The organism is Sphingomonas sp. JC676, from assembly GCF_014489075.1.
Lineage (GTDB): Bacteria > Pseudomonadota > Alphaproteobacteria > Sphingomonadales > Sphingomonadaceae > Sphingomonas.
In genome coordinates this window covers 56,355-113,039 of record NZ_JACTGR010000001.1, presented here as the reverse complement: position 1 = coordinate 113,039, position 56,685 = coordinate 56,355, and the positions used below count along the sequence as shown (strand labels likewise).

53 protein-coding genes (2 of these 53 running past the window's edge) are annotated in these 56,685 nt (G+C 64.6%); 22 read left to right on the top strand and 31 right to left on the bottom strand.

The window, feature by feature from the left end; all coding sequences use genetic code 11:
* Nucleotides 1–905: the 5' portion of a LacI family DNA-binding transcriptional regulator gene (locus IAG41_RS00530; RefSeq protein ID WP_187726647.1), read on the bottom strand. The gene continues 103 nt to the left of window position 1, outside the view; only the first 905 of its 1,008 coding nucleotides appear in the window; its start codon is at nt 903–905; the stop codon falls past the left edge of the window.
* A 92-nt stretch (nt 906–997) separates the two neighbouring features.
* On the opposite strand from IAG41_RS00530, the gene IAG41_RS00525 reads away from it, so the two are divergent.
* The gene (locus tag IAG41_RS00525) at nt 998–2,020 is read left to right on the top strand and encodes a cupin-like domain-containing protein (RefSeq protein WP_262408407.1); all 1,023 of its coding nucleotides are present in this window, start codon (nt 998–1,000) and stop codon (nt 2,018–2,020) included.
* Nucleotides 2,021–2,037: 17 nt separating this feature from the next.
* On the opposite strand, the gene IAG41_RS00520 is transcribed toward IAG41_RS00525, so the two are convergent.
* From IAG41_RS00520 to IAG41_RS00505, 4 genes are all read right to left on the bottom strand, one after another.
* Complete coding sequence (locus tag IAG41_RS00520) at nt 2,038–3,567, bottom strand: CehA/McbA family metallohydrolase (RefSeq protein ID WP_187726646.1); 1,530 nt, start codon at nt 3,565–3,567, stop codon at nt 2,038–2,040.
* 2 nt (nt 3,568–3,569) lie between these two features.
* On the bottom strand, nt 3,570–6,050 hold the full coding sequence (locus IAG41_RS00515; protein WP_187726645.1) for a TonB-dependent receptor: 2,481 nt from the start codon (nt 6,048–6,050) through the stop codon (nt 3,570–3,572).
* A gap of 130 nt (nt 6,051–6,180) precedes the next feature.
* Entirely contained in the window at nt 6,181–6,879 is a 699-nt protein-coding gene (locus tag IAG41_RS00510; protein WP_187726644.1) for a glycosyltransferase, read from the bottom strand.
* A gap of 187 nt (nt 6,880–7,066) precedes the next feature.
* Nucleotides 7,067–8,035 carry a hypothetical protein gene (locus tag IAG41_RS00505; RefSeq protein ID WP_187726643.1) on the bottom strand — a complete coding sequence of 323 codons (969 nt, stop codon included), beginning with the start codon at nt 8,033–8,035 and terminating at the stop codon, nt 7,067–7,069.
* A 146-nt stretch (nt 8,036–8,181) separates the two neighbouring features.
* Between IAG41_RS00505 and IAG41_RS00500 the strand changes: the two genes are divergently transcribed.
* From IAG41_RS00500 to IAG41_RS00480, 5 genes are read left to right on the top strand one after another with little or no spacing between them, the layout of a single operon-like run.
* Nucleotides 8,182–9,579: a B12-binding domain-containing radical SAM protein gene (locus IAG41_RS00500; RefSeq protein ID WP_187726642.1), complete on the top strand. Its 1,398-nt coding sequence runs from the start codon at nt 8,182–8,184 to the stop codon at nt 9,577–9,579.
* On the top strand, nt 9,576–10,382 hold the full coding sequence (locus tag IAG41_RS00495; RefSeq protein ID WP_187726641.1) for a class I SAM-dependent methyltransferase: 807 nt from the start codon (nt 9,576–9,578) through the stop codon (nt 10,380–10,382). Before IAG41_RS00500 ends, IAG41_RS00495 begins: the two co-directional genes overlap by 4 nt.
* The gene (locus tag IAG41_RS00490) at nt 10,379–11,902 is read left to right on the top strand and encodes a B12-binding domain-containing radical SAM protein (RefSeq protein ID WP_187726640.1); all 1,524 of its coding nucleotides are present in this window, start codon (nt 10,379–10,381) and stop codon (nt 11,900–11,902) included. Before IAG41_RS00495 ends, IAG41_RS00490 begins: the two co-directional genes overlap by 4 nt.
* A 28-nt stretch (nt 11,903–11,930) precedes the next feature.
* Nucleotides 11,931–13,025, top strand: coding sequence for an amidohydrolase family protein (locus IAG41_RS00485; protein WP_187726639.1), 1,095 nt, complete (start codon nt 11,931–11,933; stop codon nt 13,023–13,025).
* Nucleotides 13,022–14,419: an outer membrane beta-barrel protein gene (locus IAG41_RS00480; RefSeq protein WP_187726638.1), complete on the top strand. Its 1,398-nt coding sequence runs from the start codon at nt 13,022–13,024 to the stop codon at nt 14,417–14,419. The genes IAG41_RS00485 and IAG41_RS00480 overlap by 4 nt, the downstream gene beginning before the upstream one ends.
* 47 nt (nt 14,420–14,466) lie before the next feature.
* Here the strand turns inward: IAG41_RS00480 and IAG41_RS00475 are convergent, their stop codons facing one another.
* Nucleotides 14,467–14,838 carry a cupredoxin domain-containing protein gene (locus tag IAG41_RS00475; protein ID WP_187726637.1) on the bottom strand — a complete coding sequence of 124 codons (372 nt, stop codon included), beginning with the start codon at nt 14,836–14,838 and terminating at the stop codon, nt 14,467–14,469.
* A 458-nt stretch (nt 14,839–15,296) separates the two neighbouring features.
* Here IAG41_RS00475 and IAG41_RS00470 point away from each other — a divergent pair, with 458 nt between their 5' ends.
* Complete coding sequence (locus IAG41_RS00470) at nt 15,297–16,487, top strand: tyrosine-type recombinase/integrase (RefSeq protein ID WP_187726636.1); 1,191 nt, start codon at nt 15,297–15,299, stop codon at nt 16,485–16,487.
* Between the two features lie 32 nt (nt 16,488–16,519).
* Here the strand turns inward: IAG41_RS00470 and IAG41_RS00465 are convergent, their stop codons facing one another.
* Nucleotides 16,520–16,753: a hypothetical protein gene (locus IAG41_RS00465; RefSeq protein WP_187727798.1), complete on the bottom strand. Its 234-nt coding sequence runs from the start codon at nt 16,751–16,753 to the stop codon at nt 16,520–16,522.
* A gap of 288 nt (nt 16,754–17,041) precedes the next feature.
* Between IAG41_RS00465 and IAG41_RS00460 the strand changes: the two genes are divergently transcribed.
* Nucleotides 17,042–17,377 carry a hypothetical protein gene (locus IAG41_RS00460; protein WP_187726635.1) on the top strand — a complete coding sequence of 112 codons (336 nt, stop codon included), beginning with the start codon at nt 17,042–17,044 and terminating at the stop codon, nt 17,375–17,377.
* A gap of 46 nt (nt 17,378–17,423) precedes the next feature.
* Here IAG41_RS00460 and IAG41_RS00455 read toward each other — a convergent pair whose 3' ends face one another.
* Together IAG41_RS00455 and IAG41_RS00450 are read right to left on the bottom strand one after the other, a co-directional pair.
* The gene (locus IAG41_RS00455) at nt 17,424–17,693 is read right to left on the bottom strand and encodes a hypothetical protein (RefSeq protein WP_187726634.1); all 270 of its coding nucleotides are present in this window, start codon (nt 17,691–17,693) and stop codon (nt 17,424–17,426) included.
* A 9-nt stretch (nt 17,694–17,702) separates the two neighbouring features.
* Nucleotides 17,703–17,978, bottom strand: a complete 276-nt coding sequence (locus IAG41_RS00450) for a DUF1488 family protein (RefSeq protein WP_187726633.1) — start codon at nt 17,976–17,978, stop codon at nt 17,703–17,705.
* A 129-nt stretch (nt 17,979–18,107) separates the two neighbouring features.
* Between IAG41_RS00450 and IAG41_RS00445 the strand changes: the two genes are divergently transcribed.
* Nucleotides 18,108–18,299 carry a hypothetical protein gene (locus IAG41_RS00445; RefSeq protein ID WP_262408405.1) on the top strand — a complete coding sequence of 64 codons (192 nt, stop codon included), beginning with the start codon at nt 18,108–18,110 and terminating at the stop codon, nt 18,297–18,299.
* A gap of 103 nt (nt 18,300–18,402) precedes the next feature.
* On the opposite strand, the gene IAG41_RS00440 is transcribed toward IAG41_RS00445, so the two are convergent.
* The 15 genes from IAG41_RS00440 to IAG41_RS00370 form a co-directional block, all read right to left on the bottom strand.
* Nucleotides 18,403–18,621 (bottom strand): helix-turn-helix domain-containing protein, encoded by a 219-nt coding sequence (locus IAG41_RS00440; RefSeq protein ID WP_187727797.1) that lies wholly within the window; start codon nt 18,619–18,621, stop codon nt 18,403–18,405.
* Nucleotides 18,621–18,836: a DUF2274 domain-containing protein gene (locus IAG41_RS00435; protein ID WP_187726632.1), complete on the bottom strand. Its 216-nt coding sequence runs from the start codon at nt 18,834–18,836 to the stop codon at nt 18,621–18,623. The genes IAG41_RS00440 and IAG41_RS00435 overlap by 1 nt, the downstream gene beginning before the upstream one ends.
* A 1-nt stretch (nt 18,837) precedes the next feature.
* Nucleotides 18,838–20,097, bottom strand: a complete 1,260-nt coding sequence (locus tag IAG41_RS00430; RefSeq protein ID WP_187726631.1) for a TrbI/VirB10 family protein — start codon at nt 20,095–20,097, stop codon at nt 18,838–18,840.
* The gene (gene trbG / locus IAG41_RS00425; protein WP_187726630.1) at nt 20,094–21,053 is read right to left on the bottom strand and encodes a P-type conjugative transfer protein TrbG; all 960 of its coding nucleotides are present in this window, start codon (nt 21,051–21,053) and stop codon (nt 20,094–20,096) included. Before trbG ends, IAG41_RS00430 begins: the two co-directional genes overlap by 4 nt.
* Complete coding sequence (trbF, locus tag IAG41_RS00420; protein ID WP_187726629.1) at nt 21,050–21,865, bottom strand: conjugal transfer protein TrbF; 816 nt, start codon at nt 21,863–21,865, stop codon at nt 21,050–21,052. The genes trbG and trbF overlap by 4 nt, the downstream gene beginning before the upstream one ends.
* Nucleotides 21,862–23,160 (bottom strand): P-type conjugative transfer protein TrbL, encoded by a 1,299-nt coding sequence (trbL, locus tag IAG41_RS00415; protein WP_187726628.1) that lies wholly within the window; start codon nt 23,158–23,160, stop codon nt 21,862–21,864. Before trbL ends, trbF begins: the two co-directional genes overlap by 4 nt.
* A 110-nt stretch (nt 23,161–23,270) precedes the next feature.
* Complete coding sequence (gene trbJ, locus IAG41_RS00410; RefSeq protein ID WP_187726627.1) at nt 23,271–24,014, bottom strand: P-type conjugative transfer protein TrbJ; 744 nt, start codon at nt 24,012–24,014, stop codon at nt 23,271–23,273.
* Between the two features lie 5 nt (nt 24,015–24,019).
* Nucleotides 24,020–26,458, bottom strand: coding sequence for a conjugal transfer protein TrbE (gene trbE, locus IAG41_RS00405; protein WP_187726626.1), 2,439 nt, complete (start codon nt 26,456–26,458; stop codon nt 24,020–24,022).
* Nucleotides 26,452–26,727, bottom strand: coding sequence for a VirB3 family type IV secretion system protein (locus tag IAG41_RS00400; protein ID WP_187727796.1), 276 nt, complete (start codon nt 26,725–26,727; stop codon nt 26,452–26,454). The genes trbE and IAG41_RS00400 overlap by 7 nt, the downstream gene beginning before the upstream one ends.
* A gap of 2 nt (nt 26,728–26,729) precedes the next feature.
* Complete coding sequence (locus tag IAG41_RS00395) at nt 26,730–27,062, bottom strand: TrbC/VirB2 family protein (protein ID WP_410468068.1); 333 nt, start codon at nt 27,060–27,062, stop codon at nt 26,730–26,732.
* A 2-nt stretch (nt 27,063–27,064) separates the two neighbouring features.
* Nucleotides 27,065–28,060: a P-type conjugative transfer ATPase TrbB gene (gene trbB / locus IAG41_RS00390; RefSeq protein WP_187726624.1), complete on the bottom strand. Its 996-nt coding sequence runs from the start codon at nt 28,058–28,060 to the stop codon at nt 27,065–27,067.
* The gene (locus IAG41_RS00385) at nt 28,057–28,458 is read right to left on the bottom strand and encodes a CopG family transcriptional regulator (RefSeq protein WP_187726623.1); all 402 of its coding nucleotides are present in this window, start codon (nt 28,456–28,458) and stop codon (nt 28,057–28,059) included. Before IAG41_RS00385 ends, trbB begins: the two co-directional genes overlap by 4 nt.
* Nucleotides 28,459–28,467: 9 nt before the next feature.
* Entirely contained in the window at nt 28,468–30,483 is a 2,016-nt protein-coding gene (locus IAG41_RS00380; RefSeq protein WP_187726622.1) for a conjugal transfer protein TraG, read from the bottom strand.
* A gap of 310 nt (nt 30,484–30,793) precedes the next feature.
* The gene (locus IAG41_RS00375; RefSeq protein WP_187726621.1) at nt 30,794–32,464 is read right to left on the bottom strand and encodes an FG-GAP-like repeat-containing protein; all 1,671 of its coding nucleotides are present in this window, start codon (nt 32,462–32,464) and stop codon (nt 30,794–30,796) included.
* A 71-nt stretch (nt 32,465–32,535) separates the two neighbouring features.
* Nucleotides 32,536–33,834, bottom strand: coding sequence for a hypothetical protein (locus tag IAG41_RS00370; protein ID WP_187726620.1), 1,299 nt, complete (start codon nt 33,832–33,834; stop codon nt 32,536–32,538).
* Nucleotides 33,835–34,003: 169 nt separating this feature from the next.
* On the opposite strand from IAG41_RS00370, the gene IAG41_RS00365 reads away from it, so the two are divergent.
* The 10 genes from IAG41_RS00365 (at nt 34,004) to IAG41_RS00320 (ending at nt 40,017) form a co-directional block, all read left to right on the top strand.
* Entirely contained in the window at nt 34,004–35,599 is a 1,596-nt protein-coding gene (locus IAG41_RS00365; protein ID WP_187726619.1) for a winged helix-turn-helix domain-containing protein, read from the top strand.
* 248 nt (nt 35,600–35,847) lie between these two features.
* Nucleotides 35,848–36,981: a YadA-like family protein gene (locus tag IAG41_RS00360; protein ID WP_187726618.1), complete on the top strand. Its 1,134-nt coding sequence runs from the start codon at nt 35,848–35,850 to the stop codon at nt 36,979–36,981.
* A 281-nt stretch (nt 36,982–37,262) separates the two neighbouring features.
* Nucleotides 37,263–37,454: a hypothetical protein gene (locus tag IAG41_RS00355; RefSeq protein ID WP_187726617.1), complete on the top strand. Its 192-nt coding sequence runs from the start codon at nt 37,263–37,265 to the stop codon at nt 37,452–37,454.
* A gap of 53 nt (nt 37,455–37,507) precedes the next feature.
* The gene (locus IAG41_RS00350; RefSeq protein ID WP_187726616.1) at nt 37,508–37,684 is read left to right on the top strand and encodes a DUF3606 domain-containing protein; all 177 of its coding nucleotides are present in this window, start codon (nt 37,508–37,510) and stop codon (nt 37,682–37,684) included.
* A gap of 51 nt (nt 37,685–37,735) precedes the next feature.
* Complete coding sequence (locus IAG41_RS00345; protein WP_187726615.1) at nt 37,736–37,999, top strand: DksA/TraR family C4-type zinc finger protein; 264 nt, start codon at nt 37,736–37,738, stop codon at nt 37,997–37,999.
* A complete protein-coding gene (locus IAG41_RS00340; protein ID WP_187726614.1) occupies nt 37,999–38,334 on the top strand; it encodes a hypothetical protein in 336 nt (111 codons plus the stop codon). Before IAG41_RS00345 ends, IAG41_RS00340 begins: the two co-directional genes overlap by 1 nt.
* A 5-nt stretch (nt 38,335–38,339) precedes the next feature.
* Nucleotides 38,340–38,759 carry a secondary thiamine-phosphate synthase enzyme YjbQ gene (locus IAG41_RS00335; RefSeq protein ID WP_410468067.1) on the top strand — a complete coding sequence of 140 codons (420 nt, stop codon included), beginning with the start codon at nt 38,340–38,342 and terminating at the stop codon, nt 38,757–38,759.
* A 35-nt stretch (nt 38,760–38,794) separates the two neighbouring features.
* The gene (locus IAG41_RS00330) at nt 38,795–39,088 is read left to right on the top strand and encodes a GNAT family N-acetyltransferase (RefSeq protein ID WP_187726613.1); all 294 of its coding nucleotides are present in this window, start codon (nt 38,795–38,797) and stop codon (nt 39,086–39,088) included.
* 2 nt (nt 39,089–39,090) lie between these two features.
* The gene (locus IAG41_RS00325; protein WP_187726612.1) at nt 39,091–39,585 is read left to right on the top strand and encodes an NUDIX domain-containing protein; all 495 of its coding nucleotides are present in this window, start codon (nt 39,091–39,093) and stop codon (nt 39,583–39,585) included.
* A gap of 240 nt (nt 39,586–39,825) precedes the next feature.
* Complete coding sequence (locus IAG41_RS00320; RefSeq protein WP_187726611.1) at nt 39,826–40,017, top strand: hypothetical protein; 192 nt, start codon at nt 39,826–39,828, stop codon at nt 40,015–40,017.
* Between the two features lie 381 nt (nt 40,018–40,398).
* Here IAG41_RS00320 and IAG41_RS00315 read toward each other — a convergent pair whose 3' ends face one another.
* A complete protein-coding gene (locus IAG41_RS00315) occupies nt 40,399–40,923 on the bottom strand; it encodes a hypothetical protein (protein ID WP_187726610.1) in 525 nt (174 codons plus the stop codon).
* Between the two features lie 278 nt (nt 40,924–41,201).
* Between IAG41_RS00315 and IAG41_RS00310 the strand changes: the two genes are divergently transcribed.
* Nucleotides 41,202–41,357 carry a DUF3309 family protein gene (locus IAG41_RS00310; protein ID WP_187726609.1) on the top strand — a complete coding sequence of 52 codons (156 nt, stop codon included), beginning with the start codon at nt 41,202–41,204 and terminating at the stop codon, nt 41,355–41,357.
* A gap of 569 nt (nt 41,358–41,926) precedes the next feature.
* Nucleotides 41,927–42,232, top strand: a complete 306-nt coding sequence (locus IAG41_RS00305) for a hypothetical protein (protein WP_187726608.1) — start codon at nt 41,927–41,929, stop codon at nt 42,230–42,232.
* 235 nt (nt 42,233–42,467) lie between these two features.
* Here the strand turns inward: IAG41_RS00305 and IAG41_RS00300 are convergent, their stop codons facing one another.
* The 4 genes from IAG41_RS00300 to IAG41_RS00285 form a co-directional block, all read right to left on the bottom strand.
* Nucleotides 42,468–44,432: a putative bifunctional diguanylate cyclase/phosphodiesterase gene (locus IAG41_RS00300; protein ID WP_187726607.1), complete on the bottom strand. Its 1,965-nt coding sequence runs from the start codon at nt 44,430–44,432 to the stop codon at nt 42,468–42,470.
* Between the two features lie 332 nt (nt 44,433–44,764).
* Nucleotides 44,765–46,849, bottom strand: coding sequence for a response regulator (locus IAG41_RS00295; protein WP_187726606.1), 2,085 nt, complete (start codon nt 46,847–46,849; stop codon nt 44,765–44,767).
* A 4-nt stretch (nt 46,850–46,853) separates the two neighbouring features.
* Nucleotides 46,854–52,238: a HAMP domain-containing protein gene (locus IAG41_RS00290; RefSeq protein WP_316251057.1), complete on the bottom strand. Its 5,385-nt coding sequence runs from the start codon at nt 52,236–52,238 to the stop codon at nt 46,854–46,856.
* Between the two features lie 1,033 nt (nt 52,239–53,271).
* Entirely contained in the window at nt 53,272–53,445 is a 174-nt protein-coding gene (locus IAG41_RS00285; protein WP_187726605.1) for a hypothetical protein, read from the bottom strand.
* Nucleotides 53,446–53,640: 195 nt separating this feature from the next.
* Here IAG41_RS00285 and IAG41_RS00280 point away from each other — a divergent pair, with 195 nt between their 5' ends.
* Nucleotides 53,641–54,186 carry an FxDxF family PEP-CTERM protein gene (locus IAG41_RS00280; protein ID WP_262408403.1) on the top strand — a complete coding sequence of 182 codons (546 nt, stop codon included), beginning with the start codon at nt 53,641–53,643 and terminating at the stop codon, nt 54,184–54,186.
* A 92-nt stretch (nt 54,187–54,278) separates the two neighbouring features.
* On the opposite strand, the gene IAG41_RS00275 is transcribed toward IAG41_RS00280, so the two are convergent.
* Together IAG41_RS00275 and IAG41_RS00270 are read right to left on the bottom strand one after the other, a co-directional pair.
* Nucleotides 54,279–56,597 carry a putative bifunctional diguanylate cyclase/phosphodiesterase gene (locus IAG41_RS00275; RefSeq protein WP_187726604.1) on the bottom strand — a complete coding sequence of 773 codons (2,319 nt, stop codon included), beginning with the start codon at nt 56,595–56,597 and terminating at the stop codon, nt 54,279–54,281.
* Between the two features lie 60 nt (nt 56,598–56,657).
* Nucleotides 56,658–56,685, bottom strand: partial view of a FecR family protein gene (locus IAG41_RS00270; protein ID WP_187726603.1) — the 3' portion only. Its footprint extends 2,111 nt past the window's final position; the window shows 28 of its 2,139 coding nt (coding positions 2,112–2,139); its start codon lies off the right edge, out of view — the gene reads right to left on this strand; the stop codon is at nt 56,658–56,660.

Here is a 56,685-nt window from a genome sequence, read left to right as displayed (position 1 = left end):
TAGGCCAGTTCGCGCACCGGCTGACGGATCGTCGTCAGCGGCGGCCAGACTGCCTTGGCCAGGTCCGAGTCGTCGAAACCGGCGATCGATAGCGCCTCGGGTACCGCGATATCGCTTTCGTGCGCGGTGGCGAGCGCGCCAGCCGCCATATCGTCGTTACCGGCGAAGATCGCAGTCGGCCGTGGGCTGCGCGCCAGCAGCGCGCGGGCCGCATCGCAGCCCGACTGGAAGCTATAGTCCCCCGCCACGACAAGATCGGGATCGAACGCGATGCCATGCGCCTCCAACTCGCTGCGATAGCCCTTGAGGCGATCGCCGGAGGAGACGTGGCTCTCGGGGCCACTGATGAACGCGATCGAACGGTGGCCCAGGTCGATCAGGTGCCGGGTCAGCTCACTCGCGGCGGCGACGTCGTCCATCGTCGCCGACATGCCGTCTTCCTTCCGCACGCCCGGCGCGATCCGCACATAGGGTAGCCCGCGCCGGTCGAGCGCCTCCAACAAAGCCGCAGCCTCGGTCACCGGAGGCGAGAGGATCAGCCCGTCGAGATGCGCCTCGTCGATCAGCGCCATCACATTGGTGATCAGATCGGGCGACTGGCTGTCGATCGGCTGGAGCAGCAGGCGATAGCCCAGCTCGGTGCAGCGCTGCTGCGCCCCGGACTGGACATGGTAGACATAATAGGGGCTGGGATTGTCGTAGAGCAAAGCGACCTGGAACGATCGCCGGCCCGCCAGCGTGCGCGCCGCGTGGCTCGGCCGGAAGTTGAGCCGGGCGACGACTTCCTCGACTCGCCGGCGCGTCTCTTCGCTCACATGCTTTTCGTTGTTGAGCACGCGCGAGACGGTCTTGAACGAGACTCCCGCGATCTTCGAGACTTCCTTGATCGTCGGACGGCTTGACATTGCTTCCCCCGGAGGCGCTTCGTAAGGCGTCTCTAGCACGGTCTCGCGCTACTTTAAGCGTGCAGTTTCAAGCCCCCTCCCGCGAGTGACCGATGAACGAAGCGCTGAAAGCCCCCGCTGCGCTCCCCGAGATGCGCGATGTGACCGCCGAACGGTTCTGGACCGAGATACTTCCCGCGGGCCGGCCGATGGTCTTGCGCGGTGCCGTAAGTGACTGGCCGGTGGTCGCGGCGGGGCGCGAATCTCCCGCCGCGCTCGCGGCCTATCTGCGCCGCTTCGATCGCGGCCTGCCCGTCCGCGCAATGCTCGGCCCGCCCAGCATCGAAGGGCGCTTCTTCTACAATGCCGATCTCAGCGACTTCAATTTCCGCTCGGATCACGTGAAGCTTGCTGCCGCGCTGGACCTGCTGCTCCATTCGATCGGCGACACGCGCCCGACTGCGCTTGCCGTCCAGTCGGTCCCCACTCGCAGCAACCTCCCCGGCTTCGACACCGACAACCGCATGGCGTTGCTACCCGAGGAGCTCGAGCCGCGCATCTGGATCGGCAACCGCGTGACCGTAGCCGCGCATCACGATCCCTCGGAGAACATCGCCTGCGTCGTCGCCGGTCGTCGCCGCTTCACCCTCTTTCCGCCCGATCAGGTCGCCAACCTCTACACCGGCCCATTCGAGCTGACTCCGGCCGGGCCGGTGGTCAGCATGGTCGATTTCCGCGAGCCCGATCTGGAACGCTATCCCCGCTTCGCCGACGCGATTGCGGTTGCGCAAACCGCCGAGCTGGAGCCGGGCGACGCGATCTACATCCCCTATCTCTGGTGGCACCATGTCGAATCGCTCGATGCGATGAACATGCTCGTCAATTACTGGTGGACCCCGCCCGGCGAGCATGAAGGCCACCCGGTCCAGGCGCTGCTCCACGCGATGATCGCGATTAAGAATCTGCCCGAGGCGCATCGCCAGGGCTGGCGCGCGCTGTTCGATCACTATGTCTTCCAAGACCATGGCCCGCCCGCCGCGCACCTGCCGGTCGACCGCCAAGGCATCCAGGGGCCGCTGGATGCCGAGCTGATGCGGCGCGTGCGCAGCGCTATCGCCAGCACGCTGAAGGGCTGAGCCGCGCCGGCGCCACCCTATTGCACCGCCGCGACGTGAATCGGATTGCCGATCAGCAACAGGCGCCCCTGGCCGTCGCGGACGTCAGCGCGGATCCAATGCGCGCGCCCGTCGCTTCGCCATGGCGCGACCGCAACCGGATGGCTCTCGTCGAACGCCGCGCGAAAGCCCGTCTCGGCCTGGCCATCGATCACCAGTTGCACCGCGCCGCTCGGCACGCCCTTGAGCTCGAGGGCGAAGCGAACCTCCTCGCCGGCGTGTGGGCGCAGCGTCTGGCCCATGTCCGCATGCTGCTCTCCGGCGGATGCCGAGAGGTCGAGGAGCCGGTCGCGCGTGCCCTCGACATCGATGAACACGCGACCGGAGCGGATGCCGGCCAGGAAGCCGTGCACCGACAGTTCCTGCATATAGACGACGGTGGTCGGGCTGCCGACGGCGCCGGCCTCGCTCGCCGCCCGGTCGGCGTCATGGCTGTCGCTCCCGCCGATTCCGGTTACGTGTCGGCCCGCATTCAGCAGCTTTGTCCAATAGCCGAACCCCTGGAGCACGCTGTCGGCCGACCGCGTCTCGCGCATCGTGCCGCCGTTCACGACCTCGACCGAATCCACCGCGCCGTTCGGCAGATCGTTGACCCGCCAGCCGCAGCCCATGCAGAGCTCACCCGAGGGCGCGCCGGCATGATTGATCGAAACGACGCCGCCTTCGCGGTGGACAGCGTCCATCCATTTGCGGGCCTGGCTCCAATTGGGGCCGGTCATGCGGAAATCGAGAAAATCGGTGGGGCCGAAGACGTTGCTGTGGCCCCAGAAGGTGGTCACCTCGCGCCCCGGCACCAGCAGCATCCGGTCGAACGCGCCCTGCAACTCGCGCAGTGCGTTGTAATGGGCGGTGGTGTTGTGGTCGCTCAGCGCGATGAAATCGAGACCGCGCGCAGCCGCCGTCTCGACGGTGCGGTAGACGGGACAGGGTATGCTCTTGCCCGACTGGGCCTTGCACTTCCCGTCACTATTGCCGCTGTGCATGTGCAGGTCGCCACGGTACCAGCCGGGCTTGGCCGAGATCGGCGCGTCGGCGAACTCGGTGACGGTCGGCTGGCGCTCGATGAAGATCTGCGCCTCGTAAGGAGCATGCGCGCCTTCGCGGATATTGGGCGCGCCGAGGATCAGGTTCCAGCGTCCCGCGGGCAGCGGCCCCGGCAAATAGCCCGGCGTCGCATCCTCGGTGCTGAGCGTCATATGGTCGCGCGTGCCGCCGCTCCAGCCGCGGAAGCGCTGCGGATCGCGCAGCCCCAGGTCGATGACCGAACGCTGCTCCTTGCCGGCATAGCTGAAGCGGATGGTCACCCGTGTCACCCCCGCCGGCAGGTCGAAGGGGACTTCGGTATAATGTTCGTAGCTGGCGCGGGTCAGCTCGCCCTTGAGCACGCGCCAGGGCGTGCCCGCGCCCTCCCCTTTCGGTGGCGGCCCCGCCGGCCGGTCCTGCGCGAACGCAGGTACGGTCAGGGCGAGGAGCGCGGCGAAAAGGGTGGACGCGGGACGCTTGGTCATGATCAGAACCGATACATCAGGGCTGCGCGGAAATTCCGCCCGATCAGCGGACGCGCGATGAAGGTGTTGGCACCGGCATCGCCGTTCTGCAGCTCGCCGGCGCGGGGGTTGCCCTCGGTCAAGCCCAGCGAGTTGTTGACGTTGTCGACATAGCCATAGAGCGACAGCTTCTGCGAAACATCGAAGCGAGCGCTCAGATTGACCGTGGCATAGGCCGGCAGCCGCACCGAGTTGGCGGTGTCGACATAGCGCTTGCCTTCATATTCCCACGATCCCTGCAGTCGGATGCGGCCGTCGAGCAGGTTGAAGCCCGGTACGAAGCGCAGGCTGACCGTGGGCACGCGGATCAATTGGTTGCCGTCGAAGTCGAAGGTCTTGCCCGCGGCGTCGACATAGGTGAGGCCCTTGTACTTCGGATCCTCAAGCGTCGCCGTGGCCGACACGTCGAACCAGCGGACCGGGTGCAACGTGCCTTCCAGCTCGACGCCGAAGGTCTGGGTATCGGCATAGCGCGTCTCACTGACCGCCGGGCCGTTCAGATCGAAGCGATAGTTGGTGAAGGAGACGTTGTTGTACTTGGTCCAGAAGCCGGTCGCGTAGAGATCGATCAGCGGGCTGGCATATTTCAGGCCGACTTCGCCCAGGTCCATCGTCTGGATGATCGGCTTCGCTGTCGGGCTGGTGATGTAGTTGCCCAGGCTCGGCAGGCGGTTGGCCGAGGTGTAGCGCGCGAACAGGCCGGCATGCTTGCTGAACTGATAGTCGACGCCGGCCGTCCAGGTCGTGTGGCTGAAATTCTGGTCGTAATTGGCATAGACGCCGCTGCCGGTGCTGATCGACGACGTCGCCGGGTTGTTCGGGTTGAGGTTGACCGTCTTCTTGAGAGCCACCGTGCCGCGCGCGCGCATCGTCTCCCAGCGCACGCCGCCATCGATGCGCAGGTTCGGGGTGATTTGCCATTCGTCGGCCAGATAGAGCGCGTTGGTCGTCTGCTCGCCATGCGCATCCTCCCACTCATAGCCGTACTTGTAGATGCCGTGATCGGTGAAGGTCTTGACGACATTGCCCGCGCCATCGACCGCGACCAGGTCGAGCAGCCGGGCATTGTCGCGCACGTCGAGCAGCGCGGTCGAGGAATAGCGGCTGAAGTCCTCGTTGATGTTCGCGAAGTAGTAGCCGAACGTTATGTCGTGCGTGGTCGAGCCCATGTCGAAGCGATGCGAGATGCGCGTGTCGCTCATGAACTCCTTCACCGGCATCGTCACGCCACGCAGGCCGCCGACGATCACCAGGCCGTTGCCGTTCTGGTTGGCATTGTCGAACACTTGGCTGGGCGCCGTCGCATAGCGGAACTGGAGCGCGGCCGCGCCCGGCGCCTGGCCGAGCAGCGCCGCCGACTGGGTCAGTAGGCTGGTCGCGCTCTGCAGCGTGTTGGGGAACACGCCGTTACGCTGCGTAGTCGTGTCATTGTAGCGGGTGGTGTTGGTGATCTTCCAATTGTCCCAGGGCTCGAACTCGAACTTGCCGGTGACCTGGGTGCGCTTCACCTGCGTGCCGACGCTGTTGTCGAAATCATAGAGGCTGCCATCGCCCATGATCATCTTGACGCGCTCGGTCTCGGGACCCGCGACCGTGCCGTAATGGCCGTCGAAGCCGGGCACCGCGCGGATCTTGCCGTCCGAATAGGTGCGCATCGGGATGCCGGTGTAGAAGCCGACGATATCGTCCATTCGCTTCACATCCAGGCTGAACTTGGCACGCTCCCAGTCGCGCGACACGGTGGCGCGGATCTGGCCGCCGTGGTTGGCGGTGAAGCCGGGATCGCGCACGCCGCCTTCCGAACGATAGAAGCCGCCCACCGCGAACTTCCACTCGCCGATCGGCGCGCCGACCCAGAAGTCGGTGCGATACATGCTGTCGGCGCCCAGCGTCGCCTTGACGATGCCTTCGGCATGATCCCCCACTTGGCGCGGGATGAAATTGACCGCACCCGCCGGCGCGTTCGAGTAGAAGAGCGAGGCCGGGCCGCCGCGGACCACTTCGATCCGCTCGATCGTCTCGTCCAGGCGGAAGACTTGGTCGCCGTTCAGATAGCCGAGCGCCGGATCGTGCTGGACGGGGATGCCGTCCTCGAGCAGCTGGATCGAGCCGAAGCCGTCGACCGGCACGCCGCGCGCGCGGACGTTGCCGCTGGCCTCGCCGCCCGATGCCTCGACCCAGAAGCCGGGAACGGATTTCAGCGCTTCGGTGACGCTGGTCGGCGCCTGCAGGCGCAGCGCTTCCTCGTCGATGCGTGTGACCGAATAGCTCATCTCGGCCTTGGTGCGCTGGGCAGTACCGGCGCGGCCGGTGACGATGATGTCGTCGCCCTGGGCGTCCGCCCCAGCAGTGACCGGCTCCTCGTTAGCTTGGGCGAGCGCACTGGTGCTGCAGCCCATGAGCAGCGTGAACAGTGCGATGCGAACCGGATATGCGACCTTCATTTTTAAATTCCCGTCCCTGGATCCGCCGACTGCGGACCGGCCGGGGGCCTAGAGGCCTGTCGTGACGGTTGGATGGCGTTGTTGCTGCAGTGCAATGACGGACGTATGTCTTTGATTGTCATGCATTCTGTCAGGGCAATGACCCATTCATTTGATGCAAGGGTTCGCCCGTCCCGATCTGCGCATCGCGGCCAAAATGCCGATGGCTGCCGCTCACAAACAGGTCGCATGCGCGGCAAAGGTCCTGGATCCGGTCATGGGGCACATGACCGAGCAGATGCGTGCGCGCCGCAAGGGAGGGAAACGCAGCCAGCAGTGTCTCGACCTCGCGTAGCAGCTCGGTGCCGATGAACACGACCCACAGCTCGAGGTTCGGCATGCTTTCGAGAGCCTGCGCCACCGCGCGAACGATAGTGAGGGGATCCTTGTTCGCATTGAGATGCCCGATCCAGAGCAGCGCCGGATCGCCATGGACGCCGATGCGATACCGAGCTTCCTCCCGCTGTCCGGGCACGAAGTCGCTCGAGCACTCGGGGATCGCGAAGACCGGCAGGTCACGGGGCAATTGTCCGGTTTGCAGGAACGGATCGGCCTGGGCCGGCGCGGTGGGGGACGCGGCGGCGATGCGGTCATAACCCCAGCGGCGCAACCGACCCAATCCCCGCCGCCAGGTGTGACTGGCATGGTCCTGCACGAGCACCGGTGCCGAGTGGGCAGAGAGAGCGCGCGCGTGGAGCGGGAATTCGAGACCGTTCAGGTGCACGACATCGGGATTTTCGGCACGAACCGCGCGGGCAAGGTGCCACGGCGCCAGCGCCGCGACCGGCACGAAGTGATAGTGCACGCCCCGACGCGAGAAGCGGACAGGGCATGGCTCGCTTGCACCACCACAACGTCGGCGCCTGCTCTGGCGGTTGCCTCGGCCACTGCGGGAAGCGTCCATCAAGCCTTAAGTAAGGTCTCGGGCTCGCGGCGCTGGGGATCGAGGACGCAATTCACCTGCACTACGCGGGGTTTCACGACACGGCTCTCGACGCCAACATCGGAAGATTCGCGGTCAGGAAGCGGATCGCCTCGGCGGGGTCCAATCCGAGGTTCAGGCGCCACGCTCCATGTCGTGTGAGTCTGTGCAGGGCCAGCATGACATCTTCTGCGAGCAGGTCGAAGCCCGGTTCGAGGGGCCCGAGCGCCACAGCCGCTTCCGACGGTTCGAGTGCGTCGAGGGAAAGGTGGTCGCCGCGCTGGAGCATGAGCAATATCGCGGCGTCAGCCGTTACCGGCTTTGGAGGAGCGGTCAGCGCGATGGCGCGCTTGCGCTTGCCGTTGCGGAGGCGGATCGGCCCGGCCGCATGTTCGGATGCGTCTTCGGGGAAGACATGCACCGGGCGCGGAATGCCCCAGACGCGGAACCTGCGCTGCATCTCGATATAGACGGTATCGTCGGAGAGCAGAGGATAGCCCGCCGAGTACGCCGCGAGCGCAAGGCAGCTCTTGCCCGAGCCGCTACGTCCCGCCAGCAGCATCGCCGTGGAGCCCACGACAAAAGCCGAGGCGTGGAGCGGCGTGCGCCCGCTTCGGGTGACGAGCCACAAGATCAGGCCGTCCAGCACTTGTTCGCGAAAATCCGGATCACGAAACGCGTCGGCGTTGGCTACTCGACACCAGGCGTAGCCATGCTCGGCATCGGCGCCCGCATCTACGTCCGCGTCGCCCTGGATCAAGAGACGAGGCCCATCCGTACGGACGACAGGACCGGTGCCGCTGACCGAAACCGGACCGACCTTCAGCGACAGGCGTAACATCGGCCCGCCAGGATCGGTCGGCGCTTCCCAGCCAAGGCACGCATCGGCGACGGCATGGATCAACTGCGCGTTGCTTGCCGTCACTTGGAGCGTGACGCCAAGCGGCGAAAAATGCGCCGAGACGTAACCTTCGCGCGACGCCATTTCGCGAGCTGGGTCGTTCTCAACGATCGCTGTGTCCATTGCCTGCGCCCTGCTTGCTCCGCTCCATAAGTGGAAGTCGAGCATCTAAAGGTTCAATGGGTCCCGCTGCTTTCCTGGGCGTAGTTTGAACCTTCGCCCCGCGTCCCGCCACTAACCTGGACGATGTACAAGGCAGGGGTGGCAATGTGATTCTGGTCGCTCACTCTTTCTATCTGCGGCGCGACCGCAAACAATTCGAACGATCTAAACCCTATGCGCCGCTGGCCACCCTGCTCGCCGTAGCGATCCTTCGCGAGCGGGGTCATCAAGTCGCGTTGTTCGATGCCACCTTTGAACCCTGCACCGACATGTTCGACCAGTGCCTGGCCGAACTGAAGCCCGCGATCGTCCTGATCATCGAGGATAATTTCAATTATCTCACCAAGATGTGCACCGAGGATCGGCGTGCCGATGCCCTGCACATGGTGGCTGCGGCGCGCAGTGCCGGCGCGCGGGTGGCCGTCAACGGGCCAGATGCCTCGGACAATCCGCGCCAATATCTCGAGGCCGGCGCCGACGCGGTGCTAACGGGCGAGGGAGAACTTGGCGCGAAGGCGATCACCGAGGCGCTTATAGGCGCAACGCCGCTCGAGAAGACGCCCGGGCTGATCCTGCTCGATGCCACGGGGCAGCTGCATTACACGCCACCTCGCCGGCAGGAGCATGCACTGGATGCACTGCCTTTTCCCGCCTGGGATCTGGTCGATGTCGCCGCCTATCGCGATACATGGACGCAGGCTCATGGCCGCTTGTCATGGAACATGGCCGCGTCGCGCGGCTGCCCATATTCTTGCAACTGGTGCGCCAAGCCCACGTTCGGCCGGCGCTACACCCAGCGTTCAGCGGCATCGATCGCCGAGGAAATGGCGCGGCTCAAGCGCGACGTCGCGCCCGACCATATCTGGTTCGCCGATGACATCTTTGGAATGACCGAAGACTGGATCGCCGAATTCGCCGAAGCCGTGATCCGGCGTGACGCGCGCATCCCGTTCATGATGCAATCGCGTACCAATCTGATCACCGAACGAGTGGTGACGGCGCTGGCGGCCGCAGGCGCTGAGGAGGTCTGGCTCGGCGTCGAATCCGGTTCGCAGCGGATTCTCGATGCGATGGACAAGGGCACGCAGGTCGAATCCGTGCGGCATGCTACACGGACGTTGCGTCGGCACGGGATTCGCACGGGCTGGTTCCTCCAGCTCGGCTATCCGCCCGAGGACTGGGAAGACATTCTCCTTACCCGGGATTTGCTGCGCGACGAACGACCCGACGAGATCGGCGTATCGGTTTCCTATCCGCTGCCGGGCACGGTATTTCACGATCGCGTGGTCGCCGAGCTTGGCGTGCGCCGCAACTGGCGCGACACCGATGAGCTCGCGATGCTCTTCCAGGGCACCTTCGACACCGCATTCTATCGCATGGTGCGCGACGCGCTGCACGCGGACGTGGGCGCGGGGATGGTCGATGAGCTGCATTGGCATGACCTTGCCCGTCGCGCGGACGCCCATCGCTCATCGAACCCGGTTCGGATGGAGCTTCGCGCGTGAACGTCCCGCTCTCCGACACGCTTGAGCGCTTTCGCACCGACTATGCCGCCCATCGCGCCCTGGAAGGCCGCGGGCATGGACATGAAGAGCTGCTCAGCCTCCCCTGGCTCAAATACGGGCCCTTGGCGCGGCAATGGGCGGTGCGCGCTCGGACTTTCGAGGCCTTTGTCGAACATGTGGTCGATCCGATGGAGAGGCACCTTCGGCGGCGGCCACGGACGCTCGATCTCGGCGCCGGGAATGGCTGGTTGTCCTATCGGCTTGCGCTGCGCGGGCATGATTGCGCCGCCATCGATATTCGCGACGACAGGGTCGACGGGCTTGGCGCCGCAAAGGCTTTCCTGGAGGAAGTGTCTTTCGATTGCTTCGTCGCCTCGTTCGACGCGCTGCCGGTGGGAGACCGCATCGCCGATCTCACCGTGTTTAATGCCGCGCTCCATTATGCGACCAATCTCGGTACGACCCTGGCGGAGGCCGTGCGCGCGACACAGCGCGGCGGGACGATCGTCATTCTCGATTCCCCTTTCTATGCGCAGGATGCGCAGGGCGCCGCGATGGTCGCCGAGAAGCATGCCCATGCCGCCGAGCGCTTCGGCGATCGGGCGGGGAGCCTGCTCGCGCTGCCGCACATCGAATATCTCACCGCCGCGCGGCTAGGCCGCGCTTCGGCATCGCTGGGCCTCGTCTGGCGACGGCGGCGCGTCACCTATCCGTTCTGGTACGAGCTGCGCCCGCTCACCGCCCGGCTGCGGCGCGCTCGCGTTCCATCGCGCTTCGACATCTGGACTGCCCAAATTCCATGATCCTGCTGATCAACCCCCGCGCCACCCGTGCCAAGAACCGCCGCTTCCCGCTGAGCCTGATGGCAATCGGCGCCGCGCTTCCCGACGGCACCGACTGGGAAATCCTCGACGGCAACCTGCCCGGCATGGATCTGCTCGGCAGCGCCACCGCGATGATCGATGCGCGCGCCGCGTCATCGGATCCGGTACGCGCGATCGCGCTCACGGTGATGCCAGGGCCGCAGCTTGTCAGCGCGGTGCCGCTGTCGAAGGCGCTCAAGCAGCGCTATCCGGACATTCCGATCATCTGGGGCGGCTATTTCGGCAGCCTCTATCCGGCTCCGGTGCTCAATGCGCCCTATGTCGACTGGGTAATCCGCGGCCAGGGCGAGCAAACCTTTCTCGAGCTGCTGGAAGTCATCGAGGGCCGGCGGGATCCCGCCAGCGTGATGGGCCTCGCCTTCCGCCAGGCCGATGGATCGCACTGGATCGGACCCGAACGTAAATGGGTGGGTCCGGACGAACTGCGCGATCCGCCCTTTCACAAGATCGATGTCGCCACCTATCTGCACCCGACCATCATCGGCCAACGCTCGGGCGTCTATCAAGCGTCGATCGGCTGTCCCTTCGGATGCAGCTTTTGCGGCGTAATCTCGGTGTTCGGGCGCAAGGAGAAGGTGCAGGCAGCGGATCGCGTGGCCGCGAACCTTGCCTTCCTGGTGCGCGAGCACGGGATGGATTCGGTCCATTTCTACGACAACAACTTCTTCCTCAACGAAAAGCACGCGCGCGCGATCGGCGAGGCGTTCCTGCCGCTGGGGATACGCTGGTGGTGCGAGGCACGGGTCGACACGCTTTCCCGTTTCTCAGACGACACCTGGGACCTGCTCCGGCGCGCCGGCCTCAAGATGGTATTCTGCGGCGCCGAGTCCGGATCGGACGAAGTGCTCAAGAAAATGTCGAAGGGCACCACGACCGACCAGATCCTGACAGTCGCGGCAAAGACGCGCGAGCACGGGATCATCCCGGAATTCTCCTTCGTCTTCGGCGATCCGGACGAACCGGAGCGCGAGACCGACAACACGCTCCGCTTCATCCGGCGCCTGAAGGCGGTCAATCCCGAGATGGAAATGATCACCTATTTCTACACGCCGACGCCGCAGCGCGCCGCGACCTATGGCGATGTAGATCCGCTCACCGGCACGCCGACCGATCTCGAGGAATGGGTCCAGCCCGACTGGGTCAACTGGATGACGCACGAGGATCCGCATCTTCCGTGGATGGACCGGCGGATCAAGGCGCGGATCGAGAATTTCGAACTGGTGCTCAAGAGCCGCTTTCCGTCGGTGCATGACGGCAAGACGCGCGCCTGGGGCAAGCTGGTCGGCCGGATCCTTGCGCTGCGCAGTTGGGCGCGCGAGGACTATGGCAACCCGGTGCTGCTCCGCAGCATTCGCCGGCTGGCGCAACGCGCGAGCGACGACAGGCAGGCCTATGGCCATCTCCGCCAGGGCGCGGACGAACTGGATGTGGCAGCATGAGCGCGCTGCCCTTCGCGAAGGAAGCCTGATGCGGATCCTGATCCGCACGCCCGATCGCGATATCGCGATCGAGGGAGGCATGCTCGTCGAGCCATCAGGCGATTTCGACATCCGGTTCGACTTCGACCGAGGCCATGTCCGCCCCGGGCTGATCAACGCGCACGACCATCTCCACCGCAATCACTATGGCCGGCTCGGCGAGCCGCCCTATCCGGATGCCTATGCCTGGGCGCGGGATGTCCAGCTTCGGTACAAGGAACTGATCGCCAGGCGCCACGCGCGGCCGCGCCGCGAGGCGTTGCTCGCCGGCGCATGGAAGAACCTGTTCGCCGGCGTCACCACGGTGGTCCACCATGATCGGTGGGAAGCCGATTTCGAGCGCGACTTCCCGCTGCGCGTCGCGCGCATCGCCACCGTCGATTCGCTGGGCACGGCGCCGGATTTCGTCGTTCCTGCAGCCGCGCCGCGCTTCTGCACGCATCTCGCGGAGGGCGTCAGCGCGGCCGCCAAACAAGAGGTCGACACGCTCGACCGCATGGGAATGCTCTCGCCCCGGCTGATCGCCGTGCACGGGGTCGGCATGGATCGCGACGCCATTGCGCGCTTCCGCGCGTCGGGTGCGGCTCTGGTCTGGTGCCCGACGTCCAATCTGTTCCTGCTGGGGCGAACCGCGCCGCGGGCGTTGCTCGAAGGGGTGGACGTGCTGCTCGGCAGTGACTCGCTGCTCTCCGGCGATGGCGATCTGCTCGATGAGATGCGGGTCGCCCGCTCCCTTGGCTTCCTGTCCGACGAACGGCTCACCGACGCCGTCGGCGCGACCGCCGCGCGCCGACTGGGCCTGGCGGCTCCCTCACTCGATCCCGGCGCCGCGGCCGACATTATCGTGCTGACCAAGCCGCCGCTGGAAGCGCGGGCGGAAGATGTTGTGCTGGTGATTGTCGACGGCATCCCGCGCGTCGCGCGGCTCGATCTGGTGCCTGCCCTGGGCACGCTGGCGATCGCCGGACGCATTCGCCGTCGAGCAGGCATCAGCCGGTGGACGGCCGCTTGGGCGGCCGATTCCACTCCCGCCACTCCGCCGCGCGGGGAAAAAACTCTCTCAACAATGGGTATATTTCAATGACTCTTGCTCCCAAGATTTCCATTCTCGCCGCGTTGTTGCTGGCGGGGACAGGCACGGCCTGGGCTCAGGCCGAGACGGCGCCCGCACCCGTGCCCGCACCCACACCTACGCCCGCGCCTCAATCGGTGCCGGTACCCGACGCGACCGCGGCCTCCGAACCAGCGCAGGAAGAGGTGCCCGCCGACACCCCACCACCGCCGACCACGGACATAATTTCGGGCCGCACGCTCTCGATCCTGCTCGACGGCCGGCTGGTGGCCGCCGACGGGCACAAGCGCTTCTCCGACGGCGGAACAAGCATCACGCGCTTCTCCGGCGCGAAGAATGGCGATTTCCGCGTCGAGCCGCTCCCGATCGAAGCCGACCTGATCTGGACGCCCCACTTCACCAGCTCGCTCTCCGGCAACGTCTCGGTGGCATGGCAGCGCGATCAGGAGAACGCCGTCGACGTCATCGAATCGTTTGTTACCTTCCTGCCGCCGCGCTCGGGCAAGGTGAGCATTTCGGCCAAGGCCGGGCTCTACTGGCCCGAGATCTCGCTCGAGCATGCGACCGGTGGCGCCTGGAGCACGGTGCACACGATCACGCCCTCGGCCATCAACAGCTGGGTGGGCGAGGAGACCAAGGTGGTCGGCGCCGAGGCGACGCTAACGGCGAGCCTCGGCAATCACGATATCTCGGCGACCGCGGGTGTGTTCGGTTTCAACGACACGTCGGGGACGTTGCTTTCGTTCCGCGGCTGGGCGCTGCACGATATGAAGGCGACGATGTTCGGCCGCTTCAAGCTGCCGCCGCGCAACCAATTTATGACCGGCGCCCAGGAGGATGTGACGCGATCGACGATCGAGCTCGACAACCGCCCTGGCTTCTATGGACGGATCGAGTGGCGGCCGCCGGCGCCCTTCACGATCAACGCCTTCTATTACGACAATCGCGGCAATCCCGAGGCGTTCACGCCGAACCTGCAATGGGGCTGGCGGACGCGCTTCGCCAATCTGGGCCTGACTTTCGAGCCCGTGCAGGGGACCCGCATCCTCGCGCAGGGAATGTATGGCACCACGCAAATGGGCTTCAAGGACAATGGCGTCTACTGGGTTGATACGATGTATCGCTCCGCCTATCTGCTCGTCGCGCACGAGATCGGGAAGGGCGAGATCAGCGGCCGTGCCGAGTTCTTCAACACGCGCGAGCGTGGCAGCGAGATGGACCATGACCAAGAGAAGCAGGATGGCTGGGCGCTCACGGCGGCCGGGCGCTGGTCGTTCACCAACAATCTGACCGGCTTCCTGGAAGTGCTGCGCGTGAACAGCCAGCGCGGCACGCGCGCCCGGCTCGGCTTGCCGGACGATGAGACTCAGACGGTGATCCAGGCTTCGGCCCGCCTTCGGATCTGATCACGGAAATGCCGTCGCGCCCCGGGGACGGGCGCGGCGGCTCTCCTTTATTGCGCAGCGACAGTCAGGGTGCCGCGCATCCCGGGATGGTAGATGCAATAGAAAGCGATGCTTCCCGCCTTCTTCACTACCATGCTGACGCTCTGACCCTGCTGGACCCGAACGTCGAAGCTCTTGTCGCGGGCAGTGGCGGTGTGGGGCACGGTGTCGCGATTGACCCAGGTGATCGTGTCGCCGACCTTCAAGCCACTGGGGAGCTTGCCGAAGCTCATGCTCCCCATCACCACCGTGTATTTCTGCGGCGGTGCCGGTGAGCGTGCGGTCGCAGTGGTGGCCAGGGCGAATGTCAGTAGCGCCGCAGCGCCCGAGATCCGCAGCAGGCCGCGGCGAGACAGATTGGTTTTTCGTGAATCCAGCATGTGCGGCTCATTCCCTTCGATGGTGCGCCGTCGCGATCGGAGGCCAGTCAAGCAACGGGCGCGAACAGGCACCGACGGCACCCGCGACCTGGGCCGGCATCCGATCGCGCCGACCGTCGTAAGTGTCGTCGACCGGTGACGGGGTTCAAAGCCCGCCAGGCCGTAGGCAAATCCGCTCGGGAAAAGCAGCACTAAAGCGCTGGAAAAAATGTCGGCGCAGCTCCCCCGCCGGGGAAGCTTATCCAAGCATTTTATGATTCACGGGGGAAAATGGTGGAGCCGAGGGCCTTAATTCGCACGTTCGCCTGCGTTCGCCAGTGTTCGTTTTTGTGAATCTTTACAGATACTTGCTTATCACTTATGATCTTGGGTGTTCGCCAATGATCGCCCAAAATCGTGTCACAATGGTGGGACGGTAGGGGTGCTCAAGTTTGGTTCCCAAAGGATCCACCATCGCCATGTTGACCGTCTTCAAAGTGAAGCATGCCAAGCCCGGCAAGTACTGCGATCATCGCGGACTCTATCTGCTCGTACGGCCCACGGGCTCGAAGTTTTGGCTCCTCCGTGTGCAGTATGATGGTCGTCGCCGGGAATTCGGATTGGGGTCAGTCTACGACGTGAGCCTCGAGGAAGCGCGCGAAACAGCCCATGCGCTGCGTCGTAAGATCAAACGAGGTGAGGAGCCCGCCCCGCTTCTGAAGTCCGTGCGACGGGAGCCTCCAAAGAGGCGAGTTCCGACTTTCGAGCAGGCCGCGCGCGATTGCTACAACGCGCTGAAAGATGGCTGGAGGGACAAGCGAAAGAAGAGCTGGCTCGCAGGGTTCGAGACAAACATCTTCCCGCTAATCGGCCCGAAGCCTATCGATGAAATCGACACCGCGGCGATCCGCGACGCCCTAGCGCCTATCTGGCTCAAGATCCCCGATACCGCTCGAAAGATCCTCCAGCGTACCCAGGCAGTGCTCGACTTTGCCCACCTGAAGGGCTGGATCCCGGCCGAGGTCAATCTTCGCCTCGTCCGAAAAGGCCTGCCCAAACATACGGATCGGGCGAACCATTTCGCCGCCATGCCTTACGCGGAGGCGCCTGCGCTTGCCCAAAGGCTTTCGGAAGAGGAGGCAACCGCCGGCCGCGACGCGCTCCGCTTCGTCATGCTCACGGCAGTACGATCGGGCGAAGCGCGCGGTGCCACCTGGGGTGAAATCGACATCGAGAAGATGGTCTGGTCGATCCCGGCTGAGCGAATGAAGGCTCGAGAGCCGCATCAGGTGCCTCTCAGTCTACAGGCGATAGAGATCCTGAAACGCCGCTTTCGGCGTCGCACGTCCAATACCGGCTTCGTCTTCACCAACGATGGGGAGCGGGCGCTGACCGACATGACGATCTCGAAGGTGCTCCGCAGCTCCGGCGTGGAACGCTTCACCGTGCACGGCTTCCGCAGCACCTTCACCGACTGGGCTGCCGAGAAGACCGACTTCCCGAAGGAGGTCGCCGACAAGGCGTTGGCTCACAAGATTCCAGACCCAGTGGAAGCGGCTTATCGAAGGACCGACTTCTTCGAGAAGCGGCGCGCGCTTATGAACCTCTGGGCGGACTTCCTTAACGGACCGGCTTGGAAGGAAGAAGCATCGGAAGGAAACAGCGCCTAAACTCCGCTAACCTGCCGAATCTCCTGACAGCCTCAGGCGTTCTGCCAGTCACCCTCGGCGTCATCGATCGCCTGAAACACGTCGCCGTCGGCCTGCTGCTTCCGCAAATGCGCCCGCACCGCCTCGGGATCGCCATCCTTCGGAAATGTGCGGTCGGCACGCGCGGCCTCGGCGATACCGTCTATCCAGTCGCCGCGTTCGCGCTGGGCCAAAAGCCATCGCCCGAACGACAGGCCCACGGCATCGGTATCCATTTGGTCGATCATCGACTGCACCTCGTTCGACTTGCGGGCAAAAGAATGTTCCCGGTACGTTCTCTACGCTAGTGGCGCGAACATGCAATCGCGGAAGCAATGTGATCGCGGGGGCCCGGTTGATTACTCGAGGCGGGACTTCCCCCCTTTCGCCGTCCCAGAATTCGTTACGCGCCCCGCCCGGCTTCCCCGCCGGCCGGGCGCTTTCGTATCGGGCTGTTTTCCAGCGACTCGCGGATGTTGGTAATGCTTGGCGCGCAATGTAGGTGAGCAGCGCACTCTTGGTATTCAGATCGACGTATGGCCCGCAAGCATTCGAAACACGCTCCGTACCCTGATGCGAATCACGGGGAGGAAGCTCCCGCAGTGGTGGCATGCTGGCTGTGTGGCCGCCCTACCGGGAAGACCATTATCTGGCACCATCCCGTGCCAAAAAGCCGCGGTGGGCGCGACGTCGTGCCCATGCACTCCATCTGCCAACAAACGTTGACTGCGAATTTCGCCAACTCGGAATTGCAGCGTCACGGAATGAACGTGGCGGGCCTTCTCGAAAATCCAAACGTCCGAAAATTTGTCGACTGGGTCGCGAAGAAAGACCCGGACTTCACGGCGACCATCACCAAGAAGCAACGCTGACCAGCTGCCTCACCGGCCAGTTAAGACGGCAAGACCGCTCTGCCGGCTAGCCCGGCAGTCGCTCGACGAGTATTCCGATGCCCTCGCCTTCGAAGCGGTTGGCCAGGGCTCCGTCGATCCGAACCGGATGATCGAGAATGAGGATCGCCCGGGCGCGATGCTCGGGATCCAACTCACGCCAGGCCTGGACCGCTTCGTGCAGGTTCGTCACTTCGGCGATATCGTCACCGCCCCTCACGACGTTTTCGAGTGCCGCGCTCATCGTCCAGTCGATTGGCCGACTCGCGGCGGCGTCGCCCCAGCTTGCTTCGGTCATATCGGTTCCCTATCGATCGAGGTCGCTCTCGCTGATTACGATGGTCGGCCGATCCGGACCGTTGGACAGCGCGGCGAGCCCCGCGTCGCGGATCGTGTCGATATGCTGGCGGAAGCTGCTTTCCGCGTCGCCGTCAGGCTGGTCGCCCGTGAGCGCCGTGAGAACGCTATACTGCACTGCGAACTGATATTCCTCGCCATCGACCTCGCCATCGAATTCGACCTGGCGCTCGTCCACATTGTCGAAGACGGTCGAATTGTCGATTTCCAGTTGCTGCGCAGGCATGCTCTTCTCCATCGGTAGGGTCTGGGCTCGGTATCGAAACTGCATCAGCTTCGGTCCGGTTCCGGATGTCCGACCGGAATTGAGTCGTGTCTGGTCGATAGCAGCGATCAGGTCGGCGTCATCGATAATATGCGCGCCGTGTTCGGGCGATCCTACGCCGCGGAGCCGGACCGGCTGAGCGAGGAATTGCGCGCCGACGAGGCGATCGCTGAGGCCGACACGCTGCTGTTGACGGTCCCCAATCAACTGGGCGTCGAGTACAATGCGCGTGTGCTGGAGAGCATCCTCTTACACGTTGCGCCGGCCCTGGGCTGGCGCTGAGGCGTCGGCTGTGAAGCACTCTCCCGCGCGGGCATTGCGTCATTGGTGAACTGAATCTCTACTGAGCGCGGACGCCTTCAGCCATTTCGAACGGTCTCCCCGACTATAAGCGAGGTGCACGCGCGATATAGGCTTCGAGGGTTTCCCGAAGCACGAGCGTTGCGCGGCCAACCTTGATCGCTTCGATTTCGCCGGCGGCGATCAATTCGTACATCTTCGTCTTGCCGATGCCGAGCAGTTCTATCGCGGTGTTCAGCCTGATGCATATCGGCGAAGTTGCACCGAATACCGAGCCCCCCGCCTCGTGATGGGAGGACAACATCACGACGTCCTCCTTCGCTTGGCGAACTCGCGATCGCTGTCAAGGAATGCGCCGAGCATCGCCGGCACCAGCTCCGCCACCGGCTCGTCGCGCCCATAGGTCTCCGAATATAGCGCAGCATATTCGGAGAGAGCCTGGTGCAGGTCGGGAGTCACTGTGATCGCCAGCTTGATCGGCGTGCGATCGGGCAGTTTCGCTAGCTTCAGATCAGGCATTTCACCGGCTCCCCTCACGCCAGGGCGCGAGCACCAGATCCTTGTGAACGATCAACCACACCTGGGCGCCGGGCCGGATCCTGATCGTCGGTTGGATGTTGAGGTTGCGCTGGGTGATCTGGTCACCGGCGCGCGAGACATTGTCCTGCGGCGATCGGCGCATCGCCTCGACCAGATCTCCATCTCCGGTGAACGCCAGCTCGGAGCTCACGCCGAGCAGGGTCGACAAGACAACGCCCTTGAGCAGCGTCCAGGTGTGAAAATCGACCCTGTCCTGCAGGCCTGCATAGCCCGAGGCATCGGTCGCCGGGACATTGTCGATCCGCAGCGAGCTGCCGTCGGGGAGCATGATGCGCTGCCAGACGATGAGCGCACGCTGCTGGCCGAAGGCCACAACGCTGTCGTACTTGCCGATCAGCCTGCTTCCCTGAGGAACCAGAAGCGCCCGTCCTGTGGCGCTGTCGAATATATTCTCCGTCACCTGGGCCGTGACCAATCCGGGCAGGTCCGAATTCACGCCGGTGATCAGGCTGGCGGCAATGACGCTGCCCGCGCTGAGCATGTTGGGGGAAGCAGCGGACCGAAGCTCGTGCGGATTTACGTCGACCGCATCCTGCGGCGCGGCGAGGAATGCCTCCTTTTGCTGCTGACTTCCCGCGAGGCGCATTGATCCGGCCGGCGATGGCCCGGTCACAGCTCCTATCGACGGCGCCAATGTGCCCGTCTCGCCCTGGGCCCCGGGTGCCTCGCTCGGGGTACGCTGACCGCCGGCCAATTGCATCATCACGCCGGACTGACGGGCGGTACGCCGTTCAGTGATGCGGCGCTCGCGTTCCGCATCCGTGGCCTGCGGACTCACTGTCTGTACCGGTTCCGCTTCGACTGTATCATGCCCGGCAAGCGCACGCTGGCGATCGAGAATGGGCCCACCGAGATCGCCCGGAAGCGGGGCACCTAGCCTCGGCACGTCGCCATAACCCCTGGGCGCGCCAGCCAATGCCTCGGGCGGTCGCCGCGCTTCGCTTTCCACGGACTTGTCGTCCGTCGGCATGATCGGACCCGAAATCGGGCGAAGCGCGAGAGACGCGATTCCGATTACCGCCACGGCCGCAGCGCCCGCACCCGCCATGATCACGCTCCGACGGAAGCGGACCACCCGGCGCGGAGCACCGCGCAGCACGAAATCGGCCGGATCAGCTTTGGGGGGAAGCGAAGCCTGATCCGGCGCGGTGCCCGTTTCCTGAGAGGAAGCTTCGGTCATGCGCCCTTCCCCTTATGCTTGGCGGAGCCCTCGCGGGTGATCCGCACGACCAGCTGGCGCTTGGTGCCAAGCCGGAGCTCGGCCGCGTTGAACAGCCGGTCGACCACGTAGAAGTTACCGCGCTGGCGGTAATTGACGAGCTGGGCGGCGCCATCATCACCGATCACGAACAAGGGCGGCGCCTCCCCCTGCCCCAGCGTCGCCGGGAATTCGATGAATGTCTGCTGGCCATCGTCGAAAGCACGAAGCGGCCGCCAATCGGGTCGATCGCCGTCTATGGTGTAGCCGAAGCGCAGCCTGTCGATCGCTATCCCCGCCGCGACCGGGGTCGACGGCTGGGCATCGCCTGACCGTTGGAAGGCAAGCAACGCGCCGGGAGCGTAGGTCCAGGAGATCGCAGCCATGGCCGTCGCAGCCGTGCTCTCGAGCTGGAGGTGGTAACTGCGACGGTCGGTCGTCACGACCAAATTCGTCTTCAGCCCGGCCGAGAATGGCTTCACCAGGATATGGGTGCGCTTCCCCGCGCCCGATCCGCTGGTGGTATCGCCCACGGTCCAGCGGACCGTGTCGCCCGCAGCGATCGCCGTCAGCGTCTCGCCAGGCTCCAGGGCGACATCGGTTACGAGCTCGGGCGCGGCATAAAGGCGGTACAGCGAGCCTTCGGTCCAGGGATAGACCTGCACCGCGTTCACATAGCCATGGCTGCTCGGCTCGAGCAGCGCGGCGCGCGTCGCGCTGTCGACCTGCGCAATTGGTGTCCGCGCGCGTGCGTGGCGAACGGTCTGTCGCCGGGGCGTGCGTGATCGCGGCGCCGGCCTTTCCCTGTCGGCCGGCTCGACGGTGTTGCCCTGCGCCCGTGGCGACGCAGCAGGGACAATGGGCCGGTCAGGCGCATGTTGGGCGAGAGCCGGGCTACTCGCCAGGCAGGCGGACGACAAAAGAATGAAGCGGATCATTGGACATTCTCCATCTTAGGCAGGGAGGATTCCCTCGGGGCCGGCCCGACCGCGCCACCAGGGGCGGGAATGGTCGGGCTTTCGGGCGGCGCAAAGGGAGCGGCGCGCAGGTTGGATCGTGGCGCCGGCTCTTCGAGCTCGCGGCTCCAGTCCACCGCATCGACATAGAGACCAAGCGGGTTCCTGCGCAGGACTTCCGCCGACTTGGGTGGCTTCATCACCACTGTCAGGATGGCGGTCCATCGCGCCGTGTTGACGAGGTTGCCACGCTCGTAGCTGGCCTCGCTCCACTTGACCTGAAACGAAGTCGGCGACGCGCGGACGACGCTCGTTACCTGGACCGACACGGTCCTCTCTCCGACACGGGCAAAGGGTGCCGCGACGCGAGCATATTCGCTCAGCGCCTGAGCGCCGCGCTCGCTTGCGAAATCATAGGCGTGAAGCCAGTTCTGGCGCATCAGCACCGGATCGAGCGACACGGAGCGCACATCGCTGATGAACCGCGCCAGGAACCACGTCACTTGCGGGTCGGTCGGCTTATAGTCCGCCTCGGCCGGGCTGACTGCCCGGGCCTCCCCAAGCGAGTCTACCTCGACGACATAGGGCAGGACGCGGCTCTGCATCGACTGCCAGACCAACGCCGAGGACAGGCCCGTCGACAGCAGCAGGCCACCAAAGGCCATCAGCCGCCAATTGCGCGCCTGCACGCGAGCTGAGCCGATACGTTCGTCCCAAACTTGTCCCGCGCGCTGGTACGGCGTCTCCGGCTCCGGCGTCCTGCCGTAGCGCTGCACGCTTCGCCTGAACTTCATGGTTCGTCCCTTTCCTTGATGTCGGGGGTGGCCGAGGCACCACTGCCGTCGCCGTCCTTCAGCGTCTGAAAGGTGGCCTGCCGGTGATGTCGGGCAGATTGCTCGGAGCGGAGCTTGCGCGCCCAGTCGGGCGCCTTGTCCTGGGCGCTATTGCCGGCGGGAGCCGGCGAACCGGATGTCGTGCCGGCATTCCAAGCCATGTCGCGGCCGCGGGAGGCTGCATCGCCAAGCGGCGCGCCGATATGTCGGGCAGCCGCGCCCTTCGCGGCGTTCGCCACGCCGGCAAGGCCGGCTCCGACGGCTTTCGTACCCGAAGTCTCCTGGCCGAGCTGGTAGGCAGTTGATGCCGCCGATCCCATCGTCGTTCCCGCGCGGACCGCGCCGAGCGCGGTTCCGCCCGCCATTCGGCCCGCACCGGCGAGCGCGCCGCCACCGATCGCCGCGCCCCCGACCACGGCGGCGGTGGCACCCACCGCTGCGCCGGCACCGAGCTGCGGCGCGCCCGCGACCAGTCCGGACGCGATGCCGGGTCCAAAGATGGCGAGGCCGATCAATGTCACGCTTGCGAGGACCAGGCTCATCGCTTGGGCAAGATCCGGCTCCTCTCCCTGCAAGGTGCCCACGAAGTCAGCGAAGAAGCCGCTGCCGATGCCGATGATGATGGCCAGCACCATGAGCTTGATGCCGGAGCTGACCACCGAGCCCATCACCCGCTCGGCGAGAAAGCTGGTCCGGTTCCACAGGGCAAAGGGGACCAGCACGAAGCCGGCCAGCGTCGTCAGCTTGAACTCGATGATCGTGATGAAGATCTGGACCGCGAGCACGAAGAAGGCGGCGATGACGACCAGCCAGGCGATCAGCAGCACACAGATCGTCAGGAAATTGTCGAAGAAGCTGGCGAAGCCCATCATCTGCGAGGCCTGGTTGAGCAGCGGCCAGGCAGCCTGATAGCCAAGCCCGGCAAGGCGTCCGGGCTGCATCAGCTGCTTCTCGGTAAAGGCGCCTCCGCCCGCGGTCAGGCCAGCATGGGCAAAGGACGCGAAGATGATGTTCGCGAGCCAGGAGAAGTTGTTCAGGATGTAGGCGAAGGCACCGACATAAAGGATCTTCTTGAGGAAGCGGCCGATCACATCGCCCTCGCCCGCCATCGCCCAGAACAGCCCGGCAAGCGTGATGTCGATGCCGATCATCGCGCTGGTCAGGAAGCCGACATCGCCGCCGAGCAAGCCGAACCCGGAGTCGATGTAGCGGATGAAGGCCGCAAGAAAGCTGTCGATGACATTGAGGTTGTGCACTTCGGACTATCCTGATGTGAAGAGCGGTGGCCGCGGGGCGCCCGGAGAGGCGGCAGACGCCCCGCGGCGGCCGGCGGCGCTGGGGGAGCGCGCGCCGCCGGTAAGGGGGCCTATTGCTGGTAGGCGTAGCCGGTGCCGAGGAACTTGGTCGTAGCTGCGCGCGCATCCCGCTGCGACTGGGCCTGGCGGGCGCGCTCGACGGCATCGGCATGGCCCTGCGCGGCCAGCAATTCCTGGATTTGCATCTGTTGCTTGGCGGTCAGCGCCAGAAGCTGGTTGGTCGCCTGCCCGACCTGCTGCGCGCCGGCGGCATTCTGGCTCGACTCCATGATCTTGGCGAGCGTGCCGGCATCGGCCTGCACCGCCTCGGCAATCTGCGCCTGGACCTGCATCGTGTGGCGGAAACCTGTAATCGCGGTGTCGAGGCGGGCCTGCGCCTGCGCGGCGATGGCGCTCGCGCTCAGCTTCGTGTCGAAATCCGGATAAAGGGCGCGGAACTGCGCCTCCACGTCGCTTGCCTTGAAACCGATCCCCTTCGCCTGGCTGATCAGCGTGTCGATCGCCGACAGGCGCGCGAAGAGCTGCTGCTGGTCGTGGAAGACCGTCAGCGGCGACAAGTTGCGCTCGAAGTCGGTCAGCATCTGCGCTTCGTGCTGGAGCGAGGTGATCTGGTTGTTGATCTGCTCGAGGGCCCGCGCGGCGGTCAGCATGTTCTGCGAATAATTGGTCGGGTCGAAAACGGTCAGCTGCGCGTGCGCGGGTTCTGCCGTCAGCAAGGCACCGGCAAGCGAGACCAGCATGCCTAGGCCCATGGCAGACGAGATCAGGGTCTTCTTGAGGTCTGAAGCGAACATGGAAATCACTCCGAGAACGGGGATGAAACGGGAAAGCCGGCGAGGACCTGCGCTGCCCAGTCCAGGCCGGCGGATGCGAGGAAGCGGGCAGCGAATTGGTCGGTGCCATGCTCGGCGAGCAGCGCATCGATCCGGACTTGGGTGGCGGGGTCGGAGGCGCCGGCAAGCGCCAGCGCGACGGGACCGAGCCCCAGCTCGAACACCCGATTGCCGCGCGCCGACTGGAGGTAATAATGGCGCTTGGGCGTCGCGCGGCTGATCAGTTCGATCTGTCGATCGTTGAGGCCGAAGCGCGCATAGGCGGCCCGGCTCTGCGGCTCGGCCGCGCGGTCGTTGGGAAGCAGGATGCGCTGCGGGCAGCTCTCGATGATGGCGGGCGCTACCGCGCTATCGGCGATATCGGCAAGGCTCTGGGTCGCGAAGACTACCGCGACATTCTTTTTGCGCAGCACCTTCAGCCATTCGCGGATACGCGCGGCAAACAAGGGATGATCGAGAAAGATCCAGGCTTCGTCGAGGACGAGCAGGGTCGGTCGCCCGTCGAACCTCTCCTCCAGACGATGGAACAGATAGCTGAGGACGGGGGCGATGACGCCCGCCAGCCCCATCAGCGTCTCGGTCTCGAAGCACTGGACATCCGCGACCGCGAGATCGTCCTCGCAAGAATCGAGCAACTGCCCGAACGGACCCTCGAGCGTGTATGGCGACAAGGCCGAGCGCAGCGCACCGGATTGGAGCAGCAAGGACAGGCCGGTCAGCGTCCGTTCCTCGAGCGGCGCGCTGGCGAGATTGCCAAGCGCCGACCATAATGCGTCCTTGATCTCGGGCGTGACCGAAACCTTCTCATGGGCGAGCAAGGCAGCGAGCCATTCGGATGCCCAGGCCCGTTCCTCGGCGCGGTCGATATGCCGCAGCGGCTGGAAAGCGATCGTGCCGCCGCTATCGGCGCCGAGCCCGAGCGCGTGATGGGCGCCGCCCATCGCCAGCACCGCCGCGCGTGCGGACAGGCCCTTGTCGAAGAGATAGACTTGGGCGTCCCGATAGCGCCGGAACTGCAATGCGAGGGTCGACAGCAGCACCGACTTGCCGGCGCCGGTCGGACCCACGATCAGCATATGGCCGACATCGCCGACATGAGTGGTCATGCGGAAGGGCGTCGAGCCACTGGTCTCGGCGATCAGGACCGGTGGTCCGTCGAGATGGGCATTGCCCGCCGGACCCGCCCAGACGCTCGACAGCGGCATCAGGTGCGCGAGGTTGAGCGTATGGACGAGCGGCTGGCGGACATTGGCATAGACATGGCCCGGAAGGCTCGACAGCCACGCTTCCACCGCATTCACGCTTTCGCGCATGGCGGTGAAGCCAAGGCCGTTGACGATGCGCTCGACCCTGCGGACCTTGTCCTCGACCGCCACGCGGTCGGCGTCCATCACCGTCATCGTCATGGTCAGATAGCCGAAGGCGACATGATCGCCGCCCAGCGCCTGGAGCGCGAGGTCGCTGTCGACGACCTTGTTGTCGGCATCGCTGTCGAGGAGCGGGCTCGGCTGGTTGTACATGACTTCGCGGAGCAGCGCGGCGACCGACTTGCGCTTGTTGAACCATTGCCGGCGGATCTTGGTCAGCGCCTTGGTCGCATCCGCCTTGTCGAGCGCGAGGAAGCGCGTGACCCAGCGATATTCGAAATCCAGATGATTGAGCGCATCGAGGATCGCGGGGCGGCTGCAATTGGGGAAGCCCAGGATGGTGAGCGTACGCAGATGCTGGTCACCGAGCATCGGCTCGAGCCCGCCTGTCAGCTCGGTATCGACGAGCAGGCCGTCCAGATATATCGGCACCTCCGGCGCGGCGACGAGATGGCGCCGCGTCGAGATGCACCCATGCAGATAGGTCAGCGTTTCGGCATCATCCAGCGCGCGAACCTCGGGCATGAAGCCCGACAGAAGGTCCAGCACGCGGTCGGTCTCGGCGACGAAGCCGGCAAGCGCCAGACGCCAGTCCCGGCCGCCGACCCCGTCGCGCGCGACCAGCACCCGGCCCGCGCTGTCGCTCTGGTCGGCAGCGGGCAACTGCAACAGGGTGAGATGATAGCGGCTCTCGAAATGCGCGGCGCCGCCTTCGAACGCTGCTCGACGTTCCTCGTCGACCAGCCAGGATGCGGCATCGGGAAAGTCGGAACTGGGATATCCAAGCGCCTCGCGTCGCTCGGCCTCGAAAAACAATGCCCAGCCCGATCCCAGGCGCTTGAGGACATTGTTGGCGCGCGCGCAGGCCGAGACCAGTTCGGCTTCGGTCGCGCTTTCCAGATCGGGCCCGCGAAATGCCAGGGTCCGCTGGAAGCTGCCGTCCTTGTTGAGGACTATGCCCGGTGCCACGAGCGCGGCCCAGGGAAGATGGTCGGCCAGCCGGTCGGCCCACGCGCGATATTCACGCAGGTTCAGCATGAAAGACGCCCTTTCTGGCGCAAGTGGCGCAGGGTGACCGCTGCGAAGTCCGGGTCGCGCCTGGCGGCGAACACCGCGAGCGTGTGACCGATCGCCCAGACAAGGAGACCGGCAATCCATTGCTGGAGGCCAAGCCCAAGCGCCGCCGCGAGCGTCCCGTTCAGGATCGCGAGGCCCCTCGGTACGCCGCCGAGCAGGATGGGCTCGGCGAGCGACCGGTGGATCGGCGCCTCGAAGCCTTCGACATGGCCGCCAGGGGCGCCGGTAATGCTCACGAGATCAAGGCTCCGCCGCCAAAGCTGAAGAAGCTCAGGAAGAAGCTCGACGCCGCGAACGCGATCGACAGTCCGAAGACGATCTGGATGAGCTTGCGAAAGCCGCCCGAGGTCTCGCCGAACGCGAGCGCGAGGCCGGTGGTGATGATGATCAGCACCGCAACGATCTTGGCGACCGGACCCTGGACGGATTCGAGCACCTGCTGCAACGGCTCCTCCCAGGGCATGCCCGACCCGGCAGCCTGGGCAGAGCTGGCAAGGGCGACCGCCAGAGCAGCGGCCCCCAGGCGCAGCAGGTCGCGCGAACGCGCGACGGCCTGTGTCTTCATGGTCATTCTTCGTCTCCTTCGTTGAAAAACCGGGGAATCATGCCGACGGCGTAGCTGCCGTCGGGAGCGACGCCGCTGACATGCGCGATGGCTTCGACGCGGCGACCAAGGCCGCGGCCCGCGATGAACACGATCAGGTCGATCGCCTCGGCAATGAGGTGGCGCGGCGCGCTCACGACCGCTTCCTGGGTCAGCTGCTCGAGCCGGTGCAGCGCCGCGACCGCGCTATTCGCGTGGACGGTGGCAATCCCGCCGGGATGACCTGTGTTCCAGGCCTTGAGCATGTCGAGCGCCTCGGCGCCGCGAACCTCGCCGATGACGATCCGGTCGGGGCGCAGGCGCAGCGTCGAGCGGACAAGATCGGCGATACTGACGACGCCGGGCCGGGTCCTCAGCGCCACGGTGTCGGGAGCCGCGCATTGCAACTCGCGCGTGTCCTCGATCAGGATGACCCGTTCATCGAGGGATGCCATTTCCGCAAGCAATGCATTGGCGAGCGTGGTCTTGCCCGAGCTGGTGCCGCCAGCGACGAGAATGTTGCGGCGCGCCAGCACGGCGCCGCGCAGGATCTGCTGGAAGGCCGGCGTCATGATGCCGTCGGCGACATAGTCGTCGAGCGTGTAGACGCGGGCCGCGGGCTTGCGGATCGAGAAGCACGGCGCCTGGCTGACCGGCGGCAGCAGGCCCTCGAACCGCTCGCCCGCCCCGTGCCCGTGCGGCGGCAGCTCGGCGCTGACGATGGGTGCGAGGCCATGCGCCTCGGTGCGGGCATGGCTGGCGACCAGCCGGATGATCCGCTCGACCTGTTCGGCGGCGATCCGAATGCCGGTGTCCACCCTTCCCTCGCCCAGCCGGTCGAGGCGCAGCACACCGTCCGGATTGACCATGATCTCGACGACATGGCTGTCGCCGAGCGCCGCAGCGATCGCCGGCCCCATCGCGGTACGCAGCATCGCCCGCGAGCGATCGGCGGATTCGGAAAGCATCGACCCGCTCATTCGCTCGCCTCCGCCGCCTGCGGCTCGAAGCTTCGCCGCCCATCGGCAATGTGCCGCCCGACCTGGCTCGCGAACTTGAGGAAACGGTCACGGCCGACCGCCCTGCCCGTTTTGTCGCTTTCGGGCAGGGGCGGCGTGACATTGAGCTGGTAGCGTACGAAAAGCGCCAGGCTCTCGAGCAGGATATGGCCATCGCGCTCGATGCGGGTAAGCTGATGGCTGATCCGGTCGAGCCGGACCTTGAGCATGTCGTCGATCTCGCGCGCGCCACGCCGCGCGAAATAACCGCGCAATGCATCCGCCACGATCGCCGACTTGGAGCCGCCGGGCTTGGCCGCGAGCGCGTCGAGCTGCTCGCTCAAGGCCTCGTCGAGATAGAGATGATGGCGGGGCTTCATGGCACGCCCTCAAAAGCTCGGCACCAGATCGTCGTCGCGACCCGATGTCTCGTTGATGGCATGGGCGCGCGAAACTGGGCTCAGCCCGCCCGCTCGATCCATCGTCCGCGCATCGCCCGCAAATTCGAAATCGTCCTCGATCCCGAGCAGATCGAGCTGTTCGGGCGCAGCAATCGGAGCCGCCATCTCTTCGGTGAGGCCAGGGTGACGCTCCTGTTGCACGCCGCCATCGTCCGAGCCCGCCTCTTCCGCGCCGGCCATGAGGCGTGCGTCGACCTGACGCGCGACGCCGCTCCAATCGTCGGCGCGCGGTGCGGGCCGGTCGTTATTCCCATGCGCTGCCAGCACGGGCGGGGGCAAAAGCCGCCCGCTGAGGCGCGCATCCTCATAGTAACGCAGCTTGTCGGCGCGGATCGGCGCGAGTCCGGAGACCAGCACCAGTTCTTCGCTCGCCGGCAGCTGCATGACCTCGCCGGGCGTCAAAAGGGCGCGCGCAGTCTCCTGGCGGCTGACCATGACATGGGCCAGCCAGGGCGCGAGGCGGTGCCCGGCATAGTTGCGCATCGAGCGCTGCTCGGTGGCCGTGCCGAGCGCATCCGAGATGCGTTTGGCGGTACGTTCGTCGTTGGCCGCGAAGGCGATCCGGACATGGCAATTGTCGAGGATGGCGTTGTTCTCGCCATAGGCCTTGGAGATCTGGTTGAGCGACTGCGCGATCAGATAGGCGCGGACGCCGTAGCCGGCCATGAAGGCGAGCGCGGTCTCGAAGAAGTCCAGGCGCCCGAGCGCCGGAAATTCGTCGAGCATCATCAGCAGCCGGTGGCGCCGGTCGTCCTCGAGCCGCTCGGTCAGGCGGCGGCCGATCTGGTTGAGCACGAGCCGGACCAGCGGCTTGGTCCGCGAAATGTCCGATGGCGGAATGACCAGATAGAGCGAGACCGGGTTCGTGCCCTCGACCAGGTCGGCGATCCGAAAATCACAGGACGAGGTTGCCATAGCGACGGTCGGATCGCGATACAGGCCCAAGAACGACATCGCGGTCGAGAGGACGCCCGAGCGTTCATTGTCAGATTTGTTGAGGAGCTCGCGCGCGGCCGATGCGACCACCGGGTGGACCTTGGGCGCCGCCTCGGTTCCCAGATGGTTGGTCGCCATCATGTTCTTGAGCGTGTCGACGAAACTACGCTGCGGGTCGGACAGGAAAGTCGCCACGCGCGACAGCGTCTTCTCCTCCTCGGCATAGAGGATGTGGAGGATGGCGCCGACCAGCAGCGAGTGGCTGGTTTTCTCCCAGTGCGAGCGCCGCTCGAGCGCGCCTTCGGGATCGACCAATATATCCGCGATATTCTGGACGTCGCGCACCTCATCGGCGCCGCGCCGAACCTCCAGCAGCGGATTGTAACGCGCCGAGCGCGGGTCGGTCGGGTTGAAGAGAAGGCAATGCGAGAAGCGCGATCGCCAGCCGGCGGTCAGCTGCCAGTTCTCGCCCTTGATATCGTGAATGACGGCCGAACCCGTCCAGCTGAGCAGCGTCGGCACGACCAGGCCGACGCCCTTGCCCGAACGCGTCGGCGCAAACGCCATGACATGCTCAGGTCCATCATGGCGCAGATAGCGCCCATACATGCGCCCAAGGAACACGCCGGCATTGCGGAAGAGGCCGGCGGCTTCGACCTCCGCCACGCTCGCCCAGCGCGCCGAACCATAGGTCGTGACATTGCGCGCATGGCGCGAGCGCCAGAGCGACCCGACGATCGCGGCCGCGCAGCCCATGAAGCCGCTGGCGCCCGCCAGAGCGCCCGCCTTGTCGAAGACCCGCGGCGCATAGGCGTCGTAGTGGAACCACCAGCCGAACAGCGCCCAGGGCCGATAGAACGGATAGCCGCCAATGCGGAACCAGGGTGCACCCAGCGCGACCTGATAGCCGAGCATCGAGGCCGCCCACTGCGTGGCGGCCCAGACACCTGCCATCATGATCGCGAACACGATCAAGATCTGGCCGATGAGGAGTTTGGTCGGAGTCATCTTCGTCTCGTGCTGCGGCGCGCGGGCGCGCCTGGGTGCGACAAGAGTGATGATCCGAAAGCCGGATTTTCCTTACGGCCCTTATGCTTTCACGAGCAGTCATTCGCCGTCGTTGGGAGCCGGCGCACAAAGATTTTGCCTCGCGCCAATTCGAATCGCGCATTCATTCGCGCGAATCTCGGCTGCACACGATCAGCGCCGTGTGCGCACCTGGTACAATGTAAGACTGGAATCGGGCCGCTAGCAGCCTGCCTGCTTTTGGACGGTGTTGGTGCAAAGTAGTCGCTCTTTTACTGTCTGTGGGACAACCTCAGTTCGCGACGATTCGCCATGGGATACTGACATGTGCTCCGCCCCCGTCGCGGTCGGCGGTGACAGTCTCCCGCCGCTTCACTCTGGCCCCGCCGAGCAGCCACGCTTGCGACTCCCCGGTCGCGACATTGTGCCACATGAGATCCGCCAGGCCATCGCCGTCATAATCTTCGACTTCAGCGATACGAAACGGGAGACCGACAAGGGCCGGTCCGCCGCCGCCCTCTCCCATGATGGTAACCCGGCGCACGATCCGAGCGCCGTTGAGGAGCCAGATCTGGGTCTCGCCTGATGCGGCGTTGTGCCATGCCAGATCCGATTTTCCATCGCCATTGAAGTCGCCGGTGCCAACGATGCTCCACGGCAATCCGACGAAGATCGGCGCGCCGAACTCGTTCACGACCGTGGCGCGCGCGAGCGTGCGGTTGCCGTTCATCAACCAGAACTGCGTCTCGTTGGTGGCGGCGTTATGCCAGACGATATCGGCACGACCGTCACCGTTCATATCGCCCGCGGCGGCGATCGACCAGGGAAGTCCGATGAACACCGGTTTGTTGGTCTCTCCCAGCACGGTGCCGCGATGGTCGGTCTTGTCGCGATCCATGAACCAGATCTGGATCTCGCCGCTCTGGTCGTTGTACCACAGGATGTCGGTCTTCTGATCGCCGTCGAAATCGCGGCTACCGACGATTCGAAAAGGCGGTTCGATCATGACCGGAGCGCCACGCTCGCCCCGCACGGTAGCGCGACCGATCCGTGCAGTCCCGGACATGAACCAGATCTGCGTCTCACCCGTCGTGTCGTTATGCCACAGGATGTCGGCGCGATGGTCGTTGTCGAAGTCGGTCGAGCGCGCCGGCGCCTTTCTGGAGACGGGCGCTACAATCTGATCACGGATGTCGCCAATCGCCGCACTTTCGCAGCTGTCGATGCTACTGACCCAGTCCCAACCCGTGGTGGGCTTGCCTGGTATTCGCGTCGTACCGCAGTTCGAATGGACCCCGATGATCCCCATCGGCACCCCATTTTGTCCGATCAGAATGTCCGGACCCCCGCTGTCGCCACCGGCCGGGACCTGCCCCATCTGATTGGCGTCGAAACTATAGGCACCCGGCGTTGGGTCGTTGAGTGTGAAATCGGCTTGCCGGTAATTGCCGTCGCGCTGGGCTGGAATCGCTGACGCGCCGGTGCCGCTGGCGAGCTGGAAGATACCCCGGCCGTAGGCGGTGACCAAAAGACCGCGCCGGAGCACGTCGTTGCTCATGATCTGAAAATTGGTCGGCCCGAGATCCCCCGCGCCGAGATAGATAAGGGCCACGTCGCGCCCGCCGACATTGCGAATGACCTGGGTGGCCATGCTCGGTCGATCCGACCAGGTCGCGGAGACGCGCATCTCGATGCTTCGTTCGGACAGGCAGTGATTGGCGGTGAGTACCCAAGAGCGATTCAGCATGGTGCCGCTGCAGCTGCCACCACTATCATCGACGAGCGTGACCAGGCCAAGTTGCTTCTGAAGCGGGATATCGACGCTGGCCCCCTTCACCAGTCCCTGCCGCCGCGTGCCGATGTTCTCCTCATCCTGCGCGCGCGCCGGAGCGGCGAGCGTCAGAGCGCAAACAGCGATCAACAGGGCCGCGATCGGGCGATATCCCACGCAATGGTCGGTCATTATTGCCATTCCTCTCAATAGCTTGACCGCGCGAGGCCGATGCCTCGCGCCAATCTGCCCACGGCCGGAAATCAGCGCAGGAGCAGCTTCATCGCCGCGTTGAAGCCGCGCTGCGAAGTCGGATTGAGGGCCTCCCGGATGCCGAGCGAACCCGGACCGGACTGGGTGTTGCCGCGCCCGCCGAGCGCCGGATCGCCGAATATGCCCGCCGCGATGTCGAAGCCGAGCCAATAGCGCGGATCGGGGTCGCTATTCCGGCTTTCCGCAAGGTTCGGATCGGCCTGCGCGATCGCAGCGCCGGCGGTGGCCAGCTGCAAATTGCGGTTGCGATCGAGGGCGAAGGACGTCGCCGTCCGGAAGCCGCGCTGCCCAGACGGGCTCAGGCCATCATAGATCTTCTGCTTGCCGGGCCCCCAGAGCGTCTGACCTTCGGAAGACGCAATGCCCAGGTCGAAGCCCTGCCGGTCGGTCTCCGCCACATAGCTTCGCAGCGCGACCAGCATGGGATCGGCCTTGATCACCGCGCCGGCCCGCCCCGGAATGTCGTCCGCGCGTAACGCGTCGTCGATCGTCGGTTCCGACGGTCGCGACTGGTTTTGGAATGCAAGGCACTGCGCTTCCAGTTTGGGCGCGGTGGGAGCGTTGCGCGCGCGTGCGGCCTTGGCGGCATCGCAGATCGATACGCGCTGCGCAGGTGGAACCTTGTCTCGGTTTATCCGCCCAATGCCAGGACGAATGCGCGGCTCGGCGCAGACAAGTCCGATCGCGTCGAGCCAGGTGCCGGAACGACCATGGATGCCTGTCGCGATCTGGTTTGCCGGACACGCCACCATCTTCTGAGATGATTTGACGAAGTTGTAGGGCAGGCCGACGATGTCAGTGGTATAGTTCGCCGTCGGACCATAAACGACGGCGGACGGGTCCGCCTGCATGATCTGGCCCGGACCCACGACCCCGCAGAAGAGCGCCAGTTGATTGACGACGACGGTTTTTACGCCCTCAGCTTGGACGGCCATTCCGATCACGACCGGCGTGCGCGGCGGGCACATCACTTGCGTCGGCAATCCACCTTGCCCTCCGTGCCAGTCTCCGACCGGCGAATATCGGGCGACCGTGATCGGCCCGGAGAAAACGCCGCAGATCGCCCGTGCCGCATCGACATCGTCCGCCATGCGCAATTCCAGGCCGATAAGATGTTGTCCGTCCGGACAAGGTGCATCGAAGCGTCCACCACCCGGGCCACCCTGCGCTTCGACATAGGCGTCGCCCGCCGCGAAGGCCGGGACCGGCGCGCCAAGAGCGAGGCTCACTGTCGCCATAAGCAGGTTCGCCGCGCGAAGCCTCGCCATTCCTTTTTCACCTGCGTCCATTGGCTGTGCGCCAGATCCGCAAATCCGCGAAATGCACCATGCGCGAGAAATCATGATACTCTCCATGTTCAGCCTGTCATTTGGCACCGCCGAACCCTGGATCTCGCGTCGTCAGAGGTGAATGATGAAGCACCGATCTTTATCCGATGATTTTCCGATGGGATCGCAAGTGGCTGTAATTCATCTAAGAAAAGCCGAAACCGAGGGTGGCGAGGTCGTCCGGTTCCCGAATTCGAACCTCGGCCGGACCATCGTCTGTCCCTCGACTCGGATCGTCAGCGGACCCGGCGGCAGCGTCTCGATCGAACCCAGGGTGATGCAGGTCCTGCTCGAACTGGTCGGGGCACAGGGAGCGGTCGTGACGCGCGACCAGCTCGCGGCGCGGTGCTGGCGCGGTACCACCGTCGGCGACGATGCGATCAACCGAACCATCGCCGCGATCCGGAAGGCCGCCCGGACGATCTCCAGCGACAGCCTCGGCGTCGAAACCATCTCCAAATCGGGATACCGGCTGACGGGTTCGGTCGTCGTCGAGGACTCTCCCGACCAGGATCGGGGCACCGCCGTCGCGAGCGAAGCGCCCGAGCGCACCAAGCCCGTGACGCGCCGGCTGCTGATCGGCACCGGCCTCGTGGTGACCGCGAGCGCGGCGCTCTGGCGGTTCTGGCCCGACGGCAATGCGCGCCAGGCGGGCGAGCTTGTCGATGCCGCCCAGCGCGCGCTTCGCGACGAGCTGCCGGCCTCCGGAACGGAAAGCGTCGGGCTCCTGCGCAAGGCGCTGGACCTGAGGCCGGGCGACCCCGCGATCCTCGGCGGCCTCGCCGTTGCCTGGTATGCAGCATCGGAATTTGCCGAACCGTCGGCCAAGGCATCCGCGGTCGTCGCGAGTGAGGACGCTGCTCGACGCGCGCTCGCAATCGAGCCAAATCAGCCAGATTCCCTGGCCGCCCTTGCGTTGCTCCAGCCGGAGTTCGGCGACTGGCTTGCGGCCGAAAAGCGGCTACGCGCGGTGCTCGCGATCCAGCCTTCGAACGAGACCGCGCTCTCGGCGCTGGCAGCGCTTCTCCAAGGCGTGGGCCGCAGCCGCGAGGCGGCGGCAATCGTCCTGCCGCTCAACCTGCGCTTTCCGCTGGCGCCGAAATATCTGTACCGGCGGACCTATTCGCTATGGAATCTCGGCCGCCTGGGGGAAGCCGACCGCAGCGCCGATAATGCGATGGAGCTGGTGCCACGCCACCCGTCGATCTGGTTCGCCAAGTTTTGGCTTTTCTCGATGACCGGGCGGCCGGCGATCGCGCTCGCCATGCTCGACGATATTGCCGGATATCCGCCGTCATTGACTCCTGCGGACGCCGCCGATCTGCGTGTCTCGATCATCGCACTCTCGACCAAAGCGGAACAGGACGTCGCTGCCGCTGTCAAAACGACCCTCGCCTCGATCGCCAAGACGCCCAGCTGGGCCATCTTTGCAATTCTGATCCTGTCCCAGCTGGGCCAGATGGACACGCTGTTCGACGTGGCGCGCGGTTATCTGTTGCGCCGCGGCCCGCATACGGGACCGCTCCGCCCATCGGGGACGCAACCCGGCATCCGGGATGAGCGACACCGCAAGACCCTGATGCTCTTCATCGGCGCGACGCAACCGATGCGCGACGATCCCCGCTTCCTTCCGCTGTGCGAGGAAATGGGAATGGCCGCCTATTGGCATGCAGCGGGGGTGACGCCCGATTTCCTTGCCGCAAGGGCCCACCGCGTCGGGGCATAGAGACGCGCCATACTCTTTCGAAGAGACGAAGCGCTTCGCGTCAACCCGCTGATTATAAACAAAATCGTTTAATCATCAGCATATCATCGGCTGTCCATCATTCACACTACGTCCGCGATCGAACAGGCCCCGCCAACCAACTCGGCCACCGAAAACGCGGAGCTTTATTCATGGGCAGCATCAAGAACAGCGGACACTGCGCACTGCAGGGCGGGCATCATCGGTTCCCCATTCACGGAAAAACTGCGATGCGCGGTCGATGGATCGCGATATCGGCGTCGATCCCGCTCGCGATGGCGTTGCTGCCGACGGTCGCGCGCGCGCAAACCGCGACGGTGTGTCGTGACGTCACGACCAACACGGGCAATGGGGCGTCTGCTTCTCCGGGCGGCGGATCAGGCGGTACGGCCTGCGGTGCCGCCGCGAATGCCGGTCCTGACGGAACGGCGCTCGGCTCGGGAGCGACCGCTGGCCAGAACGGCGTGGCCATCGGCTCGCAAGCCAAGGCGCCTGACTTTGGAACGGCGGTCGGCGCCGATGCGGAAGCCACCGGAAGCGCCAGCGTTGCAATCGGCGCACAGGCGAAAGCTACGGCCGATGGCAGCGTGGCGATCGGCGTCAACGCCGTCGCCGACCAGCCCTTCACGGTTTCGTTTGGGGCGCCCAATTTCGAGGTGCGCCTCGTAAACGTCGATGACGGCACCGCACCGACCGACGCGGTCAATCTCCGCCAGCTCGATACCGTCAGGAGCCGCACGAGATATGTCGAGATCAATTCGGCCGCGCCGGCCCCCGTGGCGAGCGGGACCGACGCAATCGCGATCGGCGGCTCGGCGATGGCGAGCGGATCCAGGTCGGTCGCGCTCGGCGACGGCGCGAACGCGCAAGGGGCAAACAGCGTTGCGATCGGCCCCGGTGCGTCGGCGACCCGCGCCAACCAGATCGCGTTGGGGACGGCCACTTCGACCTATCAGGCGCCGGGCCTGGGTAGCGCCGCGAGCGCCGCGGCTCAGTCAGGACCAACGCATTTCGTCACCGGCGACAGCGCGGGCAATCTCGCTTACTCATCGTTCGGCCCGTCCGACATTGACGCGCTGCAGGCCCGGACGGGAACCCTGGAAGGACAAGTGGGGCTGCTGACCCGCGACATCCGCCGCAGCTATGGCGGCGTTGCCACTGCGATCGCTTTGGGGGGCACCCTTCTGCCGCCCGACAGCAGGTTGGCGATATCATTCAACCTCGCCAATTTTCGCGGCGAGCAAGCCTTTTCGGTAGCGGGGGTCGTCAAGCTCAGCGACCACGCCTACGCCAATGGTGGTTTTGCCGGCTCCACGGTGAAAGGATCGACAGGTAGCCGGATCGGCGTCACATTCGGTTGGTGATCACTCACTCGATGCTGAGTGAAGGCAACGCGACCTCCAAGGAATATCCGGCCTGGATGCAGCGCCCACGCGACGTTTCGCCGAAGTCGCTGCTACGCTCACCACCGGGCGCGCCGGTTTGAAAGCGGATCAGGCCGCGTGCGCCGGAAACCCAAGACAGGCGCGAATGGCAAACTGATTTCGGCTCCAGGCCGCGCCCGCGGCCATGGCGAGAGCATGCAAAGCCCTGCGTTTCGGAACGCCAGCCGCGCCAAGTCGTTGGAACTTCGAAGGAGTTTACGATGGCCGATCCGATCGACAGCCCCGACCAGAACGTTTCCACCGAGCATCAAGCAGGCGCGCACTCGCCACGCGACAGACTCGACAGCGACCGGGAGACCGAAGGCGGGTTGGAACCAGCCGACGTCGAGGATCGGTCCAATGTTAGCACGGTCAAGCCCGAAGACTATCCCAAGGACCGTCCCGACGCCTGAGCCCCGAACCGAGGCGACGCCTCGCGGATTCTGCGCAACGCAAGGAGAGACCAATGACAGACAGCAAAACCGATGTGAGCTCGCCCGACCGCGACCGGATCAGCCTGGCGGAAGACTATGAGGTTCGCGACTGGAGCAAGAGCCTCGGCGTGAGCGAAGAGCGACTTCGCGAGGCGGTCGCCGCGGTTGGCAACTCGTCCGACAAGGTCCGCGAATATCTGAAGCAATAGGCAGTCCAGCGATCCCCGAGCTCGGGATGGCAATTGTAATGAGACGACAAGATGGCAAACGGTTGGGCGCCTGACGGCGCCGTCCAGGATCAGATCGAAGACAGTATCAACGACGCCCTGTCGAGCGCCCGGGCGCGCTTGCCGAGCGGAGAAGGCCTGGAGGAGTGCGAGGCATGCGGCGAGGAAATTCCGCCCAAGCGCCGCGCAGCGCTTCCCGGCGTGCGCACCTGTGTCCTGTGCCAGGCCGAGCGCGACAGGCGACCGAGCTTCTCGGGCATAAATCGTCGTGGCAGCAAGGACAGCCAGCTGCGCTGATGGCCACCCCCTATCCGGCAACCCCCGATGGCCGCTATTTTGTGGTGGGCGGAAGATTGTGGCGCGCGTCAAATCCTGGGCTGTCTGCGGCAGAACGCGAAACCCTGGTGGCCAAGCTCATGGATGCCCGCCGAGCCGTCGGAGCCGCGAAACGGTCGGGCGATACGACCGCCGAAGCGGGCGCGCGCGAAGCCGTCGATGCGGCCAAGCGAGCTCTTGGCGAACGCGGCGCAGTATGGTGGAGCGACGGCGCGCCGGATCTCAACCGACATATGGCGCGTAACAGCCGCTATGCCGACTGGTACGCCGCCATTGCGGTCGGGGCCGAGGAATGAAGATGCTGCGGCAGGTGACGACGACGGTGGAGGTTGCGACATCGCATCAAGGACTGATCGAAGTCACGCAGTCGATTGCGGCGTGGCTCGATGAAACCGGCTTCGGCGAGGGCCTGCTCACCGTCTTTTGCCAGCACACTTCGGCATCGCTTCTGATCAACGAGAACGCCGCGCCGGAAGTCCGCTCCGATATCGAAGCCTATTTCACGCGTGTCGCGCCCGAGGACCCCGATGCGTATATTCATGACGACGAGGGGCCCGATGACATGCCGGCGCATCTGCGCACCGCCCTCACCCAGGTGCAGCTCTCCATCCCGGTGATCGGGGGCCGGCTCGCACTAGGTACCTGGCAAGGCATCTATCTGTTCGAGCATCGCCGTCGGCCACATCGGCGCAGCCTCGTGCTCCACCTCCTCGGCGACTGATGGAAAGTCCCACCGCTGCTGATCGGACCAAATCCATGCCCAACGACGATGTGCGGAACAACATAGCAGCCAACCGCTACGAACTGGACACCGAGCAGGGAACAGCGTTCTCCGACTATCAACGGCGCGACGGAGCGATCACCTTCACGCATACGGTCGTCCCTAAAGCGCTCCAAGGGCGCGGGATCGCCAGCCGCCTCATTGCCGGTGCGCTCGCCGACGTGCGAGCGAAGCACCTCAAGGTCGTACCGCTCTGCGAATTCGTGGCGGCCTATATTCAGCGGCATCCGGAGGAACAGGATCTCCTGGCCGCCCGGACGTCCGGCTAAGCATGTCTCGACGCAGCGCAGGCCTTCTCCTCTATAATCGCCGCGAGGCTGTCCTGTTGGTGCTGTTGGTCCATCCCGGCGGCCCTTTCTGGCGGAACAAGCAAACGGGCGCATGGCAGATCCCCAAAGGCCTGATCGACCCGGACGAAGATCCCCTCACCGCCGCGCTGCGCGAGGCAAGCGAGGAACTTGGCACCGACTTGGGGAAGCGCGGAGCGGGAGCCTTTCCCCTTGGTGAGGTTCGTCAGGCGGGCGGCAAGCTGGTCGAGGCGTTCGCGCTCGAAGCTGAACTCGACGCAGAAGCTATTGTCAGCAACCGCTTCGAGATCGAATGGCCGCCACGGAGCGGAAGGCGCCAGTCATTTCCGGAAGTCGATGCCGCGCGATGGTTCACAATTGGAGAGGCACGAGCGATGATGCTGCCGAGCCAGCTGCCATTGCTGGACCGCCTTGAAGACCGCGCACCTCAAGCGAGCCCGAAAGCGGCGGACGGTTAGAGGTCAGCTAGCGCGGCCGTCGGGGCTACCGGAACGGGAGCGCAGACACCGCGAAACAGCGGAGGAGGAACCGATTTGTGCAAGCAAATGGAGGGGCCGCCGGCCTTGCACAGGCGCGACGCCTGCCGCCACACCGGGAAGATCCAAGGCGAGCCTCCCCTCCACCTGCGAAACCCGGAAGGTATTGCTGCGTTATAGCTCTACGAGGTCGAGGGGGCACAGGTCGCCTTGGAGGAGACCATGTCCGGCCAGAACAGCATCGAAGACCGGGTGTATTTCGCGCGGCGTGCCCTGCAGGAACTCGCCATGGCCGAAAGATGCACGATGCGATGCGCGGCGCTGGTGCATCTGAAACTCGCCGCGGAATATCAGCGCCGCGCCAAAGGCGCCGAGTCCGTGCCTGTCGAGCGCCGGGGACTGGAATTGGCCTAGGCGTACCTGGTCGAGGCCCCTGCCCGCCCGACGGCTTTGGTCTTTTCAAAACCCGATGCGGGCAAGCTAGCTATTCGATGGCTGTTGGTCGGCGGCCAGCAACTCCTGGGCACGCACGGTCAGCTTGTTCGCCTCCTCGATCAGCTGGGAGGCGAATTCAGCGGAGCGCTCGCGAAACGCGAGCGTCCTGCAATTCGCTGCCTGTCGCATTAGGTTGAGGGCACGGTTACGCGAACGCGGCGAGGACATCATGCCGGCCAAAACGGGCAAGGCAAAATCGGGTTCCTCGCTCTACCGTGTGCAGGAATGCGACTCTCGCGTCCACCTGCCGCACATCGGAGTCGGGGCGGCCACCTCGATTGCGCGAACCGTGGACGTCGCCTATTCGCAGCGCGTGGAAATGATCGAACCGAGGCTGTCTGGAGCCGGCCGGCGCCCCAAGATCGAAAACAGGAAATGAGCGCGCTCGACCGGGTGCGCGCGCTGATAACGCGCCTCGCGCCCGCCCCGATCTGCGACGATTGCGTGACCGAGAAGCTCGACCTGTCGTCGCGCGAATATGCCAATCAGAAAACCCGCGAGCTCGCCGGCTCGGACAGGTTCGAGCGGCGGCGCGACATATGCTCGATCTGCTATGGCGAAAAGCTGGTCACGCGTCGTAACCACCTCTGAGGCCAGCGACGGCCATCGGCCCGGCGCCCTTTGCGACGAGAGCACGGCGCGTGGAAGCGGCGAGGCACAACGATCTCGAACGCCCGGCGACGGCACGGCACGGGCCAGCAGGATCTGAAGGATGCCGCGCTTGCGCACCGTCCGCAACAAGTCGGTCACGTCGGGCATCCTGTCGTGCCGCATGTTCGTCCTGTCGATGGACAGGTTGCCCAGCGCCATGAAGTCGAGTTTCATCTGCTTGCTCCTTAGGGGGTGCCGGTCCCTGCCCCTCCCTCCCCCCGAGACGATGGCGGGACCGGCTAATTCGGCGGCGAACGGCCCACGGAACCAGATTGGACGCCCCTCACCCCATTGTCAGGGACGGCAACGGAACCCACGCAGCGGCGTAAGGCCCCGACGCTCGATCGCGATCGTCGGCCGTTCGATGACGAACGACAAGGCAGCCGGCGCCCGGTCAAGGAACACCAAATTCCTGCAATCGTTGGAATTCCGTATCCACAAGGAGCCCAACAATGCTCGGCACAATCCTCATCATCATTCTCGTCTTGGCGCTGGTCGGCGCGCTTCCCACCTGGGGGCACAGCCGGAGCTGGGGCTATGGGCCCTCGGGCGGTCTTGGACTCATTGTCGTTATCCTCATCATCTTGCTGGTGCTCGGCCGGATCTGAACATCCGGCCCGGGTTTCGCCCGCCGAACGGCGGCACCGCTGCGGCATGGTCCGATATCCAGGCGATGCATGTCACCGAGAGGGCGCAGGAGCGAAGTATGCGTGACCGTTCGGGCGTGCCTGCCGCGGACGATCCATACGCAGACATATGGATTTCATGCAGCTGCCGGAACTACTGGCCCATCCGTTTCAGCTTCGCTTCGTTTACAGCCGAGTTGGGAGTCGACCGCGTCATTCGATTAAGGATCGTCCGCAGTCTGGAGGCGGCGTTGCGGTATGCCTGCCACCGCGTGCGCCGGGCACTGCGCGTACCATAGGATGCCGGCAAATCGAGTTTGAGTTGCTCTCCTGCAATCAGAGCCTCGATGATCGCCCACGCATCACGGACCCCCTCGGCCCGTCCCGCTCGGAATTCGGTACCTTCCATTCTACCCTTTCCACACCGGGGCCGCCGGCGACAGCTTATGATGCGCAGCACCGGTCGTGGCCTTCGGTCAGGCCACCCGGCGCCTATAACCCGCGCCGATCCTGGTGGTTCAGCCGGTTGATCGTGCGGCGTCCTCCGTTCAATGGCTGCGCACACGGCGCTCGGCCTCGGCCTTGCCGCGCAACGCGCCCAGTCTTCCAGGAGCGAGAGCCAAGGTGGCATCGAAGGCCTGCAGCGCCTCCCTGGGCTTCCCGATCGAGAGATAGAGCTCCCCAATTACTCGCGCGCGGGCACGATCGGGCCGGGCGTGAAGGGAAGCTTTTCGAGCCTGTCTTTTCCTTCCGCTGCGACGGTCAACGCGGCGATCGCAGCCGCCTCGTCGCCCATCCCGGCAGAACGCCAGGCCGGTGCGGACTTCAGCAGCGCGTCGGTCTGGGTCGCCCAATAAGCGTCCTGCGCGACAAGCAGGGCGTCGCGGCACGCCTCAAGCTGGCGCTGTCTGCATCGGCCGGGCCCCGTGCATGGGCGCGCCGCGCCGCGGCTTCGGTCAAGATCGGTTTCCTCGCCCGAGAGCTGCTTGGCGAAATCCCCCGACTGTTGATGACGGACTAGACCGCCTCCCCGATTCTCGACGTCTGAGATATCGCCTTCGAAATATGCGTGATGTGGAGGCCGAGTCTGCCTCACCGGACGAGACGACACGCAGGGGGATATTTGCGCGACCCCCGGGCTGCCATTGATGCGACGGGTCCGGGGTTGGTGGGCCCTGGGCCCGCGGCCGCTATCCAGCGCGTCGCATCATCCGCGCTACCTGCGCGCCGGCGAGTAAGACGAGCGGCGCCACGGGCTGTCTCGGCGGAGGGCTGAGCGAGGCGAAGCAGAAAATCGGTCATCGCGTCCCGATCCACCGCTGGCGAAAACAAATAGCCTTGTCCGAGAAGACAGCCAAAGGCGGCGAGCTGGGCCGCCTGGCTCTCGGTCTCGATCCCTTCCGCAACGACACGGATGCCGAGCTTGTTGGCTATGCCCTGAAGCCCCTCGACGATAACACTACTCGGGGTTCCGGGAGAGAGGTTGTCGACAAAGCTCTTGTCGATTTTCAAGATATCGACTGGGACGGTCAGCAGATGCGTCAGCGATGCGAAGCCAGTTCCGAAGTCGTCGAGCGCCACGCGGAGGCCGAGCGCGCGCATCGCCTTGATCTCGCGCGCAATGACATGGTCCCGGCGCCCCATATAGACGTTCTCGGTGATCTCGACGATGAGATGCTTCAGCGGCACATCCGCCGCCGCGAACGCGGCGCTCAGCTGACCGCCGAGTTTGCCGCGGTGAACGTCGGCGTAAGAAACATTCAGCCCGACATGCTGGATGGGTATCCCGAGATCAAGCCAGTTTCGCAGGTCTGCGACGATGCGGCCAAGCATGCACTCGGTAAGCGCGCAGGCGATCTGCGCGTCTGACGTCGCGTCACTGAACGCCGCGGCGGGAATCACGTCGCCGGCAGGTGTGATGATGCGGCACAGCGCCTCGACCCCGACGATCTCGCGCGTGTCGAGACGGACGATCGGCTGATAATATGCCTCGACCCTATCCTCGCGCAGCGCTGCTCCTAGGTCCCGGATGGCGGTGAGTCGTTTGGTGATCGCCGTTCCGATGCCGGGCCAGTAGCGGACAAATCCGCCCCTGCCGGTTTCCTTGGCGTGGTACAGGGCAAAATCGGCATTCTGCCGCACGCTGTCGGGGGTGGCATCGCCATGCGCCAGCACGGCGCCGCCGATGGTTGCCTGAGGCGCGATAAGGTGTCCGGCGCACAAAGCGGGCTCGACCAGGCAGTCGAGGAGTTCTTGGGCGGTACCGAAGATGTCGCGAAGCGCTTCGGGCGCCTGCAGGATGACCGCAAATTCGTCGCCCCCGATCCGGAAGGCCTTGGCCGGCACCGCGTTGATCGCCAGACGAGATGCCACCTCCCGCAGAAGCGCGTCCCCTACATGATGCCCGAAAGTGTCGTTGGTCACTTTCAGATTATCGAGGTCGAGGACCATGATGGCCCAGGCAGCCGGCACGTCGCACGGCAGGCTGGCAAGCGCCCGATTGAAGGAGGCGCGGTTGAGGAGACCGGTAAGCTCGTCAATATTGGCCTTGCGCTCGTGCTCGAGTGCGCGATCGTGGCGCTCCATGGCGATCGCGCAAAGGTGGGTGCACGTGGCAACGACCTCCCTCTCCACGTCGGTGGGGCCGCGCCGCTCCCGATAGTAGAAGGCGAAGGTCCCGAGAACCGTGCCGTTCGCACCGAAAATCGGGCTCGACCAACAGGCTTTCAGTCCCAGCTGCGACGCATGGTGCTTGAACTCCGCCCATTTCGCGTCGTTCGCGATGTCTGTGACGGCGACCGGCGTCCGCAAATAGGCCGAAGTGCCACAGGAACCGACGTCCGGTCCTATCGCAATGCCATCCAGCGCGGCAGAGTAATCGGCCGGCAGACTTGGCGCCGAGAGCGGGTGCAGGAGACGGGCACGATCTACTGTCAGAACCGAGCAGATGACGTCCGGCAGCAAAGCCTCGACCTGAGAGCAGAGCCGGTCGGTGGTCGACGCAAGAGGGCTTCCCTTTGCTATCATCTCCAGAATGATGTTTTGAAGGTCAAGCACGGCAGGCCAATCCGGACGGAGCTATCCTCCAGCTAGACCGAATATCGTGAACACCGGATGATGTGTTTAGGTCAATTTTCAGTAACTATAGCGAAAGGATGCCTGGTGTTTCGACATTCGTCAGGGATTTGTCGTGATGGCCGTCTAAAGGTGAGGTGAACAACGTTTGCGTTATTCGGGCCGACATCGTCCCCGATGTCTTACGCGGAGCGTCTTCTTCATGACGGAATCAGGGAAGGTGCCGCAAGGGCGCGGCGGGAGATGGAGGTGCTATCCAACCGCAGAGCATCCCCTGCATGCGGCGCGCTTGGCGCGACCGAGAGGGTCGCCGATCAGGACGCTGCGGCCTTAGTCAGCAATGCCATGAGCTGGCCCGGCGTGAACGGTTTCGTAAGCACGGGTGCGTCCAGTCCGCGCATCAATGCAGCATCGGGCTCTGCATACCCCGTTATGATCACGGCACGAAGGCCGGGACGAATGTCCCGCAATTGTCGGATCAGCTCAGCGCCCGACAGGCGTGGCATGGCATAGTCACTGAGGATCAGGTCGAATTCGAAAGGCGCCTGGGTGACCATTTCGAGCGCGATCGAACCGTCATTGGCCTGGGCGACACTATGACCCAGATCCTCCAGCATGGCGGCGGTCGTTGCGCGTACGGCGTCATGGTCGTCGACCAGCAGGATGCGCATCCTCACAGCCGGTGCCTCCGCGCCGTCGACCGTCGCTGGGGAAACGGGCGCCTGCGGCGGCTTCTCATCGACGGGCGCGACGGGAAGCCATAGCTCAACCTGCGAACCGACACCCACTTCGCTCCGGATCCGCATCGCGCCACCGGATTGCTGCGCGAATCCATAGACCATGCTCAGACCAAGCCCGGTTCCCTTGCCGATAGCCTTGGTGGTGAAGAAGGGCTCGAGCACCTGATCTAGCAGTTCCGGCGCGATGCCGCAGCCGGTGTCGGCGACGGTGAGCACGACATAGTCGCCGCTCCGGAGCCCACCATCGGGTTCCACTTCGGTGACATGGCGGTCCGCCGCATGCACGCTGACCGCACCGCCTTCCGGCATGGCGTCGCGGGCGTTGATGATGAGATTCATCAGCGCCAGTTCCAGCTGCGCCGCGTCGGCATAGGCTTTGCCAATACCGGGATCGCAGTGCCAGGATAGCTCGACCAGCCCGCCCAAAGTGTGGCTAAGCAAGTTGGAAACCGATATCGCCAGGTCGGCGATATCGACAGGTGCCGGCTCGAGTTTCTGGCGCCGCGAGAATGCAAGCAGATGCTTGACCAGCTCGGCTCCCTGATCGGCGGCGTGCCGGGCCATCTCGAGTACCTTGCGGTTTGCCTCGTCGAGCGGAACGCGCCGCTCGAGCAGGCCGAGGCCACCAAGCACCGCCGCAAGCAGATTGTTGAAGTCGTGCGCGATGCCGCCCGTGAGCTGGCCGATGGCATCCATTTTGCGGATCTGGTTGAGCTGGTCCTCCAGCTCCCTCCGTTCGGAGACGTCCAGCAACGTGCCCGCCAGCTCGACGGGGTTGCCGGCGCTGTCCTGCACGATGACGGCCTGGTCGAGAAAATGGCGATAAGCGCCATCGGCGCACTGCCAGCGATACTCGACCGAAAGGGAGCGGCCGGCGCGCCTTTCGGCGAGTGACCTGACCACACGGTCGCGGTCGTCGGGATGCAAGCGTGTGGCCCAGAGGTCGGGTGACGTCTGGACCGCCTCGAAACTGAAGCCCGTCATTGTCTCGAATGCGCCGCTTACATATTTGGGAACGCGCGGCTCCGCGGTCAGGTCCTCGAGATAGAGGATGATCGGCAGCGATTCGATAATCGCCGCCTGACGCTGCTCGGCGAGGCGCAATTTCTGTTCGACCTGCAGCCGCTCGGCATTGGCGCGCAGATTGGCGTCGAGCAGCCGCTGCTCTTGGAGCGCCTTGCGCTGAATCTCCTTCGTCATGGTGAAGAGGTCGACAAACACGGCGACCTTGGAACGCAGCACCGCCGGCTCGACCGGCTTGAAGACATAGTCGACCGCGCCCATCGCATAGCCGTGCAGCAGGTGCTCGGTCTCCTTGTTGACCGCCGACAGAAAGATGATCGGAACGCGCTTGGTCTGCTCGCGCGCCCGGATCAGGCCCGCGGTTTCGTAGCCGTCGATACCTGGCATGTAGACGTCGAGCAGGATCACCGCGAATTCGTGCTTGAGCAGCTGGCGAAGCGCTTCTTCGCCCGAGTTTGCCACGACGACCTCGGCGACATCCTCGATGACAGTGGTGATCGCGAGGAGATTGCGCTCGTCGTCGTCGACGACGAGCACGCGGGGTCGATCGATGTCGGGTCCGGCAACCGCCGGGGGGACCTGACCCGCCACGGTGGTTTCGGCCTCGGTCAGGATGGCATCGGGATTGGGAGACATCGGCTCAGCTGCGCTCCGCCACGATCACGTCGCCCGAACGCTGAACCTCGCGCGAGCGCCCGATCCAGACGCGCAAGAGAGCGAGCATGAGGTCGATGTCCACTGGCTTGGCGATATAGTCGGATGCGCCGGCATCGAGGCATTTCTGCCGGTCGCCTTTCATCGCCTTTGCCGTGACCGCGATCAGCGGCAGGTCGGTGAGCTCGGGACGCTGCCGGATCTGCTGCATCGTTTCATAGCCGTCCATCTCCGGCATCATAATATCGATCAGCGCGATATCGATGCCGGGCGTCTGCTCCAAGATCAGGATGCCATCCTTGCCGCGCTCGGCGTGGAGCACCTCGACGTCGTAGCTCTCGAGCACGCTGGTCAACGAGTAGATGTTGCGGATATCGTCGTCGACGATGAGGATCTTGGTGCCTGCAAGCTCCGGGACCGCGCGGGCCTGAGGCAGCGGTTCGGCCGCGGGCGGCACGATCTTGACGATGTCGGGCGCCGCGCTCACCCGCTCCGCCAGATCGAGAAAGACGGTCTTGAGCGCAGCGTCGTCCGCCGGTTTTTCCGTCACGCCGAGCGCACCCAGCGCGGTCGCCTGCGCCAGCCTGTCGGCCCCCGAGATCACATGCACCGGAATATGCCTGGTCTGGGGATCATGCTTCAGCAGGTCGAGCAGGACGAACCCATCGATGTCCGACAGCCCGAGGTCCAGCGTTATCGCGCCAGGCTGGAGCTTTCGGGCCATGGCGAGCGTGCCCGCGCCCGCTGACGAGACGACGCCCTTGAGCCCGGCACCGCGCGCGATGTCGAGCAGGATGGGCGCGAAAGTCGGATCGTCCTCGACGATCAGGACGAAGCCATGGCCCTCAAGCGTATCGCGATCGTCGGTCAGATCGAAAGGAGCCGGCAACGCGTTGGGCACGAGCGCCCCATTATTGTCGTACCGAGCGACCGTCCCCTCATTGCCGCTCGACGGCGGCGCGATCGCCTGGAGCGGGACGAAGAGCGTGAAGGTCGAACCCTTGCCGGGCTTCGAGCGAACCTGCAGTTCGCCGCCGAGCAGGCGGGCGATCTCGCGGCTGATCGACAGGCCTAGCCCGGTGCCGCCATATTTGCGGCTGGTCGTGCCGTCGGCCTGCTGGAACGCCTCGAAGATGAGCTTCTGCTTGTCCTGAGGAATGCCGATGCCGGTATCGGTCACCGCGATCTCGATTGCCCGTTCCGCCCCGCGCAGGACCGGATGGTTGGTGCTCCAGCCGCTGTCGGCCGAGCGAACGGCAAGGGTGACGGAACCGTGCGAAGTGAACTTGAACGCGTTCGAAAGCAGGTTGAGTACCACCTGCTGGAGGCGCTTCTCGTCGGTGCGGATCGCCGCGGGAAGCCCGGCATCGAACGCCACGACAAACTCCAGATTCTTGTCGGCCGCGAGCTGGCGGAAGGTGCGCTCCATGTGCTGGCGAAGGCTCTGCATCGGCATCTCGCCGATCTCGATCGACACCGTCCCCGATTCAATCTTCGACAAATCGAGGATATCGTTGATCAGGTTGAGCAGGTCGGACCCGGCCGAGTTGATCGTGCGTGCGAACTCGACCTGCTTGTCGTTGAGATTGCCCTGCGGATTGTCCGACAGGAGCTTCGACAGGATGAGCAGCGAATTGAGCGGCGTGCGCAGCTCATGGCTCATATTGGCGAGGAACTCGGACTTGTACTTCGAGGTCAGCGCGAGCTGCTCAGCCTTTTCCTCCACCGCGCGGCGCGCCATCTCGATCTCGAGATTCTTGGCCTCGACCTGCTTCTTTTCGTTCTCGAGCAGCTGCGCCTTTTCCTGCAGCTCCTCGTTGGTAGCGTGCAGCTCCTCCTGCTTGGTGGTGAGCTCGGTCTGGCGGGCCTGCAGTTCCTGCGTCAACAGCTGCGACTGCTTGAGCAGGCCCTCGGTGCGCATGGTCGCAGCGATCGTGTTGAGCACGATGCCGACCGATTCCATCAGCTGATCCAGAAAGGTCTGGTGGGTCTCGTTGAACTCGCTGAACGAGGCGAGCTCGATCACCGCCTTCACATCGTCCTCGAACAAAGCGGGCAGGATATTGACGTTGGACGGCGCGGCATGGCCGAGACCCGAGCCGATCCGGATGAAGTCCGAAGGCGCATTCTCGAGCAGGATCGGCCGCTTGTCGGCGGCGGCCTGGCCGACCAGGCCTTCGCGCAGGCGGAACTCGGGTTTGAGCGCATCGCGGCTCTCGGCACCGTAACTGGCGGCGAGCTCGAGCACGGTCTCGTCGGCGTCGCGCTTGGTGGCGACATAGAAGACGCCGTACTGTGCGTTCACCAGCGGGGCGAGCTCGGACATGATCAAGTTCGAAACGGTTGTCAGGTCGCGCTCGCCCTGCAGCATGCGCGAGAAGCGGGCGAGATTTGTCTTGAGCCAGTCCTGCTCGGCATTCTTGAGAGTCTGATCCTTCAGGTTTCGGATCATCTCGTTGATATTGTCCTTGAGCGCCGCCATCTCGCCCGACGCCTCCACCGCGATCGAGCGTGTAAGGTCGCCCTTGGTCACCGCCGTCGCCACGTCCGCGATCGAGCGGACCTGGTTGGTGAGGTTCGCCGCGAGCTGGTTGACGTTGTCAGTCAGATCGCGCCACAGGCCCGCGGCGCCGGGCACGCGCGCCTGGCCGCCGAGCCGGCCCTCGATACCGACCTCGCGCGCCATGTTGGTGACCTGGTCGCCGAAGGTCGAAAGCGTGTCGATCATGAAGTTGATTGTCTCGGCGAGCGCCGCGATCTCCCCCTTGGCGTCCACGGTCAGCTTGCGCTTCAGATTGCCCTGGGCAACTGCGGTCACAACGTCGGCGATGCCACGCACCTGGTTGGTGAGGTTGGTCGCCATCAGATTGACGTTGTCGGTGAGATCCTTCCACGTGCCGCCGACCCCCGGCACCTGCGCCTGACCACCCAATTTGCCTTCGGTGCCGACCTCGCGGGCCACGCGGGTGACCTCCGAGGCGAACCCGTTCAGCTGGTCGACCATGACGTTGATGGTGTCCTTGAGCGCGAGGATCTCGCCTTTCACGTCCACGGTGATTTTCTTCGACAGGTCGCCCCGCGCGACCGCGGTCGTCACGTCGGCGATGTTGCGGACCTGGCCGGTGAGGTTGTCGGCCATGAGGTTCACGTTGTCGGTGAGATCCTTCCAGGTGCCGGCGACGTCGCGCACCTGCGCCTGACCGCCCAATTTGCCCTCCGTGCCGACCTCGCGGGCCACGCGGGTCACCTCTGAGGCGAAGGAATTGAGCTGATCGACCATGGTGTTGATCGTGTTCTTCAGCTCGAGAATCTCGCCCTTCACGTCGACGGTGATCTTCTTGGACAGGTCGCCCAATGCGACGGCGGTGGTGACCTCGGCGATATTGCGGACCTGGCCGGTCAGGTTGGCGGCCATGGCGTTCACATTGTCGGTGAGATCCTTCCACGTGCCGCCGACCCCAGGCACCTGCGCCTGTCCGCCGAGCTTGCCTTCCGAACCGACCTCGCGCGCCACGCGCGTCACTTCCGATGCGAACGAATTGAGCTGATCCACCATCACGTTGATGGTGTCCTTCAGCTCGAGAATCTCGCCTTTCACGTCCACGGTGATTTTCTTCGACAAATCGCCGCGTGCCACCGCGGTGGTAACTTCCGCGATGTTGCGGACCTGGCCGGTCAGATTGCCGGCCATCAGATTGACATTGTCGGTAAGGTCCTTCCACGTGCCGGCGACGCCCTCGACCTGCGCCTGGCCGCCAAGCTTGCCCTCCGATCCGACTTCGCGCGCGACCCGGGTCACCTCGGAGGCGAAGCCGTTCAGCTGATCGACCATGACGTTGATCGTGTCCTTCAGCTCCAGGATCTCGCCCTTCACATCGACCGTGATCTTCTTCGATAGGTCGCCGCGCGCGACCGCAGTGGTAACCTCGGCGATGTTGCGCACCTGTCCGGTCAGGTTCGCCGCCATCAGGTTCACATTGTCCGTGAGATCGGCCCAGGTGCCCGCGACGCCGGGCACCTGGGCCTGGCCGCCAAGATTGCCCTCGGTGCCGACCTCGCGTGCCACGCGGGTCACTTCCGAGGCGAAGCCGTTCAGCTGGTCGACCATCGTGTTGATCGTGTTCTTCAGCTCGAGGATCTCGCCCTTCACATCGACCGTGATCTTTTTCGACAGGTCACCCAGCGCCACCGCCGTCGTGACTTCGGCGATGTTGCGGACCTGGCCGGTAAGATTGTCGGCCATGAGATTGACGTTGTCGGTGAGATCCTTCCACGTGCCTCCAACGCCCGGCACCTGCGCCTGGCCGCCCAATTTACCTTCGGTGCCGACCTCGCGCGCCACGCGGGTCACTTCGGAGGCAAAGCCATTGAGCTGGTCGACCATCGTGTTGATCGTGTTCTTGAGCTCGAGAATCTCGCCCTTTACGTCGACCGTAATCTTCTTGGACAGATCGCCGGACGCCACCGCCGTCGTGACCTCGGCGATGTTGCGTACCTGGCCGGTAAGGTTGTCGGCCATCAAATTGACGTTGTCGGTGAGGTCCTTCCATGTGCCGCCGACCCCGGGCACCTGGGCCTGGCCACCCAATTTGCCCTCGGTGCCGACCTCGCGCGCGACCCGCGTCACTTCGGAGGCGAAGGAGTTGAGCTGGTCGACCATCGTGTTGATCGTGTTCTTCAGCTCAAGGATCTCGCCCTTCACCTCGACGGTGATCTTCTTCGAAAGATCGCCAGAGGCGACAGCGGTCGTGACCTCGGCGATGTTGCGGACCTGACCGGTGAGATTGGTCGCCATCGCGTTCACATTGTCCGTCAGATCCTTCCAGGTGCCGGCGACACCGCGCACCTTGGCTTGGCCGCCGAGCTTGCCCTCCGTACCCACCTCGCGCGCCACGCGTGTCACTTCCGACGCGAACGATGCGAGCTGCTCGACCATCGTGTTCACGACCTTGCCGATGCGCAGGAATTCGCCGCGGAGCGCCCGGCCGTCGATCTCGACGGCCATCGACTGGGATAGATTGCCCTTGGCGACCGCACCGATCACGCGCGCGACTTCGGCGGTCGGCTGGACCATGTCCTCGATCAGCTCGTTGAGTGCGCGAAGCTTGGCCTCCCACCCGCCCGTGGCGCCACGGACATGTCCGCGCTCGGTGATCTTGCCTTCCTTGCCGACGACGCGCGACAGCCGTTCGAACTCGTTGGTCATCTGCTCTTCGAGGCTGACCACCTCGTTGAACAGCAACGCAATCTCGCCATCGGTCCCCGCCAGGTCCTCCGGCAGGCGAACCGAAAAGTCGCCGCGCCTCAGGCTACGGAGCGCGGAGACGAGCTGACGGCGATCGAGAGTATCGGGGCTGATGTCGGCCTGCACCAAGGTCTCCTAACATTGTCCCTCCCTGTGTCCGTATGACCCCCCCGGCCTTACGCGCTGACATAGCAAAGCTTTTCGGTCTGTCGCACGAAAAATATCGGTTCGTCGCACGCTGGAAACCGCGTCCGTGTCCCGAACCGGAAGGGATTACGAGCGCGGCGGGCGGCGGGCATAGCGCAATTTGGGAGTCGTGCCGGCGCGTGCCTGGACGGCAGGAGGCCGCGACCTTTATCCGTTCGAGTTTCCTTCGGTATGGTCCTTCGAAGTTGCCGTGCCTTTTGCGCAAACATCAGGATCGATCCTGGACCCGCGAGAATATCATGCCGCCCGCTGCAGGGATGTCAGGTACATGGGCCCTTGTCCGGCGAAAACCGAGGCTGTTGCACTGGTCGGACCTGCACCGCATACAAATTGGCCCCGCAATTCGGCCCATCAGGACCGAATGCGGTAGAGCTCGTCGAGGCTCGTTGCGATGGCAGAAACTTCGGAACCGCGACGCTGTTTCAAGGTTTAAAAGGTAAGAAGATCAACCGCGTGGGAGGCGGAGATGGCGATGCACGTTGTGGACGCTTATCCTGTGGAGGGCTGCCGGATTTTGGTCGTCAAATCCGGTACGAACGTCTGGGTTGCCACAGGTACCTTCATGCGCGAAGACCTCTCGGTGACGGCGCGCTCGGAGCATAGCGCAGTGGCAGAATGGAAGAATTTGGCCGAATTCCGATACGAACTCGGGCGGAGGCGGCGCGTAGGCGCAAATGCGCCCAGAGCGAGTCATGCCCGACGGGGCCGACCTAGTTCCCAGATCGGTAAGCGCTCACAAGTTGCCGGGGCATGAGCGTTCCGCCAGGCGCCGGGCGGGCTTTCACATTCTGTTGTGCGCCGCATTGCTGAGACGGCGATTGTCTAAAGCCGCTAACGGTCGGTGCGCAAAGGCGCCCCAGGCATATCGCGCTGAGACTTCCCACAACCGCGACTTAGGCCATCCCGTCCCAGTGGCTCTTCAGGTGTAGCGAGCCAACCGCACCGTCCCTTTCTATTTAGACTCGACCTTGATGTCTGCATCGATCTTCTTGGTATCGCCGTTAAGCAGGCTCTGCCCGAACAAGAAATATGCGACCACGAGGATGGCAATGATGCCAGCCACCACTGCGATGACGGTGCCCGCGCCGCCACCGGTCTCCACGACCGTTGTCTTATCATCAGCCATTTGACCGTCCCTTACTGGTTGTTGATCCGTAACCCATGCGGGCGCGATGCAGTTCCGCGCCTGATCGCCCTCAACCGCGGATAACTGAACAGTACCGAAATGGGACATGCTTCACCTCAAATAGTCGGAACAAAATGTCCAGTTAAGGGTCTCACGCCAATCCGACGAATAATCAGTCAAACAGGGAGATTTCATATGGTGATGAAGAGCTTTGCGCTGGCACTTGCCGTCGCGGCAAGTGTGACTGTTGTTTCCGCGCCCGCGCACGCGCAGACTTATTTCGGCCCGGCCGACATGAATATCGCGTTCGGGCCGGACGGGTCGATCTCGGCGAGCTTCGGCCAGTCTGGAATCGTCGCCGGCATGTTCCAGCATATCTATCAGTTCACTTTGCCCCAGAACGGGACCGCCAGCGGCTCCATCACCACGAGCGCGGTGACATTCCAGGGCGTGGACGATCTGGATCTGCTCTCGGTCTTCTTCAACGGCGTACAGCTGACCGGGATCACCGAGAGTCTGAACGAAGTAGTCTTCGCCAATGCGGTTCCGATCTTCGCGGGCCAGCTCAACGAGATCGTGATCAACGGCGAATCTCGGGGCAATGGCTCGTACGGCGGCCAGGGCGTGTTCGTTCCGACGGCGGTTCCGGAGCCCGCGGCATGGGGCATGCTTATCGCCGGGTTCGCGTTTGCTGGTTTCGCAACGCGGCGCCGTCCGACTGTCCGCGTTCGCTACAGCTAGACAACCGATATCGCGGGAGTGGGCCGCATGGCCACTCCCGCGATCAGTCGTAACCAAGGCCGCCCGACCGTTTCAAGCAGTTCCGCCGGCCTTCACGCCGCATCGGCATAGGTTCGGTCGAGCAACAGGCGCAGCTCCTCCGCTGGAACTGGCCGGCTAATGAAATAACCCTGTGCCAGATCGCATCCGATGGCCCTCAGGAACGCGAGACATTCGGCATCCTCGATGCCCTCGGCGACCACCTTGAGCCCAAGCTCGTGCGCGAGGTTCACTGTCGATCGGACGAGGACACCGTCACCGCGATTCTGATGGGCGAACTGAACGAAGCTTCGGTCGATCTTGAGCTCGTTCAGCGGCAATTTCTTCAGATAGCTCAACGTCGACTGACCGGTGCCATAGTCGTCCATCGAGATGGAAATCCCGAGCGCCTGGAACGACTCCAGGGCCGCCACTGCTCCTGCCGGATCGATCATCGCTGCGGATTCGGTCACTTCGAACGTCAGAAAGCTTGGCGCTATGTCGCTCGATTGCACCAAGCGCCGCACCTCGGCAATGAAGTCGGGAGCGGACAGCAGCTTGGCCGACAGATTGACCGCGCCCGTGACGGCATGGCCGCATGACTGCCACTGCTTCAGATCCGCGATCGTCTGCGCGAGGACATGCAGAGTCAGGCCTGCAATGCGGTCGTTGCGCTCCGCCAGGGGAATGAAAAGGTCGGGGCGCAGGAAGCCGCGGGTCGGATGCTGCCACCGAACGAGAGCCTCGACGCTGCTGATCCTGTTTGCCTTCAGATCAAGCTTGGGTTGGTAAACGACCTGGATCTCGTTGTTGCCGATGGCTTCGTCGAGTTCGCTGAGCAGCGACAACTCCCGATCGACGGCCTCGTCCTCCTCCGCGTGATGGAAGCGCCAGCTTTCGCCGGCCGCAAGAGCCCGGTCCGCGGCCAGAGCCGCGTTGGCCAGTACATGGCTTGCGCGCTCGCCTTCGTCGGCGAAGCCCATTGCCAGCGCCACATCCACCCGGCGCCCATTCACTTCGAGCGGGCTGAGCATCGCCGCCCGCAGCGCAGCCATCCGCTCCTCCAATTGCTCCCGATCGTAGCAGCGCCACGCCAGCATACGGTCCTCGATCCGATAGATGGTGCTGCCCTCTGCGACCAAAGCGATCCGCTCGGTCACGCGACGGACCAATGCCGCGGTTCCCGCGTCTCCCAGGACAGCGGCAAGCTTGTCGAAGTCCGCAATACGGGCCGCGATCACACCCGCCCCCTCATAGCTGTGGAGCGCGTCGCGAAGCGCCACGCGGTTCGGGAGACCGGTCTCGATATCGTGGGATCGCCGGCGATGCGCCGCGGCGACCAGGCGCATGCCAACGCTTACGACACCGGCATAGAGGATAACGACCATCGCGGGTACGATTGGGAACGACAACCGGAAAGCCGAAGCGCAAAGCGTCGACACCACAAACAGCATCAGGGGTGCTGTGACGATCGCAAGCACGAGACCCAGCCGGGAGCGTTGACGCAGGATCAGCCAGGCAAGGCCCAGCGCAACGCACACCGGAACCGGCCAGCCTCCCTCGTGGGGCATCCCCGCGAGCAGCGTCTCCGCCGCCAGCGCCTGGATGACGACACCCGAAATGACACCGTGTCGCGGCACGCCGTATCGATCGCCCATCTCCACAGCCGTCGCGCCGATGACGATGGTCTTGCCGGCCAATTCGGACTGATTGAACTTGCCGTCTCGAATGTCGACGAAGCTATGCCGAGGTATCGTCTGGGGATCGATTGCAAAGTCGATTGGGAAATCCTGGCCCGCAGCACCATTGAGACCGGCGATCATCGCGGAAAGCGAAGGTCGCGGAAGTCCCCCGGTCATCGTTCCCACGGGCGCGCGCCGAACTGTACCGTCCGTGTCGGGCAAGATGCTCACCGCCGCGAGACTGGAGTGATCGCGCAGTTCGGGAATCGGCAGCGAGTCCGTCCAGCCCTGCTGCCCTCCCCCCGCTTCCTGGCCGAACGTCGGAAGGATGACCTTCCCGTCCGCCCGCTCCAGACCTGCAGCAAACGCCCCATCCTGGTCGGGCGTGGACTGAGATGAAAAATCGACGTCGAATACGATCGAGGCAACACCAGCTGAGCGCAACTGGTCGATCAAGCGCGCGTAATTGCTGCGAGGCCAAGGCCATCTGTCGATCGCCGCAATGCTTCGGGCGTCGATCTCGACGATATGGATCGTCCCGCTGGCCGCATGGCGACGTACGCTCCACTCCGCCTCGGCGAGCGAACGTTCCAGTCCGGCCCCTACGCCGACCGAACCGGCAACAGTCCCGGCAATGGCGCTGACCACCAACGCCGCGGAGCGCCAGCGACGTTGAAGCGCGTCGATGATCTTGGTGCCGCGATCGGTCATTGCGGATCGGTGTAGCGCGCTGAACCTAACAGGCGGTCAATGTCGGCCCTCGCGGTCCGGTCAGTCCTTGTCCTTACCCTTGCCGTTA

Coding starts and splice junctions, on each gene's coding strand:
- IAG41_RS00525 (WP_262408407.1), top strand. CDS start 998: ATGAACGAAGCGCTGAAAGCCCCCGCTGCGCTCCCCGAGATGCGCGAT.
- IAG41_RS00520 (WP_187726646.1), bottom strand. CDS start 3,567: ATGACCAAGCGTCCCGCGTCCACCCTTTTCGCCGCGCTCCTCGCCCTG.
- IAG41_RS00515 (WP_187726645.1), bottom strand. CDS start 6,050: ATGAAGGTCGCATATCCGGTTCGCATCGCACTGTTCACGCTGCTCATG.
- IAG41_RS00505 (WP_187726643.1), bottom strand. CDS start 8,035: ATGGACACAGCGATCGTTGAGAACGACCCAGCTCGCGAAATGGCGTCG.
- IAG41_RS00490 (WP_187726640.1), top strand. CDS start 10,379: ATGATCCTGCTGATCAACCCCCGCGCCACCCGTGCCAAGAACCGCCGC.
- IAG41_RS00485 (WP_187726639.1), top strand. CDS start 11,931: ATGCGGATCCTGATCCGCACGCCCGATCGCGATATCGCGATCGAGGGA.
- IAG41_RS00480 (WP_187726638.1), top strand. CDS start 13,022: ATGACTCTTGCTCCCAAGATTTCCATTCTCGCCGCGTTGTTGCTGGCG.
- IAG41_RS00475 (WP_187726637.1), bottom strand. CDS start 14,838: ATGCTGGATTCACGAAAAACCAATCTGTCTCGCCGCGGCCTGCTGCGG.
- IAG41_RS00470 (WP_187726636.1), top strand. CDS start 15,297: ATGTTGACCGTCTTCAAAGTGAAGCATGCCAAGCCCGGCAAGTACTGC.
- IAG41_RS00465 (WP_187727798.1), bottom strand. CDS start 16,753: ATGATCGACCAAATGGATACCGATGCCGTGGGCCTGTCGTTCGGGCGA.
- IAG41_RS00460 (WP_187726635.1), top strand. CDS start 17,042: ATGGCCCGCAAGCATTCGAAACACGCTCCGTACCCTGATGCGAATCAC.
- IAG41_RS00455 (WP_187726634.1), bottom strand. CDS start 17,693: ATGACCGAAGCAAGCTGGGGCGACGCCGCCGCGAGTCGGCCAATCGAC.
- IAG41_RS00450 (WP_187726633.1), bottom strand. CDS start 17,978: ATGCCTGCGCAGCAACTGGAAATCGACAATTCGACCGTCTTCGACAAT.
- IAG41_RS00445 (WP_262408405.1), top strand. CDS start 18,108: ATGCGCGCCGTGTTCGGGCGATCCTACGCCGCGGAGCCGGACCGGCTG.
- IAG41_RS00440 (WP_187727797.1), bottom strand. CDS start 18,621: ATGTTGTCCTCCCATCACGAGGCGGGGGGCTCGGTATTCGGTGCAACT.
- IAG41_RS00435 (WP_187726632.1), bottom strand. CDS start 18,836: ATGCCTGATCTGAAGCTAGCGAAACTGCCCGATCGCACGCCGATCAAG.
- IAG41_RS00430 (WP_187726631.1), bottom strand. CDS start 20,097: ATGACCGAAGCTTCCTCTCAGGAAACGGGCACCGCGCCGGATCAGGCT.
- trbG (WP_187726630.1), bottom strand. CDS start 21,053: ATGATCCGCTTCATTCTTTTGTCGTCCGCCTGCCTGGCGAGTAGCCCG.
- trbF (WP_187726629.1), bottom strand. CDS start 21,865: ATGAAGTTCAGGCGAAGCGTGCAGCGCTACGGCAGGACGCCGGAGCCG.
- trbJ (WP_187726627.1), bottom strand. CDS start 24,014: ATGTTCGCTTCAGACCTCAAGAAGACCCTGATCTCGTCTGCCATGGGC.
- trbE (WP_187726626.1), bottom strand. CDS start 26,458: ATGCTGAACCTGCGTGAATATCGCGCGTGGGCCGACCGGCTGGCCGAC.
- IAG41_RS00395 (WP_410468068.1), bottom strand. CDS start 27,062: ATGAAGACACAGGCCGTCGCGCGTTCGCGCGACCTGCTGCGCCTGGGG.
- trbB (WP_187726624.1), bottom strand. CDS start 28,060: ATGAGCGGGTCGATGCTTTCCGAATCCGCCGATCGCTCGCGGGCGATG.
- IAG41_RS00385 (WP_187726623.1), bottom strand. CDS start 28,458: ATGAAGCCCCGCCATCATCTCTATCTCGACGAGGCCTTGAGCGAGCAG.
- IAG41_RS00380 (WP_187726622.1), bottom strand. CDS start 30,483: ATGACTCCGACCAAACTCCTCATCGGCCAGATCTTGATCGTGTTCGCG.
- IAG41_RS00375 (WP_187726621.1), bottom strand. CDS start 32,464: ATGACCGACCATTGCGTGGGATATCGCCCGATCGCGGCCCTGTTGATC.
- IAG41_RS00370 (WP_187726620.1), bottom strand. CDS start 33,834: ATGGACGCAGGTGAAAAAGGAATGGCGAGGCTTCGCGCGGCGAACCTG.
- IAG41_RS00360 (WP_187726618.1), top strand. CDS start 35,848: ATGCGCGGTCGATGGATCGCGATATCGGCGTCGATCCCGCTCGCGATG.
- IAG41_RS00355 (WP_187726617.1), top strand. CDS start 37,263: ATGGCCGATCCGATCGACAGCCCCGACCAGAACGTTTCCACCGAGCAT.
- IAG41_RS00350 (WP_187726616.1), top strand. CDS start 37,508: ATGACAGACAGCAAAACCGATGTGAGCTCGCCCGACCGCGACCGGATC.
- IAG41_RS00345 (WP_187726615.1), top strand. CDS start 37,736: ATGGCAAACGGTTGGGCGCCTGACGGCGCCGTCCAGGATCAGATCGAA.
- IAG41_RS00340 (WP_187726614.1), top strand. CDS start 37,999: ATGGCCACCCCCTATCCGGCAACCCCCGATGGCCGCTATTTTGTGGTG.
- IAG41_RS00330 (WP_187726613.1), top strand. CDS start 38,795: ATGCCCAACGACGATGTGCGGAACAACATAGCAGCCAACCGCTACGAA.
- IAG41_RS00325 (WP_187726612.1), top strand. CDS start 39,091: ATGTCTCGACGCAGCGCAGGCCTTCTCCTCTATAATCGCCGCGAGGCT.
- IAG41_RS00320 (WP_187726611.1), top strand. CDS start 39,826: ATGTCCGGCCAGAACAGCATCGAAGACCGGGTGTATTTCGCGCGGCGT.
- IAG41_RS00315 (WP_187726610.1), bottom strand. CDS start 40,923: ATGAAACTCGACTTCATGGCGCTGGGCAACCTGTCCATCGACAGGACG.
- IAG41_RS00310 (WP_187726609.1), top strand. CDS start 41,202: ATGCTCGGCACAATCCTCATCATCATTCTCGTCTTGGCGCTGGTCGGC.
- IAG41_RS00305 (WP_187726608.1), top strand. CDS start 41,927: ATGGCTGCGCACACGGCGCTCGGCCTCGGCCTTGCCGCGCAACGCGCC.
- IAG41_RS00295 (WP_187726606.1), bottom strand. CDS start 46,849: ATGTCTCCCAATCCCGATGCCATCCTGACCGAGGCCGAAACCACCGTG.
- IAG41_RS00285 (WP_187726605.1), bottom strand. CDS start 53,445: ATGGCTGATGATAAGACAACGGTCGTGGAGACCGGTGGCGGCGCGGGC.
- IAG41_RS00280 (WP_262408403.1), top strand. CDS start 53,641: ATGGTGATGAAGAGCTTTGCGCTGGCACTTGCCGTCGCGGCAAGTGTG.
- IAG41_RS00275 (WP_187726604.1), bottom strand. CDS start 56,597: ATGACCGATCGCGGCACCAAGATCATCGACGCGCTTCAACGTCGCTGG.